Here is a 54,649-nt window from a genome sequence, read left to right on the forward strand (position 1 = left end):
CGCTCGCCCGGGGCGGTCAAGAGCGCGAGCACGGTCCCCACCGGCACCTTCGTCCCGGGCTCGACCAGCAGGGAGGCGATCGTGCCGTCCTCCCATATCTCGACGTCGATGGCCCCCTTGTCCGTGTCCACCACCGCCACGAGGCCGCCGCGCTGCACGCGGTCGCCGAGCTTGACCTTCCACTCGACCAGCGTGCCCGCCTCCATGTCCGCGCCGAGCGACGGCATCCGGAACTCAGCCATGGATCAGCTCCCGGGCGGCGGCGGCGATGCCCTCGGGCTGCGGCAGCGCCGCCTCCTCGAGGTGGCGGGGGTACGGGATGGGCGTCTCGGCGGAGCAGACGCGCGCCACCGGGGCGTCGAGGTCGTAGAACGCGCCCTCCATGATGCGCGCCGAGATCTCCGCCGAGAGGCTCCCCGACCTCCACCCCTCGTCCACGATCACCGCGCGGCGCGTCTTGCGGACCGAGGCGAGGATCGCCCCGCCGTCGAGCGGCCGCAGCACGCGCAGGTCGATCACCTCCGCGTCGATCCCCTCGCGCCCGAGCGCCTCCGCCGCGGCGAGCGCCTTGGGCAGCGTGCCGCCGTAGGTGAGGATCGAGACGTCGCGCCCCGGGCGGCGGATCGCGGCCCGCGCGATGTCGACCGCCCCCGCGCCCTCGGCCAGGTCCCCCTCGGCCGCGTAGAGCGTGGCGTGCTCGAACAGCAGGACCGGGTCCGGGTCCTGCAGCGCGGACCAGAGCATCCCGCGCGCGTCCTCGAGGGTCGCCGGCGCGAGCACCTTGATGCCCGGGATGTGCGCGTACCAGCCCTCCAGGCTGTGGGAGTGCTGCGCCGCGACCTGCCGCCCGGCCCCGGTGGCCATCCGGATCACGAGCGGGACCGAGACCTGCCCGCCCGACATGTGGCGCAGCAGCGCGGCGTTGTTCACGATCTGGTCGAGGGCGAGGAGGCTGAAGTTCACCGTCATGATCTCGACGATGGGCCGCATCCCCGCCAGCGCCGCCCCGACCCCGGCGCCCACGAAGGTGGACTCGGAGAGCGGCGTGTCGCGGATCCGCTCAGGGCCGAACTCCTCGAGCAGCCCCTTGCTGACCGCGTACGACCCGCCGTACCTGCCCACGTCCTCGCCCATCAGGAAGACGCGCGGGTCCCGCCGGAGCGCCTCGCGGTGGGCCGTGCGCAGCGCCTCGCGGTAGGTGGTCCTCATGGCGCCCCTCCGCTCGCCGGCCCCGCCACGACGTCGCGGAGCAGGTCGTCCACCGGCTCCCACGGCGAGGCCTCCGCGAAGGCGACCGCCTCGTCGATCTCGCGCGCGATCCCGGCCTCGAGCCGCTCGACGTCCTCCGGCCGCAGGACGCCCGCCTCGCGGAGGGCGCGCTGGAGGGCGGGGATGGGGTCCCGCTGCTTCCAGCGCTCCACCTCCTCCCTCGACCGGTACAGCTCGGGATCGTAGGCGGAGTGGGCGCGGAAGCGGTACGTCCTCGCCTCCAGCAGGAACGGCCCCTCGCCCGCCCGGACCTGCTCCGCGGCGCGGCGCGCCGCTCCCTCGACGGCGAGGACGTCCATGCCGTCGACGCTGGCGGCCGCGACAGCGTAGCCGCGCGCCTTGAGCGGGAGATCGAGCTGGGCCTGGTGACGCTCGATGGCCGTGCCCATCGCGTACAGGTTGTTCTCGCACACGAACAGCACCGGCAGGCGCCACAGCGCCGCCAGGTTCAGGGACTCGTGGAACTCGCCCTCCCCGAGCGCGCCGTCGCCGAAGAAGCAGGCCGTCACGCGCCGCTCCCCGCGCAGCCGGTCGGCCAGGGCGACGCCCGCCGCGAGCGGCAGGCCGCAGGCGACGATCGCGTTCCCGCCGTAGAAGCGCGTGGCGGCGTCGAACAGGTGCATCGACCCGCCGCGGCCGCGGCTGCAGCCGGTCGCCTTCCCGTACATCTCGGCCATGACCTTCGTGGCCGGGATGCCCCGCACCAGCGCGTGGCCGTGCTCGCGGTAGGTCGCGACGATCGCGTCCTCCGGGCGGAGCGCCTGGAGCGCGCCCACCGCGACGGCCTCCTCGCCGATGTACAGGTGCAGGAAGCCCCGGATCTTGCCCTGGCCGTACAGCTCCGCGCACCGCTCCTCGAAGCGGCGGATGCGGATCATCTCGCGGAGGAGCGCGAGCCCGTGCTCGCGCGAGGCCGGCTGCGGGCTGCCCTGGTCGGTCATGCTCCGCCCTCCAGCGTGGACGTGTCGCCCTCGGGGAGGCCCAGCTCGCGCGCCTTGAGCAGCCTCCGCATGATCTTCCCGCTGCGGGTCCGCGGCAGCGCCGGCAGGAAGTCCAGCTCCTTCGGCGCGACGGCCCGCCCGAGCCGGCTGCGCCCGAAGCCGATGAGCTCGAGCCGGAGCGCCTCCGACGGCGCGTACCCCGGCTTCAGCGAGACGAACGCCTTCACGAACTCGAGCGCCACCGGATCCGGCTTGCCGATCGCGGCCGCCTCGGCGACGGCGGGGTGCTCGAGCAGCGCGCTCTCGACCTCGAACGGGCCGATGAGGTGCCCGGCGGACTTGATGACGTCGTCCTTCCGGCCGACGAACCAGAAGTAGCCGTCGGCGTCGCGGCGCACCAGGTCGCCGGTGAGGTACCAGCCCTCCGCGAAGCAGGCGCGGTACCGCGCCTCGTCGCCGAGGTAGCCGCGGAACATCGACGGCCAGCCGGGCGCGAGCGCCAGCTCGCCCTCCACCCCCGGCTCGGCCACCTCGACGACGCGGCCGTCGGGCCCGCGGGCGACGACCGCGGCGGTGATGCCCGGCAGCGGGCGCCCCATCGAGCCGGGCCGTACCGCCATCGCCGCGAGGTTGGCGATCATGATCCCGCCGGTCTCGGTCTGCCACCAGTTGTCGTGGACGGGCAGCCCGAGCGCGTCCAGCCCCCACACCACGCCCTCCGGGTTGAGCGGCTCGCCCACGCTCGCGACGAAGCGCAGCCGCGACAGGTCCCGGCCGCGCGCCAGCTCCGCGCCGGCCTTCATGAGCATCCGCACCGCGGTCGGCGCGGTGTACCAGACGCTGACGCGCTCCTCCTCCAGGATGCGGTACCAGCGGTCGGCGTCGAACTCCGCCTCGTCCACGACGCTGGTCACGCCGCAGGCGAGCGGCGCGACGATGCCGTAGGACGTCCCGGTCACCCAGCCCGGATCGGCCGTGCACCAGAACACGTCATCGTCGTGCAGATCGAGCGCGATGCGCCCGGTGGCGTGGTGGGCGACGACCGCCTCGTGCACGTGCATGGCGCCCTTCGGCCTGCCGGTCGTGCCGCTGGTGAAGTGCAGGAGGGCGAGGTCCTCCGGATCGGTCGGCGGGATCTCGAACCGCGGCGCCGCGCCCGCCAGCAGCGGCGCGAGGGCGCGCGCGCCGGGGATCTCCGCCGGCGCCGCGTCGCCCGCGAGGAGCACGTGCTCCAGCGAGGAGAGCGCCCCGCGGATCCCGGCCACCTTGCGCCGGTAGAGCTCCTCGGTGGTGACGAGCACCCTCGCGCCCCCCAGCTCGAGCCGGGCCCGGACCGGCTCGGGGCCGAACGCCGAGAACAGCGGGCAGAAGACGCTGCCGTTCTTGAGCGTGCCCAGCGCCGCCACGTAGAGCTCCGGGACGCGCCCCAGGAGCGCGAAGACGCGGTCGCCCCTTCCCACGCCCAGCGCCCGGAGCGCGTTCGCGAAGCGCGCCGTCTCGGCGGCCAGCTGGCGGTAGGACAGCTCGGTGCGCGCGCCGGCGGCGGCGAGGAAGCGCAGCGCCACGCGATCGCGCAGGCGGCCCCCTGCGTGGCGGTCCACCGCCTCGTGGGCGATGTTGAGCCCGTGCCCGCCGGGCAGCCCGTCGAGCGCGGCCCGCGCCGCGGCCCACGAGAACTCGCTGCGCGCCCGCTCGTACTCGAGCACGTTCGGGACGACCGCCCAGGTGCGGGGCTTCTCGATGACGTCGCGATGCATCGTCCCCCCCCCCGGCGGCCAGACCGGCGCTCAGGTCCGCCGCTCGCGCTCGACGACCCTGCGGATGGTCTGCATGGCGCGCGCCGCGTCCTCGCGCGCCGCGAGGTCCGCGAGGCTGATCACGCCGGCGAGGCGCCCCTCGCGATCGAGCACCAGGATGCGGTGCTTGCGGCGCCCCTCCATCCGCTCCTCGGCGCTCCGCACGTCGTCCTCGGCGCGGCAGGTGAGCAGCTCCCGCGTCATGATCTCCTCGACGTGGGTCCGGCCGGCGCGGCGGTCCTCGGCGCACACCCGCAGTGCGATGTCACGGTCGGTGACGGCGCCCACGGGTCGTCCGTCGTCGGTGCAGACCGGCGCGAAGCCGAGGTTCTCGTCCCGCATCCGGCGGGCGACCGCGTCCACCCGTTCCAGGGGCCGCACGGAGAGCACGTCCCGTGTCATCAGCTCGTCGCACGTCATGGGACACCTCCGCCCGGGGCCCGGCCGAGACCGGCGGCGGCTCCGCCGCGGGACCGAACGCGTCAGCGCGGAGGCGCTCCCCACGGCCATGGACCGCCGGAGATCACGTGCGGGATCGTACGCCCGGTGGGCTTGCGCGGACCGGGCGCTCGTTGGGGGGCTTCGGAGTGGGCAGCGGCGCCGTGGCGCAGGCCCGGCGCCGACCGGCTACCGGATCGACGCCGGTGGCCTGCTTCGCCCACTGGTAGCACTCGTGCTGGGCAAGAGGTTGCGGACGTCACGCCGTCACAGCGTCAGGCCGAGCCCGACGAGGAAGCCGTGCATCGCGCCGCTGATCTCGCCCTTGTCGCCCTGGTAGTCCATGTAGAGGCGGCGGTACCCGAGCCGCGCCGCCACGTGGTCGGTGAGCTGGAACTGCAGGTGCGGCTGCAGCTCGTAGGTCCAGTCCGAGTCGCCGAAGGCGCCGATCGAGAAGGTGGGGTTGAGCCGCAGCCAGCGGGTGATCGGGATCGACGGCGTCAGGATCAGCAGCGGGTCCACCAGGGTCTTGCTGCCGCTGGCGCTTCCCATCCCGTAGAGCGTCAGGTCGTTCTGGAGGTACGAGACGCGCAGGCCGATCATGGCGCCGAGGTTCGAGCCGCCCCACAGGCCGGGGAACTGGTACCCCACGCCGAACGCGGTGAGGAGGGCCTCGGAGTCGAGCTTCCCGGCCGCGGGCGGGTGGTCGAGGTTGCCCGTGCTCAGCTTCATGTAGTCGAGCTGCAGGTACGCGAGCAGGCGCTGGTACTCGAACTGGCCGAACACCGAGCCGCCGAAGTCGGCCGCGTCCATCAGGTCGGAGAAGCCGATGCTCGGCGACACCGTGGTGCCACCGACCGTCACGTCAGCGTCCATGCCGACGATCCACAGGTACGGCGTGATCTCGGCCCGCACCTCCCGCCGGGCCACGGGCTCGGCGAGATCGCGCTCGCCCTCGACCGCGTGCGCCGGCGCCGCCCCGGCGGCCAGCAGCGCCGCCATCGACATCGCGAACCCTCTGGTCATGACCGCCCCCCTCGTCGCCCGGCGCGAGGGCGCGTCGTGCGACGCGCGTGCCCCTCACGAACGCGACGGAACGGAGGCAGTATCGCGCCCGGGATCGGCCGCGGGCGCTTCCCGCGGGGGCGCGCCGATCGACCTGCGGCTTCTGCGTGCGCCGAGGCGGACCGCGTGCCGGCGCGACGCACGGTCCGCCCTCGTCGGCGGCAGGCGGCGGCGAGGGCGCGCTCGGCCGACGAGGTGCGACCCGAAGCCCGTTGGCACCGCCGCGGCGCGCGCGCACGCTGCGGCCCAGGGCCGGCGGGGCCACGGCGCGCCGGCAGGGGACGCCATGACCGCTCTGCGATCGCCGCCCGCGCTCGATCCCGAGAGCGTGCGCCACCCGCGCGAGCGGCTGGTGTTCTGGCTCTCGGTGCTCGTCAACGCGGCCGTGGGCGCCGCGGCGATCTGGCTCGTCTACCGCGCCCCCGGCTGGCTCACCGGCCGGCCCGCCCTCTCGAGGCTCGCGAACGAGCTCCGGGTCGCGGGCGTGGCGACGCTGGCCCTGATCCCGGCGCTGGCCTGGCTGCGCCACGCGCGGTGGGCCGAGTTCCGCGAGGGCTCGCTGCAGCTGGGGCCGGATCAGCTCCCGGCGATCCACGCCATGCTCGAGCGGCTCTGCGCCGCGGTGGGCGCGCCGGTCCCGGAGCTCTTCTCGTCCACCTCGCGGAGCGCGGGGATCGCGACCGCCATGGGCCTGGTCCGCCGGCGGCGGATCATCGTGCTCGGGCCCGACCTGTTCCGCGGCCTGAAGTCGCTCGACGATCGCGCCGACATCATCGAGTTCGTGCTCGCGCACGAGCTCGGCCGGCTCGTGATGGGGCACGCGAGCTGGCGGGAGGAGCTGCTGCTCGCCTACCTGAAGCGCATCCCGCTCCTGCGCGTGCCGCTGCTGAACGTGCAGGAGGCCTCGCGCGACCGCCTGGCCGCGAGGCTCTGCCCGGGCACCGTCCGCGCGATGCTGTTCACCGCCAGCGGCGGCAAGCTGATCTACTCCGCGGACGTGGCGGCGTTCCTGCGCCAGGCGCTGCGCGACGACACGCCGCCGTTCTGGGAGTGGGCGAGCAGCATCACGGGCGACGGCCCGGACGTCGGCCGGCGCCTGCGCCACCTGCACGCGCATGGGTTCGTGGACCTCGACGCCGAGCTCGAGCGGCTGGGCGCCCGCCCCGGGCCCGCGGTCACGCCGGCGGGCCCGGCCGCGGAGCACCGCCCGGCCCGGTGAACGGCGACGGCGGCGCCCGGTCCCCGTGGCAGAAGCGGAGCTTGCGCCCGCTGCCGCAGGGGCACGGCGCATACGGACCGCGGAGCGCGTCCTCGGCGGCGGTCCAGGCCACGATCTCCGCCGGCGCCCGCCCCTGCCGCAGCAGGGCGGCCATGGCGTCCATCGCCGGCCGCGTGTGCTCGAAGAAGCGCCGCAGCCCGGGGCAGAGGTAGTTGTGGCCCGGCTCCCCGTCCGCGGAGCGCGCGAACCGGTCCTTGGGACAGCCGCCGTTGCATGCGGCGAGCACCGGGCAGCGCCGGCACTCGGCGGTCAGCGCGTCGCGCTTGTCCTGCCCGAACCTGCGCTGGCGAGGCGAGGCCACCAGCTCGGCGAGGTGGGTCGCGTGGAGGTTGCCGAGCAGGTACGCGGGCTCGACGAAGTGGTCGCAGGCGTACACGTCGCCGTTCGCCTCCAGGGCCGGGCCGGCGCCGCAGGTCGGGGCGTGCAGGCAGAGCAGGTGCCGCCCGAAGCGGGCCTCGAGCGTCACGTCGAAGAGCTGCACGAACACGCGCCCGACGTCGTGGCGGATCCACTCCTCGAAGACGTCCACCAGGAACCGCCCGTAGCCCTCGGCGCCCACGGAGCGATCCGTGACCCGGTCCCCGGCCTGCGTGTACAGCGGGCGCCGCCGGCCCGCCGACCCGTCCGCGCCCGCCGCCAGCGCCTCGGCCGTGGCGCGCTCGACCACCGGGATGAACTGCACCCAGCGCGCGCCCAGCTCGTCGCGGAAGAAGCGGTACACGATCCTCCCGTGGCCCTGGTTGGCCGCGTTCACGGTGCAGAGCACGTTGCGCTCGACGCCGTGGTGCTCCAGCAGCCGCCAGCCGCGCACCACGCGATCGAACGTGCCGCGGCCCCTCCGATCCACGCGGTAGGCATCGTGCAGCTCGCGCGGGCCGTCCACGCTCAGGCCGACGAGGACGTCGTGCGCCCGGAAGAAGTCGCACCAGGCGTCGTCGAGCAGCGTCCCGTTCGTCTGGAACGTGTACTCGACCGCCTGCCCGGGGCGGCGGTGGCGCTCCACCGCGGCGACCGCGCGCCGGTAGAAGTCGAGCCCGAGCAGCGCGGGCTCCCCGCCCTGCCACGCGACCGTGACCTGCGGCCCGCGGTGCGACTCGAGCAGCTGGCGGACGTACGCGTCCAGCGTCGCGTCGGACATGCGCGCCGGACCGTCCGGATAGAGCGCCTCCTTGGACAGGAAGAAGCAGTACCGGCAGTCCAGGTTGCAGGCGGAGCCGCCCGGCTTCGCGAGCAGGTGGAACCGCGGCGGCAACCCCGCCGGCAGCGCCCCGCCCGAAGGACCGGTCTCGCTGGACATGTGGTGCTCCCCCGGAGGCCGCGATGCTCCCGGCAGCGTAGCGCGGCCCGCACGCGCCCGCGCCGCGACGCAGCGCGCGCCCCCATGAGCACCGCCGCCGGCGCGCTACCGCGCCGAGGCGACGATCCCGTGCCGCGCCGCGCACGCATCGCGCGAGCGTAGAGTCGGCTCGCGAACGTGGCAGGGGGTGGACCATGCCAGGGGGCAAGCCGAACATCCTGATCCTGTGGGGCGACGACATCGGATGGTGGAACCTCAGCTTCAACAACCGCGGCCAGATGGGCTACCGGACGCCGAACATCGACCGCATCGCGAACGAGGGGGTGGCGTTCACCGACTACTACGGCCAGCAGAGCTGCACCGCCGGCCGCGCGGCCTTCATCACCGGGCAGAACCCGATCCGCACCGGCCTCACCAAGGTCGGCACGCCGGGCGCCGACCTGGGCATCCGGCCGGAGGACCCGACCATCGCCGAGCTGCTGAAGCCGCTCGGCTACGCGACCGGGCAGTTCGGCAAGAACCACCTCGGCGACAAGGACGAGTTCCTGCCGACGGTCCACGGCTTCGACGAGTTCTACGGGAACCTCTACCACCTGAACGCCGAGGAGGAGCCCGAGGATCCCGACTACCCGAAGGACCCGGCGTTCCGGGAGCAGTTCGGCCCGCGCGGCGTGCTGCACACCTGGTCCGACGGCAAGGGCGGTCAGCGCATCGAGGACACCGGCCCGCTGACCCGCAGGCGGATGGAGACGATCGACGAGGAGATCACCGACCGCACGCTCGAGTTCATCGAGCGCGCCCACCGCGAGGGGAAGCCGTTCTTCGTCTGGTACAACACCACCGCGATGCACTTCCGGACGCACTGCGCCGAGAAGCACCGCGGCAAGAGCGGCCAGGGCGAGTACAACGACGTCATGGTCGCCCACGACGAGAACGTCGGGCGCGTCCTGCGGAAGCTCGACGACCTCGGCATCGCGGCCGACACCATCGTCCAGTACTCGACCGACAACGGGCCGCACTACAACAGCTGGCCGGACGCGGGCATCACGCCGTTCCGCTCGGAGAAGAACACCAACTGGGAGGGCGGCTGGCGGGTGCCGTGCTTCGTGCGCTGGCCGGGCCACTTCCCGGCGGGGACGATCCTGAACGGCATCGCCTGCCACCAGGACTGGACGCCCACGCTGCTCGCGGCCGCCGGCGACCCGGCGGTGAAGTCGAAGCTCCTCGAGGGCTACCCGATCGGCGACCGGACGTTCCGCGTCCACCTCGACGGCCACGACCTCCTCCCCTACCTCACCGGCGCGGTGAAGGAGAGCCCGCGCGACGCGTTCTTCTACGTCAGCGACGACGGCGACCTCCTCGCCATCCGCTTCGGGGACTGGAAGCTGAGCTACGCCGAGCAGCGGACCAAGCGGATGCAGTGCTGGAGCGATCCCTTCGTGCCGCTGCGGATGCCGAAGCTCTACAACCTCCGCCGCGATCCGTTCGAGCGCGCCGACGAGGAGTCCAACACCTACTGGGACTGGTTCATCAGCAAGCTCTTCCGGCTCTACGAGTCGCAGGTGGTCGTCGCGAGGGAGCTCGCCGACTTCACCCGCTACCCGCCGCGCCAGAAGCCGACCCGGTACGACCTGAAGGCGGTGCTGCAGCAGCTGCAGGAGGCGACGGGCAGCAGGAACCACTGACCGGCGGCCGGGCGCCGCGCCGCGCCGCGGGAGGATCCCATGGACGACCTGCTCACCACCTGGTGGCGCGAGCTCGCCGAGCGGCCCGACGGCCCGCTCGCGTTCCGGTACTACCTGCAGCCCGCGATGGCGCTCCTCCTCGCCGCCCGCGACGGCGTGCGCGACGCGCGCGAGGGGCGGCCGGCGTACTTCTGGTCGCTGTTCACGGGTCCCGCGCACCGGGGCGAGGCGATCCGCTCCGGCTGGAGGTCGATCGTCCGCGTGGTCCTGCTGGCGCTGGTGCTCGACCTCGCGTACCAGGTGCTGGTGCTGAGGGGCCTGCGGCCGCTGCAGCTCGTGGTCGTCGCGATCGTGCTCGCGATCCTGCCGTACGTGCTGCTGCGCGGGCTGGCCGGCCGGATCGCGCGGGTGGCGCACCGGCCCGGCCACCCGCCGCACCCGGCCGCCTGAGCCCCTCGCGCGTCGTGAAGGTTTCCTGAACGGCCCATGCGCGTTCCGCGCGTTTCGGGCCGCCGCGCGCGCGCGTAGGTTCCTCCCCGCCGCCCGGCTCCCGGTGGAGCCGCGGCGAGCCCCGGAGGAAGACCCATGTTCCACGCCAAGGCCTACGCCGCCACCAGCCCCACGTCGCCGCTCGCCGCCACCACCATCCCGCGCCGCGACCCCACCCCGCGCGACGTCCAGATCGAGATCCTCTATTGTGGCATCTGCCACTCGGACCTGCACACCGTCCGCAACGAGTGGAGCAGCCTCGCGTCCACCGTCTACCCGTGCGTCCCCGGCCACGAGATCGTCGGCCGCGTCACGCGGGTCGGCGCCGAGGTCACGCGCTTCGCGGCCGGCGACCTCGTCGGCGTCGGGTGCATGGTGGACTCGGACCGGACCTGCCCCGAGTGCCGGGCCGGCCTCGAGCAGTTCTGCCCCGGCCAGACGCTCACCTACGGCGCGCCGGACCGGCACCTCGGCGGCGTGACCTACGGCGGCTACTCGGGGAGCGTCGTGGTGGACGAGCACTTCGTGCTGCGCGTGCCCGAGCGCCTCGACCTCGCCGCGGCCGCCCCGCTCCTGTGCGCCGGCATCACCACCTGGTCGCCGCTCCGCCACTGGGGCGTCGGGCCCGGCAAGAAGGTGGGCGTGGTCGGGCTCGGCGGGCTCGGCCACATGGGCGTGAAGTTCGCGCGCGCGCTCGGCGCGCACGTGGTGGTGTTCACGACCTCGCCGGGCAAGCGCGAGGACGCGCTCCGCCTCGGCGCGCACGAGGTGGTGCTCTCGCGCGACGCGAACGCGCTGCGCAGGCACGCCGGCAGCTTCGACTTCATCCTCGACGCGGTCGCCGCGGACCACGACCTCAACGCGTACGTGAACCTGCTCCGCCGCGACGGCAACCTGACGCTCGTCGGCGCGCCGGAGAAGCCGCTCCCGGTGGCGGCGTTCGGCCTGCTCCTCGGCCGCCGCAGCATCTCCGGGTCGCCCATCGGCGGAATCGCCGAGACGCAGGAGATGCTCGACTTCTGCGGCGAGCACGGCATCACCGCCGACGTGGAGGTGATCCCGATGCAGAAGGTGAACGAGGCCTACGAGCGGATGCTCCGGTCGGACGTGAAGTACCGCTTCTCGATCGACATGGCCTCGCTCCAGGCGGGGTGAGCCGGCGCCGGCTCCCGCGCGGCGGTAGGATCGAGCCGCCGGGGGCCGGGCCCGCGGCGAGACGGAGGTCACGACGATGTCCCCGAAGCGCGCCAGGCCGTCCGGCCGGTCCGGAAGGCCGTACGTCATCTGCCACATGGGCCCGTCGGTGGACGGGCGCATCGTCACCGACCGCTGGCCGGGGTCCGCGCGGCTGAGCGCGGAGTACGAGCGGATCCACCGGGCGCTCGCGGCCGACGCGTGGATCATCGGCCGCGTCTCGATGGAGCCGTACGCCGGCCGGGCGCCGCTGCCGCCGGGCGGGCGCCGGGTGCGGATCCCCCGCACCGACTTCGTCGCCCGGGCGGACGCGCCCTCGTACGCCATCGCCCTCGACCCCTCCGGCAAGCTGCGCTGGGAGTCGAGCGCCATCGACGAGGAGCACGCCGTCACCGTCCTCACCGAGCGCGTCCCGGATCGCCACCTCGCGTTCCTGCGCGACCGCGGCGTGTCGTACCTGTTCGGCGGCCGGGACCGGATCGACCTGCCGGCGGTCCTCCGCAAGCTCCGCGCGCGCCTCGGCATCCGCCGGCTGCTCCTCGAGGGCGGCGGCAAGATCAACGGCTCGTTCCTCGCCGCGGGCGTGATCGACGAGCTCAGCCTGGTCGTCGCGCCGGTGGCCGACGGGAGCGTCGGCACGCCCGCCCTGTTCGACGCCGGCGCGTCCGGGCCCAGGTCGCGCCTGCGGCTGCTCTCGGCGGAGCGCCGCCCGGGCGACCTGCTGTGGGTCCGGTACCGCGTCGTGAACGCGGCCGCGCGCGCCCGCCGCCGGTCCTGACGGGCGCCCGGCGCGGTCAGCTCACCGTCTCGGCGCTGTAGCGCGCCAGGAGCCCGGTGCGGACCGCGTGGCGGTAGACGCGGACGAACGCCCACGCCGCGAGCACGATGGCCGCGGCCGCCAGGAGCGCCCCCACGCCGAGCGCCCCCCACGACACCGGGCGGCCGGCCGTGAGCGCGCGGAGCTGCTCGAACACGTACGACGGCGCGAGCAGCCACGAGACCGCCTGCATCCAGCGCGGCAGCGTGGCGATCGGGTAGAACACGCCCACGAACGGCGAGAGCACCGCCGGGATGGGCCAGATCAGCCACTCGGCCGCCGGGCCGAGCCGGAGCACGATCGCGCAGCCCAGGATGCCGAGGGCGATGCCGAACAGGAACAGGATCAGCAGCGCCGGCAGGATGGCGAGCCCGTAGGCCGCGAACGACAGCCCGAACGCCGCCGTGGCGAGGCCGAGCATGACGGCGAGCCCGAGCGTGCTCGTGAGGACGGCCGACACCACCAGACCGGAGACGTACTCGCCGGTGGTCATGGGCGTCGCGAACACGTTCAGGAAGTTCCGCGACCACACGTCCTCGAAGAACGCCATGGTCACGCCGTGCATCACCCGCGAGAAGAAGTCCCAGAGCAGGACGGCGCCGAGGAGCAGCGGGACGAAGTCGAGCCCGGACGCGGCGACCAGGTTCAGGTAGCGGGAGATGAAGCCCCAGAGCACGACGTCGATCGCCACCCAGGCGAAGAGCGGCAGGATGCGCGCCGGGCTGCCGCGCAGCAGGTACGCCTGCCGCAGCACCACCGCCGACACCCGCCGGACGCGCGGCCCGATCACGGCTGCTCCAGCGCGAGCGGCTCGCGCGCGACGGTGATGAACAGGTCCTCGAGCGACGCGCGCCCGTGCTCGCCCGGCAGCCTGCGCGGATCGCCCTCCAGCAGGATCCGGCCGTGGGACAGGAACAGCACCCGGTCGCAGACCTCCTCGACCTCGCGCATGTTGTGCGAGGTCCACAGCACGCCCTGCCCCTCGCGCGCCGCCACCCCGCGGATGCGGGCGCGCAGCTCGCGCGCGACGGCCGGGTCGAGCGAGGCGGTCGGCTCGTCGAGCAGGAGGAGCCGCGGCGCGTTCAGCATCGCCTTCGCGAGCGTGACCCGCGACTGCTCGCCCGACGAGAGCACGCCGGTCTTCGTGTCGCGGAACGCGACGAGGTCCAGCGCCGCGAGCAGCGCCTCGACGCGGGCGCGGACGTCGCGGACGCCGTAGAGGAGGCCGAACACGGTGAGGTTCTGGGAGACGGTCAGGTTCCCGGGGAGCGGCGCGTACACCGCCGCGAAGTTCGTGCGCTCGAGCGCCTCGGAGCGGCGGCGCGCCAGGTCGATGCCGTCGATGCGGATGCCGCCCGCGGTCGGCGCGAGCACGCCGAGGATCATGCTGATGGTGGTCGTCTTGCCCGCGCCGTTCGGGCCGAGCAGGCCGACGATCTCGCCGGGCGCGACGTGGAAGGAGATCCCGTCCACGGCCGGCGCCGCGCCGTACGTCTTGCACAGCCGCTCCACGAGCAGGATGGGGCCGCGAGCCGTCACGAGGCCTCCGGCGCGTCGTCGCGCGCCAGCCGCCGCAGGCTCAGCTCCTCGAGGTCGAGCTCCTCCTCGACGCGCTGGAACGCCGCGTCGCCGATGGTCCCCTCCGCCCGCAGGGAGAGGAGCCGCCCGCGCTCCGCCTCGACCGCCCGGCGCGCCACGGCCGCCCCGCCGGTGCGCGCGTCGCCGTCGCCGCCGGCCGGCGGCCCCTGCGAGGCGCCGCCGCCGCGCAGCTCCGCCTCGGCGCCCCGGAGCATCACCTCGTACCGCCGGCGCAGCACGTCCGAGAGCGGATCGGCGGCCGCCCCGCCGGTCGCCGACAGGCCGGCGCGCAGCGTCTCGACCCGCGCGACCCGGACCTCCCGGTCTACCGAGCCGTCTCCCTCGAGGCGGAGCACGCGCATGAGCGGGCGGAGCGTCATCCCCTGGAGGACGAGCGTCCCGAGCACCACCGCGAACGCGGTGAACACGACGAGGTCGCGGTGCGGGAACGCCGGCGCGCCCCGGGCGCCGGTGGGCAGCGCGAGCGCGGCGGCGAGGGTCACGATCCCGCGCATGCCGCACCAGCCGACCACCGCGGCGCCGCGCGGCGAGAGCCCGACCGCGTCCGGCCGCGCCTTCGAGCCGTCCTCGGTGGGCCGGCAGCGCAGCCGGCTCACCGCCGCCGTGGCGGACACCCAGGCGATGCGCGCGAGGACGGCGGCGAGGCACACCGCCCCCGCCACGCCGGCGTACCGGAGGAGCGTGGGCGCGTCGATCCGGCCGAGGATGGCCTTCAGCTGGAAGCCGACCAGGATGAACGCGAGCACGTTCAGCACGAAGACGGCGAACCCCCAGACGGCATACGACGGGATGCGGACGCGCGCGGCCATCTGGCCCGCGGCCCGCTGGGCGCTCGCCATGGCGAACACGACGACGGTGAGGATGCCCGAGAGGTGGAGCCGCTCGGCGAGGATCCAGACCGCGAACGTCCCGCAGAACTGGACGACCACGGCGATGGGGACGTCCTCGATCCGCGCGATGAGCGGTGGGATCACGCGGGAGAGCACGTACCCGAGCGCCACGCTCCCGGCGGTGGTGACGAGCAGCAGCGGGAGGATCCGCGCCGGCGTGAGCGCGCCGGCGACGGCGGCGCCCACGGCCAGCCGGTAGACGAGGAGCGCGCTGGCGTCGTTGAAGAGGCTCTCGCCCTCGAGGATGACCATGAGGCGGTGCGGTGGGCGGAGCTGGCCGAGCACCGCGGTCGCGGCCGCCGCGTCCGGGGGCGCCACGATCGCCCCGAGCGCCACCGCCACCGCCCACGGCATGCCCGGCACGAGCGCGCGGGCGACGACGGCGACGACCACGACCGTCAGGGCGACCGCGCCCACGGCGAGCCCGGCCACGGTGCGCCAGCTCGCGCGGAGGTCGCGCTGGGAAGCGTCGTAGGCCGCGTCGAGGAGCACCGGCGCGACGAAGAGCGTGAGCGCGAGGTCCGGCTCGAGGACCAGCGTCGGCGTGCCGGGCACGAGCGCGATCGCCGCGCCCGCGAGCGCCACCAGCGCCGGGTACGGGGTCCCGATCCGGCGCGAGAGCGCCGTGAGGGCCGCGCCGGCGAGGAGCAGCCCGATGATGATCTCGAAGACGAGCATGCGAGCCGGACGCCCCGCTCCCGGCGACCCCGCCGCGGGCACGTCCCGCCCACCATTCTGTCGCGAGTCGCCCGCGGCGTGCCGTGAAGATTTCCCGAACGCCCCATGCGCGTTCCGCCCGCGACTCCCTCCCCGGCGGCCGCCCGGGGGAGCGTAGGATCGGGCCGGCCCCACGCCATCCGGCAAGGGAGAGGAAGCTCACCATGGCCTTCACGCCGCTCAACGCGCTCAACTCGTTCATCGCGGTCGCGCGGCGCCGGAGCTTCGCCGCGGCCGCCCGGGACCTCGGCGTCTCCACCTCCGCGCTGAGCCAGTCGGTGCGGCAGCTCGAGGCGCGCCTCGGCGTCACGCTCCTCACGCGGACGTCGCGCACCGTGGCGCTCACCGACGCGGGCCAGCGCCTGCTCGAGAACGCGGGCGCGGCGGTGGATCAGGCCGTGGAGTCGCTGAAGACCGTGTCCGTCCGGCCCGGCGAGGTCACCGGCCGCGTGCGGCTCACCGTGCCCAGCACCGCCGTGACGCCCGTCCTCGCCCGCCTGCTGCCCCGATTCATCGAGCGGCATCCGCGCGTCGAGGTGGAGGTGCAGGTGGAGAACCGCTTCGTGAACATCGTCGCCGAGGGGCTCGACGCCGGGATCCGCCTCACCGAGGCGATCGAGCGCGACATGGTCCAGGTGCGCCTGACCGAGCCCGGCCGCTTCGTCGTGGCGAGCGCGCCCTCGTACCTCGCCCGGCGCGGGACGCCGGAGCGGCCGCAGGACCTGCTCCAGCACGACTGCCTGTGCATCCGCTCGAGCACGCACGGCGGGCTCTACGCCTGGGAGCTCGAGCGCGGGACGAAGTCCTGGCGCGTTCCCGTCCGGGGGACCGTGACCACGAACGACCCGGAGCTGATGCGGGCCCTGGCCGTGGCCGGGGTCGGCCTCCTCTACATGTTCGAGGCGGAGCTCGCGGACGACCTGCGCAGCGGGCGCCTCCGCCTCGTCCTCGAGCCGTACGCCGCGGCGGTGCCCGGCTTCTTCCTCTACTTCCCCAGCCGCGCGCAGGTGTCCCCGGCGCTCAGGGCGTTCGTGGACGTCGCGCGGGAGCTGGCCGGGCCGGCGAGGGCCCGCCCGCGCTGACCGGGCGCGGCGGCCTCGCGCGACCCGGCGGCCCTCCGCCGGACAGGGGGGCTCGCCTGAGCCGGTCGGCGCGGCGGGGGGCCCGCTAGCATCCGATCTCGCGTCACCTGCGCGGCGGATGCGTGAGGCTCGACATGGCCGACGGACTCGATGATGGCGGGCTGCTCGCCCCGCTCGACGGACTGCTCCCGGATCTGGAGAAGCTCTACACCGACGTGCACGCGCACCCGGAGCTCTCGATGCAGGAGACCCGGACCGCGGGCATCGCGGCGGAGCGGCTCCGCGCGGCGGGCTTCGAGGTGACGACCGGGATCGGGAAGACCGGCGTCGTCGGCCTGCTGCGCAACGGCGACGGCCCCACCGTGATGCTGCGCGCCGACATGGACGCGCTGCCCGTGAAGGAGCTGACCGGCCTGCCCTACGCGAGCGACGTCACGGCGACCGACGCGGAAGGCCGGAGCGTCCCGGTGATGCACGCCTGCGGCCACGACATGCACGTGGCGTGGCTGGCCGGCGCCGCGGCGCTGTTCGGCCGCGCCCGCGACGCCTGGCGGGGCACGCTCCTCGCCGTGTTCCAGCCGGCCGAGGAGATCGCCACCGGCGCGCAGGCGATGATCGACGACGGCCTGTTCACGCGCTTCCCCAGGCCCGACGTCGTGCTCGGCCAGCACGTGATGGTCGGCGCGGCGGGCGTGCTGGGCTGGCGCGCCGGGGTCATGACCTCCGCCGGCGACAGCCTGCAGATCCGGCTGTTCGGGCGCGGCGCGCACGGGTCGATGCCCCAGGCCAGCATCGATCCGGTGGTGATGGCCGCCGCGACCGTGCTCCGCCTCCAGACCATCGTCTCCCGCGAGCTCGCGGCGAGCGAGGCGGCGGTCGTCACCGTGGGCGCGCTGCAGGCCGGCACGAAGGAGAACGTCATCCCCGACGAGGCGCTCATCAAGCTGAACGTGCGCACGTTCGACGAGGGCGTCCGCGCCCGGGTGCTCGCCGCCATCGAGCGCATCGTGAAGGCCGAGGCGGCCGCGTCCGGCGCGCCGAGGCCGCCCGAGCTCACGCCGCTCGACCGGTACGGGGCCGTCCGGAACGACGCGGAGGCGACCCGCCGCGTGGTCGAGCGGTTCCGCCTGAGCTTCCCGGCGGAGCGCGTGCAGGAGGTGGCGCCGACCTCCGCGAGCGAGGACTTCGGCTGCTTCGGCGCGCAGTGGCACGTGCCCTCCGTGTTCTGGTTCGTGGGCGGGACCGACCCCGAGACCTACCGGAAGGCCCAGGCGGCGGGGCGGATGGGAGAGCTCCCCACCAACCACAACCCGCGCTTCGCGCCGGTGCTCCACCCGACGCTGCGCACGGGCGTCGAGGCGGCGGTGGCCGCCGCGATGGGCTGGCTCGCGCCGTGACCGTCACGCAGTTCACCGTCGATCTCGGCGTGCTCCCGGTGGCGCTCGACCTCGGCGGCACGTTCGTGTTCGCCCTCAGCGGCGCCGCCGCGGCCGTGAAGCACCGGCTCGACGTCTTCGGGGCGCTGGTGCTGTCCCTGGTGGCAGCGAGCTCCGGCGGGATCATCCGCGACGTGCTCATCGGCGCCGTCCCGCCGGCCGCCCTGGCCGACTGGCGCTACCTCGCGATCTCGCTCCTCGCCGGCGTGGTCGTGCTCGCGGCGCACGCCAGCGTGGACCGGCTCCGGAACCCGGTGCAGCTCTTCGACGCCGCCGGCCTGGCGCTGTTCGCGGTCGCCGGCACGCACAAGGCGCTCGTGTATCACCTCGGGCCGCTCCCCGCCGCGCTGCTCGGCACGCTGACCGGGATCGGGGGCGGCGTCGTGCGCGACCTGCTGGTGGCGGAGGTCCCCACCGTGCTGCGGGCGGAGATCTACGCCGTGGCCGCCCTGGCCGGCGCGACCATGGTGGTGGTCGGGAGCTGGCTCGGCGTCCCGTCCTCGGTCGCCACCACCACCGGCGCGCTCCTCTGCTTCGGCCTCCGCTTCATGGCGCTGCGCCGCGGGTGGCGGCTGCCCGTCGCCGGCGCCTCCGACCCCTGAGGCGGCGGGTCGCCGCCGAGGTGAGCCGTCGGAGCGCCTGTAGGCGCTCAGTACCGGTACGTCCAGGTGCTCGAGTCCACGCGCTCGTGGACCGTGCCGTCGGGGGTCGCGACCTTCGTGCTGCGGGTGACCTCCAGCCGATGCGGGACGAGCCGGTCGGGCTCGGTGATCAGCACCGCCTCGGCGATCACGCTGGGCGGGCCCATGCCCGCCGTGGCCCCACCGACCTTCAGCTTCTCGAACATCGCCCGGCTGATCCGTTCGACGTCCTTCGGTTCGGGCGCGCTCCGGAACCACAGCTCCACGCACCGGCGGCCCTTCGCCCCGGGGCAGTCGAGCACCCTGCGCAGCGAGTACCGCGTCTCCATCCGGATGCGCTCGCCGGGGAGCACCGCCACGGGCGCGTCGGCCTTCAGCTCGTACGTCGCGCCCGGCTCCAGGCTCCCGCCGGACCAGAAGGCGACCAGCATGGACCACGTCTCGCTGAAGTCCTTCTGCATCGCCGCCGGAGCAATCCGCATGAGCTCGCCGCGCGTGCTCTCCGGCAGGTCGGCGACCATTCCCCCCATCAGCTCGACGGCGCGGTCCATGCCTTCCAGGCGGACGAGCCCGCCGTCGCCGTCGATCACGGCCGTGATCCGCTCGAGGGAGCGGAGCAGGGCGCGCGTCGCCCCGTCCAGCCCTGCGGCCTCCGCTCCCTCCATGTCGCGATACCCGAGGCGGAGCTCCTTCCCGGCGGCCCGGCCCTCGAACCGGCCGGTGAACCTGCCCTCGACGGAGCGCTCCGGCTGCCCGGGCTGACGGCGCACGCGGTGCAGCTCGAAGCGGGCGTCGAGCGCCGCCGGCCAGGCGAAGGTGAGCGCGACCTCGGGCGTCGGCGGCTCGGCACGGACAGGCGTCGCGGCGACGAGCGCGAGCACGGCGAGCAGGGGTCTCGGGCGCATCGGTGAACCATACCACGGGTGCGGGCGGGGTCGTCGCGGCTCCCCACCCGCGTCGGCGCGGACGCCGGGTCAGCCCTCCCGCACCGAGCGCCCGAGCTGCTCCGCCTTGTCGATGGCCGCGCGAAGCGCCTGGGAGGGCTCGCGCGTGCGGTCCCCGTCGCGCAGGAGCCGCTGCGCCTGGCTCACGGCGCGCGCGAACTCGAGGTTCCCGAGCATGCGGTCCGGCTCGCCGGTGAGCCGCTCGGTGAGCTTGCGGAGCCGCGCCTTCATCTCGCCGAAGTTCTCGTTCATGTCTCTCTTGTAGGCTCGAGGAGGGGGGTGCGCCGCGCGCCGGCGCGGAACTGGCCCTTGCTGGGTAGGCGCGCGCCCGAGCGGCCGGCGCGGTGGGCCCAGGAAACGGCGAAGCCCGGCCTGGTGAGGCCGGGCTCCGTCTCCGCTGCGAAGCGGATCAACAGGTCAGCAGATCAGAGCGGGCGGACGTTGGCCGCCTGCAGGCCCTTCGGGCCCTTGGCGACGTCGAACTCGACCTTCTGGCCCTCGGCGACGCTCCGGAAGCCCTCGGCCTGGATGGCGGTGTGGTGGCAGAACACGTCCTCGCCGCCGCCGTCCTGCGTGATGAAGCCGAAGCCCTTCGCATCGTTGAACCACTTCACGGTACCGGTAGCCATCTATGTCACGACACTTTCTCGTTCTCGGGCGGCGATGTGGCGCCGCTCGCGCCCAGCCCAGAGTGGGCCGGGGAGCGGAGTGTATAGCCTTAACTTTCTGTAAAGTCCACCCGCGACGCCGCGCGACGGTGAGTTGCCCCTTTTGCTGCTGCGGCTCGGCGGCTCGACCGGCGGGCTGCGCGAGGCGGCTGCGCGGCCGCGGTGAGCGCAGATGCCTGCGCGCCTTGCGCTCCGATCGGGGCGAGCGCGATGAGATCCCGCCGGCCATCGCGTCGGTCCTCTGCGCCTGCGCGGCGGCCGGCCCCCAGCGTCCGGTGACCCCGGAGAAGACGACCATGACCACCCCCACACGCATCAACGCCTCCGGATACGCCGACATCGACGACCTTCGCCTCTACTACGAGATCCGTGGCGCCGGCGGGACGCCGCTCGTCGTCCTGCACGGCGGCCTGCACAACACCGCGCTCGACGCGCCGGTCGCCGAGCGGCTCGCCGCGCGCCGGCGGGTGATCTCGGTGGACCTCCAGGGCCACGGCCGCACCGCCGACGTGGACCGTCCGCTCCGGTTCGAGCGGCTCGCCGACGACGTCGCCGCGCTGCTCGCCCGGCTCGAGATCCCACGCGCGGACCTCCTCGGCTACTCCTTCGGCGGCCGCGTCGCGCTCCGGACCGCGGTGCAGCACCCGGAGCGCGTCCGCAGGCTGGTGCTGGTGTCGGTGCCGTTCGCCGACGCGGGGTGGTACCCCGAGGTGAAGGCGGCGTTCCAGCACCTCGGCCGCGCGCTCGCCGGGCCGATGCGGCCGTCGCCGGCCTACCAGACGTACGCCGCCATCGCGCCGCAGCCCGAGCGTTTCCCGGACCTCCTCGACAAGATGGGCGAGCTCGGGACCCTGCCGTACGACTGGTCGGCCGAGATCGCGCGCCTCGCCGAGCCCACCCTGCTCGTCTACGCCGACGCCGACGCCGTCCGGCCCGAGCACGTGGTCCAGTTCTTCCAGCTGCTCGGCGGCGGCCACCGCGACGGCGGCCTCGACCGGAGCGGCGTGTCGAAGGCGCGGCTCGCGATCCTGCCCGGGCTCACGCACTACGACGTGTTCGAGTCGCCGGCGATGACCGCGGCCGTCGAGCCGTTCCTCGACGCGGAGGGCGGCTGACGCGGCGCTCCCGCCTCACGCCGCCCGCGTGACGGCGGGGCGGGCGCGCAGCGCCGCGAGCAGGCCGGCCGTCAGCACCGCGAGGATGCCCGCGTGGAACGCGAGGTCCGGCGCGGTGCGCGGACCGACGCCGAGCGCGATCGTGAAGAGCCCGACCAGCGTCCCCAGGAGCGCGAAGCCCTGCGACGCCACCGCGGCGCGCCGGGACCGGTCCGGGCGGAGCAGGCTCCAGCCGACGCCGGCGAGGAGCACGAGCGCGATGACGGTCTCCGCGACGCGGGCCTTCGGGTGCTCGTACCCGCCGACGAGGATGCCGGCGTGGACGAGCGCGGCGGCGAGGAACGCTGATGCCTCGAGGGACATGAGCAAGCGAAGCTTCGGCATCGGTACACCTCCCGCCCCGCAAGATGGCGGTCCCGGCGTGGCGGCGCACGGAGCGAGCGCCACCTTCACGCTTCTTCACGATCACGACGCGCGCCGTACAAGGGCGGGCGCGATCATGCCCCGGTGACGTTCACGGAGGCCTCGCCCATGAGCTCGTTCCTGTCCGGCGCCCTCGGCGCCCTCGCCGTCCTCCTCGCCGCCGGCCTCGTCCGCGCCGCGGCCTTCCGCCGGTGGCGTCACCGGGGCCCCGCGCGCGCCGGCTGGCTCCTGCGCCGCATCGGCGCGACGCCGGAGCAGGAGCGCGCCGTCCGCGCCGAGCTCGACGCGCTCTCGGAGGCGTTCCGGGCGCTCCGCGCCGACGCGCACCCGCTCCGCGGAGATCTCGCCGACCTCATCGTCGCCCCCACGCTCGACGCCTTGCGCGTCCGCGAGGCCATCGACGCGCGGCTCGCGAGCGCCTCTGCGCTCCGGGCCCGCGTCGCGGAGGCGATCGCCCGCGTCCACGGCGTGCTCGACCCCACGCAGCGCGAGCGGCTCGCCATCCTGCTGCACGAAGGTCCGCGCCGGCACGGCTGCGGTCGCATGCACGGCGGCGCGGCCGCGTGAGGCCGTTCACCTCACGACGCCCGCAGCAGGTGCCACATCGGCCTCGCGTTCTTCAGCGGGCGCGGGAGCCGTGACTCCCGCGCCGGCTCCGACCGCACCAGCCGCCACGACGGCCCGAACGCCGAGGCGACGTCCTCGGCGCTCGCGCCCCGGGGCGCCGGCCCGCGCCACCCCCGCGCGAACGCGAAGAGCAGCGCCACCGCGTCCGGGGCGCGGAGCGCGGTCACGCCTCGCGCGTAGGCCGCGCGCTCCGGGTCGCTCAGGCCGTGGAAGCAGCCGGCGTCGAGCACCAGGCGGTACCCCGGCGAGAGGCCGAGCGCGCCGAGCCGCGTCACGTCGCCCTCGAGGAGCTGCACGTCCACGCCCGCCTCCGCTGCCCGCCGGCGCGCCTTCTCGAGGGCGCCCGTCACCAGGTCCACCCCGGTCACCTTCCACCCGTGGCTCGCGAGGTAGACGGCGTGCGCGCCCCTCCCGCACCCGAGGTCGAGCGCCTTGCCCGGCGGGAGCGCGCCCGGCCCCTCGACGAGCGCCTCGAGCTCCGGCGGCAGCGGCTGCCGTTCCCAAGGCGTGAACCCGAGCCAGTACGCGAGACGGTAGGACGTCCCCATCGCGCAGCGATCCTAGCCGCTCGCTCCGGGGGTTCACCGTGCCGTGCGGGTCGAGCCGCGCGGCCCCCGCTGCGCGCCCGTCGCCGCGGCTAGATCATGTGCGCGCCGCCGCACACCGGCAGGTAGACGCCCGTCACGTGGCGCGCTGCGGAGGAGCAGAGGAAGGCGACGGCGCCGGCGATGTCCTCCGGCTCCGCGAGCCGCCGCAGCGGCGTGTGCGCCGCGACCGCCTCGTGGAACTGCGCCGGCTGGTCGCGCGTCGCGTCGGTGAGGGTCAGGCCCGGCGCGACGACGTTCACGCGGATGCCGTGCGGGCCCAGCTCCAGGGCGAGCGCCTTGGAGAAGCCGTCGAGCCCGGACTTGGCGCTGGAGTGCGCGACGAAGCCGGGCCCCGGGAACCGCGACAGCGTGCTGCTCACGTTGACGATGCAGCCGCCCCGCCGCTGGATCATCCCCGGGATCACCGCCTGGCAGGTGAAGAAGTTGGCCTTCGCCTCGCCGTTGACCTTGCGCTCGAAGTCCTCCCAGGCGTACCCGGCGAACGGGACGACCGGGAACCCGATGGACGCGTTGTTGACGAGGATGTCCACGGGGCCGAGCTCCGCCTCCACGCCGCGGACCATCGCCTCGGCCTCCGCGCGGACGGTGGCGTCGGCGCGAACCAGGATCGCGCGCCCGCCCGCGGCGACGATCTCGTCCACGACCTTCTGCCCCTTCGCGCGGTTCGCCACGTAGTTCACCGCGACCTTCGCGCCCTGGCGGGCGAGCGCCTTCGCGATGGCGGCTCCGATGCCGCGGCTCGAGCCGGTGACGACGGCGACCTTGTCCTTCATGGCGAGCTCCTGGGGTGGGCTGCGGGGTTGGATGCTGCGGTCCTTCGCTGGACGACGTTCTCGAAGACGAGGCGGAGGAGGCGCTTCAGCTCCCGCACCTCGCGCGCGGTCATGCCCGCGGTCACCGCCGGAACGCCCGAGAGCGCCAGGGCCGCCAGCTCCGCCTGCAGGCGGCGCCCCTCCCGCGTGAGCGTGACGCTGAACGCCCGCCCGTCCTCGCGGTCGTCCGCGCGCTCGACGAGCCCCTTGCGCTCCATCTTCTGGAGGATCCGGGTGAGCGTGGTCGGATCCTGGCCGTTCCGCCGCGCCAGCTCGCGCTGCGTGATCCCGTCCCCCTCGCTCAGGCGGCCGAGGACCATCCACTGCTCCACGGTCACGCCGCGCCGGCCGAACATCGCGAGCAGCATGCGCGTGAGCGCGAGATCGGCCCGGTGGACGAGGAACCCGAGGGACTCGTCGAGGACGTACCGGGCCGGCGCGGGCGCGCCGGCGGCACGGCTCCGCGCTGCGCGGGATGGAGGGGGCGGTCGGGTCGGCACAACTAGATGCCATAGCATCTTCATCCGGCCCGGCCAAGGGACGGCGTCCCGCCCGCGCCCGGGCGAGCGCCCCGCCAGGGCGGGCGGCGGCGACGTAATCATCGCCGCGCTCGCGGGACCGCCCTCCTGTCGCCGGCCGCGGGGCCGGCCGGAGGAAGCCCGTGAACCGTACCGCCTCGCTCGCCTCGCTCGCGCTCACCCTCGCCTCGCCCGCGCACGCGGAGGACCTCCGCGTCGACCCGGACGCCGGCAACAGCACCTTCAGCGCGGTCTTCGACGCGCCGCTCGGGGAGCGGATCACCGCCCAGAGCGCCGCGGTCGGCTGCGAGCTCCGCTACGACGAGGAGACCGGCCTCGCGTCCGGCCGCTGCTCCGTCCCGCTCGCGAGCGTCCGCGTCGACAACGAGGACACCAAGACCGATCACTTCCGCCAGTGGGTCACCAACCGGAAGAGCGATCCCTCCGCTTGCCGGCTCGAGGCGACGTTCGGGGACGTGAGGATCGGCGCGCTCGCTCCCGGGCAGCCGGTGCCCTTCGTCGCCCGGGTGCCCTTCACCGTCTGCGGGCGCAGGCCCGCCGACGGGCGCCTGGAGGCCGTGAAGGGCACCGCCCTCCTGTTCCGGCCCGGCGCGTACGGCGACGCGCGGACGGTGCGCATCCGCGCGACGATCGAGGGCTTCGAGCGCGAGGCGTACCGCATCGGCCCGAGGTTCACCGACGGCTGGCTCGCCCGCGTCCAGTCGCTCGCGGCGGTCGTCGCCGATCGCGGGACCATCGACCTGTCGCTGTTCGCGCGGTCCAGCGGCGCCGCGGCGGCCGCGGCCGCGAAGTGAGCTCCACCCGGGCCTTCCGGCCCGTTCCCGCAGCACCCACCCCAGCAGTCGAGAGGAAGTCCATGATCCGCGAAGCCATGAAGAGCGCCGCCATCGCCACCGCCGTCTTCTCCCTGTTCGCCTCCGGCGCCGCGCTCGCCGGCGAGAAGGGCGCCGCGAAGGCGAAGGAAGGCTCCCAGGTCGTGAAGTGCGCCGGCGTGAACGAGTGCAAGGGCAAGGGCAGCTGCGCGGGCGCCGACAACGCCTGCAAGGCCCAGAACTCCTGCAAGGGCCACGGCTGGACCGAGGAGCAGAGCGCGAAGGCCTGCACCGACAAGGGCGGAACGGTCCTCGCCGCGAGCATGTAGCCCGGAGCCGGGGAGCCGGTGCGCGGTCGCGCCGGCTTCCCGGGCAACCATGGCGTTCACCCGAAGGCTCCTCGGCCACGGCGTCGGCCTCCGCACGAAGCACTTCGCCGAGCTCCTCGCGGCGCCGCCGCCGGTCGACTGGGTCGAGGCGATCAGCGAGAACTTCATGACGCCGGGCGGGAGGCCCGTCGCCGTCCTGGAGAAGGTCCGGCGCGACGTCCCGGTGGTGCTCCACGGCGTGGCGCTGTCCATCGGGTCGACCGACCCGCTCTCCGAGCCCTACCTCGACCAGCTCGCCGCCCTCGCCCACCGCGTCGAGCCGGCGTGGATCTCCGACCACCTGTGCTGGGGCTCCCACGGCGGCCGCTACGCGCACGACCTCTGGCCACTGCCGTACACCGAGGAGGCGCTCCGGCACGTGGTCGCGCGCGTCCAGCACGCGCAGGAGCGCCTCGGGCGGCAGATCCTGCTCGAGAACGTCTCGTCGTACGTCGCGTTCCGCGCCTCCGAGATGCCGGAGTGGGAGTTCCTCGCGGAGGTGGCCCGCCGCGCCGACTGCGGGATCCTCCTCGACGTGAACAACGTGTACGTCTCCGCCCGGAACCACGGCTTCGATCCGGAGCGCTATCTCGCGGGCGTTCCCGCGGACCGGATCGGCCAGGTGCACCTCGCTGGCCACTCGGACCGGGGCGCGTACCTGCTCGACACCCACGACGGCGAGGTCGCGCCGGCCGTCTGGGACCTCTACCGCGAGACGGTGCGCCGGACCGGCGCGGTCTCCACGCTCGTCGAGTGGGACGACCGCGTCCCGCCGCTCGAGCGGCTCGTCGAGGAGAGCCGGCGCGCCCGCGCCGTCGAGGCGGAGCTCCTCGCCCCGGGCCGGAGGGTGGCGTGACGCGGCTCGTCGAGCTCCAGGCGGCGTTCCACGCGCTCGCGACGCGCGCCCCCTCCCCGCCGCTCGCCGCCGAGGCGTTCCTCGTGGGCTCGCGCGAGCTTTCCGCGGCCGAGCGCGCCGGCATCTACGCCGACATGTACGGCTGGCGCCTCGCGGATGCCCTTCGCGAGGACTACCCGAAGCTCGCGTCGCTCCTCGGCGACGCGCGGTTCCTCGCGCTCGCCGGCGCGTACGCGCGCGCGCATCCCCCCGACCGCCCGGACCTCGGTCAGCACGGCCGCCACCTCCCCCGCTTCCTGCGCCGGCTCCCGGCGCCGGAGCGCGCCGATCTCGGCGACCTCGCCGCGCTGGAGTGGGCGCGCGCCGAGGTGTTCTTCGAGGCGCCGGCGACGGCCGCCGCGCACGCGTCGCTCGCCGCGCTCGGGCCGGCGGCGTTCCCCGACACCAGCATCGTGCTCGTGCCGGCGCTCCGGGTGCTCGCCCTCGATCACGACGTGGCCGCGCTGTGGCGCCGGCTCGAGGCGGGCGAGGCCGCGGGAGCGGCCGTCGCGGCGCCGACCGCGGTGGTGGTCTGGCGCGCGGGGCTCGACGTGTTCCACGCGGTGGTGGAGCTCGACGAGGCGCGGGCCCTCCGGCTCGCGCGCGCAGGCCGCCCGGTCTCCGCGATCTGCGCCGCATTCGCCGACCGAGAGGATCCGGCGGCCGCCGCGTTCGCCGCGCTCGCCTCCTGGCTGGACGAGGGCTGGGTCGCGGCCTTCCGGCTTCCGGCAGCGCCTGGGGAGCGCGCGTGAGCCTCCTCGGGGTCGAGGGACGACGGCCGGCGGGGGGCGGCCACGCTTCGGCTTCGCGCTCGCACGCCCGGACGTCGCCCCCCGAGCGGCGTCGCGCCGCCTCACGCCCGCGCGCGCCCCCGCCCCTTCTGAGCCCGACAGCCGGCCGCGCGCCGGACCACACTGGCCCCTCGCGAGCCCCGATGCCCGGCCAGCCCTCCCCGCTGCAACCACGCCCCGAGGCGGACGACGCCGCGCTCCTCGAGCGCATGCGGCAGGGTGATCGCGCCGCGTTCGCGGCCGTCGTCGACCGCCACGCCGGCTCGCTGCTCCGGGTGGCCCGCTCGCTGCTTCGCGATGCGGCCGCGGCAGAGGAGGTCGTGCAGGAGACCTGGATCGCTCTCCTGACCGGCCTCGCCGGCTTCGAGGGCCGGGCGTCGGTGCGGACCTGGCTGTTCAGGGTCCTCGTGAACAAGGCGCGGACGCGCTTCCACCGCGACGGCCGCACGGTCCCGTTCTCCGCGCTCGGCGACGAGGACGGCGGCGCCTCGCCTTCCGCCGATGCCGAGCGCTTCGCCTCCGGCGGCGGCTGGGCGATCGCGCCGGGCCGCTGGACCGAGACCGACCCCGAGCAGCTGGCCCTGGGCGCCGAGACCCGCGCGGCCATCGAGGCCGCCATCCGGGAGCTCCCGGACGCGCAGCGCGCCGTCCTGACGCTCCGCGACGTGGAGGGGCTGGAGACCGAGGAGATCTGTCATCTTCTCGGCGTGACGGTGACGAACCAGCGGGTGCTCCTGCACCGGGCGCGGGTCCGGATCCGGGAGGCGCTCGCAGCGCGGCTGGGAAGGGAGCCATGACGCCGACGTGCCGCCAGATCGCCGAGCAGGCGTCCGACCTCCTGGATGGGCGGCTCGATGCCGGGACGCGTCGCGCGATCGACGCCCACCTCGCGGGCTGCGACGGCTGCCGGGCGTTCGTGGATCAGCTCGAGGCCACCCGGCTCGCGATCGGGCGGCTCCCTCCGCCCGAGGTGCCGGTGGGGATGCGCGACGACCTGCTCGCCCGGTTCGACGCGCTGGCCGGAGGCGCTCCGGCACATGCACGGGTGGAGGCCAGCCGGGGCGGCGGCGCCGTTCGGCTCCTGCCGTGGACGGTCGCGGGGGGCGCCGCGATGGTCGGCGGCCTCCTCGTCCTCGCCGCGCGGCACGCGTCCCTTGCCCCGACGGACCTGGTGGTCTCGGCCGGGCTCGCTGCGGCCGCCCTCGCCCTGGCCGCGACGGCCCACCGCTTCGCCGCGCGCCACGCGGCGCTCGGCACGGCCGCGGCGGGGCTCGCCGCGCTCGCGGCTGGCGGGGGGGCGGGCTCGACGCGGGCGAAGGGGCGCTCTGCGTCGCGATCGAGCTGGGCGCTGCCGCGGCGGTGGGCCTCCTCGCCTGGGCCCTGGCCCGGCGCATCCCGGGCGTTCCGGCCCGGCGCGCGCTCGCGGGCGGCGCGCTCGCCGGCGCGCTCGTCGCGGACGCGGCCCTGCAGGTGACCTGCGGCGCACACCTGGCGCTCGCGCACCTCGCCGCCTTCCACCTGGGCGGCGTCGCGGTGGTGTCGGCCGCGACGGTGCGGCTCCTGCGGAGCACGGCCCGCGCCGCGTCCGCGTAGGGGCGAGCGAATGGCCCAGCCCGTCCTCGAGCTGCACCAGGTCACGAAGCGCTTCCGCGGGCCGGCGGCCATCGGGCCGGTGTCGCTCACCGTGAGCCGTGGAGAGGCCGTGGCGCTCCTCGGACCGAGCGGCGCCGGCAAGTCCACCCTCCTGCGCATGGCGCTCGGGCTCCTCCGCCCCGACGACGGCGAGGTCCGCTTTCTCGGCGCGCCGATCGGGCCCGCGGACCACGCGGCGCGCAGGGGGATCGGCTACGTCGTGCAGGGCGGCGGCCTCTTCCCGCACCTCACCGCCGCCGCGAACACTGCCCTCGTCGCGCGCCACCTGGGCTGGCCCGCGGAGCGCGTGCGGGCGCGGCTCGCGGAGCTCGCTGCGCTGGCCCGCCTCCCGGCCGACGCGCTGGAGCGCCACCCGGGCGCCCTCTCGAGCGGGCAGGCGCAGCGTGTCAGCCTCATCCGGGCGCTGATGCTCGATCCCGAGCTCCTGGTCCTCGACGAGCCGCTCGGCGCGCTCGACCCCATCACGCGGGCCGGTCTCCAGGAGGACCTGCGGACCGCCTTCCGCGCGGTGTCGAAGACGGTGGTCCTGGTCACCCACGATCTCGCCGAGGCGGCCTTCCTCGCGGACCGGCTGGTGCTGCTGCGGGACGGCCAGGTGGTCCAGGCCGGGACGCTCGAGGATCTCGCCCGCAACCCCACCGATCCCTTCGTGGCCCGGTTCGTCGGCGCGCACCGGACCCTCGTCCTCCCGGAGGCGCGGTGACGCTCGCGGCGGCCCTCGCCCTCGCCGCCCTGGCGGCGCCCGCGGTCAAGGTCGGCTCGAAGGCGTTCACCGAGTCGGACGTCCTCGGCGAGATCGTCGCGCGGGTCGCCGCGTCCTCGGGGACGGCCGCCGTCCACCGCCGGGCGCTCGGCGGGACGCGCGTGGTATGGGAGGCACTGACGCAGGGCGAGATCGACGTCTACCCCGAGTACACCGGCACCCTCGTCCGGGAGATCCTGGCCGGTGAGCGGATCGACGACGACGCCGCCCTCCGGCGCGCGCTGGCGGCGCGCGGGGTCGGTGTCGCGGCCGTGCTCGGCTTCGAGAACACGTACGCGCTCGGGATGCGGCGCGCGGCCGCCGAGCGGCTCGGCATCCGGGCCATCTCGGACCTGCTCCGTCATCCCGGGCTCCGGTTCGGCTTCACGAACGAGTTCGTGGACCGGGCCGACGGCTGGCCCGCGCTCCGGTCGCGCTACGCCCTCTCGGCGTCCGCGGTCCGCGGGCTCGACCACGACCTCGCCTATCGCGCGCTGGCGGAGGGCGCGCTGGACGTGGTGGACCTGTACTCGACGGATGCCCAGATCGCCCAGCTCGACCTGGTCGTGCTGGACGACGACCGGCGGGCGTTCCCGCGCTACGACGCGGTGATCCTCCAGCGGCTGGATCTCGACGCGCGCGCCCCTGCGGCCGTCGCGGCCATCCGCCGGCTCGCGGGCGCCATCACCGCGGGAGAGATGACCGCCATGAACGCGCGCGTGCAGCTGGAGCACGCCGACCCCGGCGAGGTGGCGGCGGCGTTCGTGGCGCGAGGGCTCGGGCTCGCGCAGGCGCCCGCCGCCAGGGACGGGCTCGCGCGCCGCGTCGCCGATCGCACGCTCGAGCACCTCGTGCTGGTGGCCGTCGCGCTCACCGGCGCGATCCTGGTCGCGGTGCCCCTCGGGATCCTGGCCGCGCGCCGGCCGCGGCTCGGCCGGCTCGTCCTCGCGCTCGTGGGGGTGGTGCAGACCGTCCCGTCGCTCGCGCTCCTCGTCTTCATGATCCCGCTCCTCGGGATCGGGGCGCGCCCGGCCATCGCCGCGCTGTTCCTCTACGGGCTCCTGCCGATCGTGCGGAACACGCACGCCGGGCTCACCGGGCTGGCCCCGGAGCTGCGGGAGTCGGCCGAGGCCCTCGGGCTCCCCCCGCTCGCCCGCCTCCGGCTCGTCGAGCTGCCCCTCGCCACCCCCGCCATCCTGGCCGGCGTGAAGACCTCCGCGGTCATCACGGTCGGCACCGCGACGCTCGGCGCGCTCGTCGGGGCGGGCGGGTACGGCCAGCCCATCCTCACCGGCATCCGGCTGCTGTCGGTGCCGCTCATCCTCGAGGGCGCGGTCCCCGCGGCGCTCCTCGCGCTCGGCGTGCAGGGGCTGTTCGATCTGGCCGAGCAGCTCCTCGTGCCGCCGGGCCTGCGCGCGGAGCGGGGGTGACCTCCCGGGCGTCGATCCGGTCCGACGGCGCGCGCTCGCGCCGCGCGAGCACCAGGAACGGGACGACCGCGAGCTCGACGGCGGCCCCGGCGACGTAGGAGATGGGATAGCTCCACACGTCCGCGATCTTGCCGAGCGCCGGCTGGGCGATCGCGCCGCCCGCCGAGGTCAGCAGGTTGTCGAAGGACAGGACCGTCGCGCGCTCGGCGGACGGGATGAGGGAGTTCAGGTACGCTTGCCGGATGGGGATCGCCATCGCGAAGACGATCGCCCAGCCCGCGAGCAGGGCCAGCACCACCCAGAACCGCGGGAAGAGCCCGATGCCCGCGAGACAGGCCGCGCTCGCCCCCGTCGTGAAGAGCAGGATCGTCGTGCGCCGGCGGAGGCGCCTCGACGCCCACGGCACGACGTAGGCGCCCGAGATCTGCGCCAGCGCCACCAGCGCGGCGGCGAGCCCCGCGACGGCGTAGGACCCGCCCTCCCCGCGGAGCTGCAACAGGTACGGCTGCATGGCGTAGAAGCCGAAGATGGGGACGCCACCGCCCAGCAGCCCGCCCAGCATGACCCAGCGCACGGGCCGGTGTCCCAGGCCGTGGTGGAGCGAGGCGCGCAGCACGCCGCGAACCTCAGCGACGACCGACGCGCCTCGCCGGGGCGTGAAGCCGACGTCGTGCATCGACGCGAGCGCGATGGCGAAGGTCAGGGCGAGCGCCGCGGCCCTCAGCGCGTAGGGCACGCCGAGGTTCGTCGCCTGCGCGACGACGCCGCCGAGGATGGTGCCGACGAGCATCCCGGCGCCCTCCGCCATCTTGCCCCGCGCCAGCGCCGCGTCCACCGTGCCCTGGTAGTGGGTGGCGCTCAGGCCGTCCACCAGCCACGCCTCGGTCGCACCGGAGAAGAACGTGAAGCCGAGCCCGAGCAGGATCGACGCCCCCGCCCAGCCCCAGAACGGACCGTGGACGCGCCACATCGCGAGGTAGAGGAGCGTCCCGAAGAACAGCGTGGCTGCGCCGAGCAGGTACGACACCCGCCGCCCCATCGTGTCGGCGACCACGCCGGTCGGCACCTCGAAGAGCACCTCTCCCACCGTGAAGAACGCGTTCGCGGCGAACGCCTGCGCCACCGAGAGGCCCGCGTCCAGCAGGAAGAGCGTGTTGATTCCCCAGATGAAGGAGGACGCGAACGTCGAGAGCAGCGTCAGGACGACGTAGGTCCGCAGGATCTGGCGCGCCGTCGTCGCCATGCCGTGAGCCCTCGTGCTTCGCTCCGGCGGTGGAGCCCGACGTGACGAGGGCCCGGGGCCGCCGCCGTCGCGTCACCCTCCCAGCTTCGTGAGCACGAACGCGCCCAGGAACCCGACCACGGTGACGAGCCCGGCGACGTCGTGCGCGTTCTCGAACGCCTCCGGGATCATGGTGTCGGCGAGCATCGCGAGGATCGCGCCGGCGGCCGTCGCGGTGGTCGCGGCGATCACGTCCGGCGGGAAGGCCCGGAACACGGTGAAGCCGAGCAGGGCGGCGATGGCGGAGGCGACCGCGATCCCCGTCCACACGCCGAAGACGTAGGCGGGCGTCCGGCCGGCGTGCCGCATCCCGGCGGCGCTCGAGAGCCCCTCGGGCACGTTCGACACGAAGATCGCGATGACCGCCACCCAGCTGACCGCCCCGCCGCCGATCAGGGAGAGGCCGATGACGATCGACTCGGGGATCCCGTCGAGCAGCGCGCCGAGCGCGATCGCGAGGCCGCTCCCGGACCGCTCGGACTCGGACGGCTGCTTCCCGGGTCCGGATCGCTTGCGGTGCTTCGCGCCGCGGCGGGAGAGCACCGTCGTGAGCGCCGTGTACACCACCGCCCCGGCCACGAACCCGATCGCCGTCGAGTCGAAGCCGCCGCGGCGGTACGCCTCGTCCATGAGGTCGAACGACAGCGCCGAGATGAGCACCCCCGCGCCGAACGCCATGACGACCGCGATGACGCGCTGCGGGACGCGGGCGTAGAAGCCGGCGACCGCCCCGACCACGAGCGCGGAGCCGGCGACCAGCCCCCACGTCCCCGCCCACGCCCAGACCGGCATCAGGCGAAAGGTGTGCACGTGGACCGCCCTCGACCGCTGCGCCCGCCGGCCCGCAGCACGGGCGCCCGGCCCGCTCACAGCCTGCGCGGCGCCGCGTGGCCCCCGGAGGCGCCCTCGGCCGCCGCGCCGGGACCGTCCACGTCGCTGAACAGCGGGCTCTCCCCGCCGGGCGCGGTGGCGGGCCGCGGCGCCGCGCGGATCCCTCTCCAGCACAGCACCACGAGCGGCAGCACGCCGCCCACGATGAAGAGGGCGTCGCCCGGGAGCCTCCACCACTCGAACAGCGTGAGCGGGCGGGCGGTGACGTACTCGAGCTGCCGCGCCTCGAAGTACCCGACCGTCACCGACCGGTAGAGCTGGAGCACGCCGACCGGGAACAGCGTCGCGAACACCATCCAGCCGAGCCCGAGGTTGAGCGACCAGAAGCTCACCTTGGCGAGCCGGTCGGACCAGCGCTCCGGCGCGACCAGGTACCGGATCGCGAACAGCGCGAGCGCCACCGCGAGCATGCCGTACACGCCCATCATGGCGGCGTGCCCGTGGTTCGCGGTGAGCGCGGTGCCGACCTGGTAGTAGGAGACGATCGGGAGGTTGATGAGGAAGCCGAAGATCCCCGCGCCCACGAAGTTCCAGAACCCCACCGCCGCGAGGAACATGACCGCCCACCGGTGCGGGAACGGCGCCGCGCCCTCGCGCTGCTGCGCCTTCGCGAGCGACAGGAAGCTCCAGGCCTCGACGGTGAGGAACGTGAGCGGGATGACCTCCGCGGCGGAGAAGAACGCGCCGAGCGCCATGTGCTCGGCCGGCTCGCCGGAGAAGTACACGTGGTGCATCGTCCCCACCACGCCGCCCACCGAGTAGAGGATGATCTCGAGGTAGACCAGCCGCAGCGCGGCCTGCTCCGCGACCACGCCGAGCAGGACGAACAGGTACGCGACGATCGCGGTGGTGAAGAGCTCGAGGAAGTCCTCGACCCACAGGTGCACGACCCAGAACCGCCAGTAGTCGGTGACGGTGAAGTGGGCGCGCGGGTGGGCGAGCAGGCCCACCGCGTAGAACGCCGGGATCGCCAGCGCGGCGAAGAAGAAGAGCCACGGCATGTTGCCGAGGTGCTCGCGGACGAGGCGCGGCCGCAGCGTCCGGTAGAGCATGGCCGCCCAGGCGAACAGCCCGATGATGAGGAGCACCTGCCAGAGCCGGCCGAGCTCCAGGTATTCGAACCCCTGGTTCCCGAGCCAGTAGCCGCGGATCCAGCCGTGGATCCCGGCCAGCTCGCCGACCAGGCTGCCCACCACCACCACCGCGAGCGCCCCGAGCAGCGCGAACGCGAGCGCCCGCTGCCCGCGCGGCTCGCGCCCGGCGATCATCGGCGCGACGAAGATGCCGGCCGCGAGGTACGACGTCGCCACCCAGAAGATGGCGAGCTGCAGGTGCCAGGTGCGGACCACGTTGAACGGGAGCAGCGCCGCCAGGTCGATGCCGAAGAAGCCCTCCAGCTCCGCGCGGTAGTGCTGGGACGCGCCGCCGACCAGCGTCTGGGCGAGGAACAGCAGCGCCATCACGAGGAAGTACCACCCCGTGGCGCGCTGGCCCGGCGTGAGGGGCACGTCCTGGGGCCGGCGGAACGTGAGGGTCCGGGTCTCGCGCCCCTGCCAGCCGAGGAACCGCCAGCGGCCGAAGGCGGCGAAGAGGAGCCCCGTGCCGCCGAGCAGCGCCACCAGCGAGAGCACGCTCCACACCACCATCGAGCCGGTGGGGCGGTTCAGGACGAGCGGCTCGGGCGGCCAGTTGTTCGTGTACGAGTAGTCGGCGCCGGGGCGCTGCGTGGAGGCGGCCCAGGCGGTCCACGCGAAGAACGCCGTGAGCTGCCGGAGGTCCTCGGGGCTCGAGACGAGCCCCGGCGAGAGGCCGGTCCTCGCGCTCGGCTGGGCGAAGAACGCGCGCAGGGACTCGCGCTCGTGGTCGAAGGCGGCCGCCTGACCCTCGGTGAACGTCAGCACGCCGGTGGCCGCGTCGTAGCGGTTCTCGCGGAGCTCGGCCCAGGTCCGCGGCCCGCCCTCCCGCTCCGACTCGCCGTTCCGCGCCGCCACGAAGCGGGCCGACCGCCGCAGGTACTCGGCGGTGAAGTCCGGACCGAGGTAGCCGCCGTGTCCGAGCACCGAGCCGTAGTCCATCAGGCCGCGCGTGAGGAACAGCTCCTGGCCCGCGAGGATGTCGTCGCGGTCGAACACCACGCGGCCGCGCGGGTCGACGGTCTTCCCGGGGATGGGGGGCGAGGCCGTGTAGGTCCGGTAGGCGAGGACGCCGAGGATCCCGAAGCCGACCACCATCACGAGGAGCGCGGCCTGCGGCCACCCTCGCGAGACGAGCAGTCCTCGGCGCATGCGGTCTCCTTCGAGAGAGCGCCTGCACGCTGGCGACCGGGCGGCCGCCCGGCAAGTGCGCTGCCCGCGAGGGGAGAGCTCCGGGCCGGGCGCTCGCGCACCTCCCGTCAGCGGCCCGCCCCTCCCCGGAGCACGATCGTGATGCTGCCCGATCGCTCCAGGAAGGCGTCCTTCACGTCCCGGAGGCTCTCCTTCCCGAGCCGCCGCACGTGCGCGAGGAGCTCGTCCTCGGAGACCCGCGTCGCCCGCATCACGTCGCGCTGGAGCGCACCGTCGCGGACGAGCTGGCGGATCCGCCCCTCGAGCAGGTCGGCCGCGCGCCGGCTCCGCGAGGTGAGCAGCGAGAACAGCCAGTCGAGGCCGATGAGCGTGGTGAGCGCCACGACCGCGGTGGTGAGGCTCGCGTCGTCGGCGACGATGCTCTTCCGCGCCGCGGTGGTGACGAGGAACAGGAGCACGATGTCCGAGACGCCCCACCGCGCGAACTCCTTCCGCCCGACGAGGCGGAAGAGGAGCTGGACGAACAGGTAGACGAACGCCGCGCGGAACACGACCTCCCACGGCGGCAGCTCCGGGCGCCAGAGGGCACTGTCCATGCCGCAACGATGCGGCCGCCGGTCCTGCCCCGCACCGGAGCGCTGCGAGCAGGACGGACGCGCGTCCCCTGCGGAGGGGACACCCGCCCGACGACGCGCTGCGCGTGAACACGGAGCGTGCACGCGCCTCACCCTTCGGGGATTCCGTTGCCCATTGCGGGGGCGCGCGGCGCGTCCTTACGAAGCGTCCACACCGCCTCACCTTCACCAACAGTCAGCGGGGGAACATGCGCCCTACCGTACCGTTCGTCATGGCCGTGGCCGCGCTGCTCGGAGCGCCGGGGGTGACCCGGGCCCAGCACGCCGCGAAGGAAGCACCGCAGGACCCGAACGCAGCCGGCGCGGCGGCGGCCCAGGCCGCCACCGATCCGCGGACGCGCGCGCTCCGCCAGCCGACCCAGGCCGAGCTGGAGGAGCTGCTCCGCGGCCTCGAGCCCCTCGTGAGCCAGTCGTCCGAGGGCCTCACCCAGGTTGCCCTGCCGAACGGCGCCGTGGGCATGGACCTGCAGGACCGCTTCCAGAGCGTGTCGCTGGCCCGCGTCGGGCCCGAGGGCGTCCGCACCGAGTGCGTGGGCACGCCGGCCGAGGCCCGGTCGTTCCTGGAAGGCCAGGCCGCCCCGGCGGAAGCGCCGGCCGCCGCGCCGCTGGAGGAGAAGTGACCATGCGCGCCAGCCGATCCTCGCTCCTCCTCGCGCTGCTCGCGGTCGCGCTCCCGGGCACCGCCCTCCCCGCCGCCCAGATCACGATCGTGAACGTCAACGCGCCCGGCGTGGGCTTCAACGATCCGACGCCGGCGACCCCGGTCGGCGGCAACCCCGGCACCACGGTGGGCCAGCAGCGCCTCATCGCCTTCCAGCGCGCCGCCGAGATCTGGGCGGCGTCGCTCGACAGCGCGGTCGAGATCCGGATCCAGGCGTCGTTCGTGCCGCTCGCCTGCACCGCCAGCGCCGCCACGCTCGGCTCGGCCGGCGCGATCCAGGTCTTCCGCGACTTCCCCGGCGCCGGGTTCGAGAACACCTGGTACCACGTCGCCCTGGCCAACAAGCTCGCGGCGGCCGACCTCGCCCCGGGCGACCCGAACTCCAGCGCCGACGACCTCCGCGCCCGCTTCAACAGCGACATCGGCAAGGTCGGGTGCCTCACCGGGACGAGCTGGTACTACGGCCTCGACACCGGGCACACCGCCAGCCAGATCAACCTCGTGACCGTGCTGCTGCACGAGTTCGCGCACGGGCTCGGCTTCTCCAGCTTCGCGAACGTCAGCACCGGCGCGTACCTCGTGGGCTTCGGCGACGTGTACTCGAAGTTCTACTTCGACGGCACGACCGGGAAGTTCCGTGACCAGATGACCGACGCCGAGCGGCAGGCCTCCGCCGTCAACCCGCGCAAGGTGGTCTGGAACGGCCCGCGCGTCACCTTCGCCGCGCCCTCCGTGCTGAGCGCGGGGACGCCCCTGCTGCACGTGAACGCCCCGGCTCCGGCCGACTACCAGGTCGGCGCGGCCTCGTTCGGCCCGCCCATCGGCTCCCCCGGGACGACCGGCGACGTGGTCGTGGCGACCGACGCCTCGAACGCGACCGGCCCCTCCACCACCGACGCGTGCACCGCCATCGACGCCGCGGCGGGGGTGACGGGCAGGATCGCGCTCGTCGATCGCGGCACCTGCGGCTTCACCGTGAAGGTGAAGAACGCGCAGGACGCCGGCGCGATCGCCGTCATCGTGGCCGACAACGTCGCGGGCGGCCCGCCGGCCGGGCTCGGCGGGGCGGACCCGTCGATCGTCATCCCGGCGGTGCGCGTCACGCTGGCGGACGGCAACGCGCTCAAGGCCGCCCTGGCGCAGGGCACCGTCAACGTCACGCTCGGCCTGGATCTCGCGGTGATGGCCGGCGCCGATCGCGACGGGCAGGTGCTCCTCTACACGCCGAACCCGGTGCAGCCCGGCTCGTCGGTGTCGCACTGGGACACCAGCACCTCGCCCAACCAGCTCATGGAGCCCGCCATCAACGCCGACCTGCGGCTGTCGGTGGACCTGCCGTACGACATGACCCGGCCGCTCCTGCGCGACGTCGGCTGGTACCCCGACGGCGACCTCGACGGCGTCGCCGACGACGCCGGGGACCAGTGCCTCGGCTCGGACCTGCGCTCGACGGTGATCGTCGGCGGGGAGGACACCGGCGTCGTGAACACGCTGTTCACGAACGGCTGCACCGTCGCCGATCTCCTCGGGCGGTGCGACGCCGCCGGGAACCGCGGCGCCGTCCTGAGCTGCGCCGCGCACCTGACCAAGGCGCTCTCGGATCAGGGCTTCGTCCCGGTCACCAAGATCGGGGCCGTGGAGCGCGCCGCGGCCCGCAACCCGTAGCGCGGCGCCGGGGTGGCGGGGCCGGCGCGGTGCCGGTCCCGCCACGCGGCGCTCCGAGGAAGCCGCCGGACCTCGCGGCGTGCATCCGCGCCGCGATGGACGCGCTCAAGGCCGTGACCGCGGGCGCGAGGGCCGGGCCGGCGGCCGCCCGCGTGCCCCAGGCGTCGAAGGCCCGCGCGACGGCGCGGGCAGGCGCGGGGCGGTCCGGCAGGGAGGAGTCGCCGGACGGAGCTCGACGGCCGGGCGCGACCGGGCGAGCGCGTCCTCGCTGGGTCAGTCCCGGCAGCCGCCCTCGGGCTCTGCTAGCCTCTCGGATCGCGGAACCGGGCGAGGCAGCCGTGCGCGAGCTGCTGGACAGCATCATCCTGCTGGGAGGCCTGCAGGGCGTCGGGCTCGCGGCGGTGCTCGCGCGTCGCCGGGAGGATCGCGTCGCCAACCGGCTGCTCGCGGCGCTCGTCGGCGCGCTGTCGCTGATGCTGCTCCTCGGCGTCCCGGAGCAGCGCTGGGGCCTGACGAGCCATCCGCACCTGCTGGCCCTGACGGCGCCCCTCCCCTTCCTGTTCGGCCCGCTCCTCTACCTCTACGTCGCCGCGCTGACCCGGCCGGCCGCGCGGTTCGAGGCCCGCTGGCTCTTCCACGGCCTCCCGGCCGCGGCGAACCTGCTCTTCCTGCTCCAGGGCTTCTACCTGAAGCCCGGCCCGGAGAAGCTCGCCCTCGCGCACGCGTACCTCGCCGGCCACGGTCCGCCCGCGCTGCGCTTCTTCGAGGTCCTCCAGACGGTGCAGGCCGTCGGCTACCTCCTCTGGAGCTGGCTCGCGCTGCGCCGGTACGACCGCAGGATCGAGGGCTACTTCAGCGACGTCGCGCGGATCGACCTGCGCTGGCTGATGGGCATGGTGCTCGCCCACGCGGCGGTGTGGAGCATCGTGATCGCCGGCCGGGTGCTCGACCTCGCGGGCGTCGCGCCGGCGTCGCTCGACGCGCTCTCGCACGCGGTCCAGGTCGGGACCGCCCTGGTCGTCTTCGCGACCGGGTACGTGAGCCTCTGGCAGCCCGAGCTGTTCGAGAAGGCGCAGGCGGCGCGGACGGCCGAGCCGCCCCCGCGCCCGCGCCCGAAGTACCAGCGCAACCGCGTCGACGACCGGGAGGCCGCGGAGCTCGCGAGCAAGCTCACCGCGCACATGGCGGAGCGCAAGCCGTACCGCGACGGCGCGCTCACGCTCCAGGCGCTCGCCGACGCCGTCGGCGCGACGCCCCACCTGCTGAGCCAGGTGCTGAACGTGCACCTGCGCAAGAGCTTCTACTTCTTCGTGAATTCGTATCGCGCGGAGGAGCTCATGGCGGCGCTCGACGACCCCGCGCGACGCGACCGCGGCGTCCTCGAGCTCGCGCTCGAGGCGGGGTTCAACTCGAAATCGACCCTCAACAGCTTCTTCAAGCGCTACACGGGCGTCACGCCCACCGAGTTCCGGCTGTCGAGGTCGGCGGCGAAAACCCCCGGAAGATTGGCAGGCTAAGAAGGTCGGACGTCCCGATGGTCGGGTCGCCGTCCGGGTTCATGGGGAGCGGCGAGGCGGCGCGCGCCGATCCGTACGGTGCCTCCGAAGCCACCACCGGAGGACCACGATGCCGAACCCCGCCGCTGCCGCCGCCATCTCCTCACCGACCTCGAAGGAGGGAACGACCCGCCGCCTCGTCGCCCGCCTGCTCCTGCTGCTCACGCTCGCGGCCGCCGCGGTGCTGGGCTGGCCCGCCCGCGCGAGCGGCCGCCCATCCACCGACCCGAGCCGCTCCCTCGAGCCTCGCGCGACGCGCGTCCTCGAGCGGCACCTCGCCCGCCGCGAGTTCCCGGGCGCGGTGCTGGCGCTGCGCCCCCGCGCCGGCGGGACGCTCCTCGTCACCGCGGGCACCGCCGACCCCACGCGGCGCGCCGCCCGGATCGACCCGAGCGCGCCGTGGATCATCGGCAGCACCACCAAGACCTTCGTCGCCGTCGTCGTGCTGCAGCTCGCCCGCGAAGGGAAGCTCGCCCTCGATGCCACGGTCGAGCGCTTCTTCCCGGACCTCCCGGGCGCGTCGCGCATCACCATCCGGCAGCTCCTGCAGCACACGAGCGGAATGGCCGAGTACCTCCACACCGACGCGGTGGATCGCGACGCGCGCCGGGCGTGGAGCGCGCGCGAGCTGATCGCCGTCGCCGCGGCGCGGGGACCGGTGGCCGAGCCCGGCGCCGGGTTCCACTACGCGAACACGAACTACCTGATGCTCGGTGAGATCATCGAGCGGGTGACCGCGCGGCCGTGGCACGCCGAGGTGCGGAGCCGGGTCCTCGAGCCGCTCGGGCTGAGGCACACCGGGTACGCCGGCGAGGCGTCGGCGCCGCGCCTCGGCGCCGGCTACGTGCTCGCGAGCGGCGAGCCCGTGGAGGCGACGGCGCTGTGGCACCCGTCGATCGGCGGCGCCGCCGGCGGCATGTACTCGACGGCGGAGGACCTCCTGGCGTTCACGCTGGCGCTGTTCGAGGGCGACCTCCTCGACACGCGGTCCGCCGCCGAGATGCGGACCTTCGTCCGCGGCGAGGACCACGGGTTCGTTGCGCACGCGTACGGGCTCGGGCTCGAGCGATACACGGTGAACCACCTCACGGTCCTGGGGCACATGGGGACCGGCAGCGCGCACGGCGCGTTCATCGGCTACGACCCGGCCAGCCACGCGGCCGTGGCCGTGCAGATCAACGCCGCCAACCCGGGACCCGCCGCCATCGTCGCCGCCGAGGTGCTGGGCGAGGTGACGGGCAAGGACGTCTCCGCGCCGCCGGCGCCCTCCGCGTCCGCCGGCTACACGTACTTCCCCTACCAGACGCTCGAGCGCGCCGGCACCGGCGAGCGCATCGGCGAGCTTCGCGTCACCACGCAGCAGGTGAGCGCCACGTATCCGATCGTCGCGAACGAGGGACGGACCCGGCTCGACCTCTCGGTCGCGTACCAGCGCCTCCAGTTCGACTACCGGGGCCTGACCCACCCGCTGGACAGCGCGCAGTCGATCGGCGTCACCGCGTTCCTGCGGCAGAAGCTGACGGACCGCTGGGGCCTCGTGCTCGTGGCGTCGCCCGGGTATGCGGACGACTTCGAGGGGCCCGCCACGCTCGACGCGGTCACGATGACGGTCGTCGGCGCCGGGACCTACCGCTTCGGCGACCGGCTCGAGGTCGGCCTCGGGGTGGCGATCCAGAACGCGTTCGGCGAGCCGCTCCCGCTGCCGGTCGCCTCGATCGACTGGACGATCACCGACCGGCTCTGGCTGAAGTCCATCCTGCCGATCAGCGCCGAGCTGACCTGGCTCCCCCACCGCGCCCTCGGCGTGCGCGGCGCCCTGCTGGTCAACGGCGGCAACTACCACGGCGCCGAGCGCGTCTACGGCGTCGTCAACCCGCAGCTGAACTACTCCGCCGCGGTGGCCGACCTCGGCGTGCGCTGGTTCGTCCTGCCGTGGCTGCACGTGACGGTCCACGGCGGGCACACGCTCTTCCGCCGCTTCGAGTTCTCCGAGGGTCGCCACCGGGTGCCGGGCGGCAAGTACGACCTGGCGAACGGCCCCGTGTACGGGATCGACCTCGGCGTGGGGGGCTGAGCTGGAGGGCCGTGCGCGCCGGCCGAAACGGTAGAGCGGGCCGGGGGATCTCCTCGCATATATCCGGCCAATCCTCCGGTACCCGCGAAGCGGCTCGACCGCCATCGCACCCCATCCAGACCTCGCATCACGCCGCCCCGGGAGACACGCCATGCCGCAGAGCCCCGCCGTCAACCGCCGCATCGTGCTCGCCGCCCGCCCGCGCGGCGCGCCGACGGCGCAGGACTTCCGCCTCGAGCAGGTCCCCGTGCCGGCGCCCGCCGACGGGCAGGTGCTGCTTCGCACGGTCTACCTGTCGCTCGATCCCTACATGCGGGGCCGCATGAGCGAGGGCCCCTCCTACGCCCCCCCGCTGGCGCTCGGGGACACGATGGTGGGCGGCACGGTGAGCCGCGTGGTGGTCTCCAGGCACCCGGGCTTCCGCGAGGGCGAGCTGGTGGCCGGCGCCGCCGGCTGGCAGGACTACGCGCTGTCCGACGGCCAGGGCCTGACGCCGATCGGCGACGGCGCCCATCCCTCGTACGCCTTGAGCGTGCTCGGCATGCCCGGCTTCACCGCGTACCACGGCCTGCTGAACATCGGCGCGCCGAAGCCCGGCGAGACCGTGGTGGTGGCCGCCGCCAGCGGCGCGGTCGGCGCGGCGGTGGGCCAGATCGCCCGGCTCCGGGGCGCGCGCGTGGTCGGCATCGCGGGCGGCGACGAGAAGCGCCGGTACGTCACCGAGGAACTCGGCTTCGACCTCTGCCTCGACCGCCACGACCCGCACCTGGCACGGCAGCTCGCCGAGGCGTGCCCCGACGGCATCGACGTCTACTTCGAGAACGTCGGGGGCGCGGTGCTCGACGCCGTGCTGCCGCTCCTGCGCGAGGGCGCGCGCGTCCCGGTCTGCGGGGGGATCGCGCACTACAACGACGAGGCGCCGCCGCCCGGCCCGGACCGCCTGCCGATGCTGATGGCGCTCGTGCTGCGCAAGCGCGTCCGCCTCCAGGGCTTCATCATCCTCGACCACTACGCGGACGGCTACGCGCCGTTCCTGCGCGACATGAGCGCCTGGGTCGCCGAGGGCAAGGTGAAGCTGCGGGAGGACCTCGTCGCCGGGCTGGAGAACGCGCCGGCGGCGCTCATCGGCCTGCTCGAGGGCAGGAACTTCGGCAAGGTCGTCGTCCGCGTCGCAGATTGAAGCTGCTCGCGCCGAACCATCCCGCATGGGGCGCGATCGATGAGGTCTCCCCCGCCGCCAGGTCCATCGAGCGGCACCCCGCAGACACCGCGAAACCGGAGGACGCGCACATGACGAAGAACACGATCTGTCTCTGGTACGACAAGGACGCCGAGGCCGCGGCCCGCTTCTACGCCAAGACCTTCCCGGACAGCGCGGTCGGCCGGATCATCCGCGCGCCGAGCGACTCTCCGAGCGGCAAGAAGGGCGACGTGCTGGTGGTCGAGTTCACGGTCGCCGGGGTGCACTGCGTCGGCCTGAACGGCGGCCCCGCGTTCAAGCAGAGCGAGGCGTTCTCGTTCCAGATCTCGACCGAGGATCAGGCGGAGACCGATCGGTACTGGGACGCGATCGTCGGCAACGGCGGCCAGGAGAGCGCGTGCGGCTGGTGCAAGGACCGGTGGGGCGTGTCGTGGCAGATCACGCCGCGGGTGCTGATGGAGGCGCTCCAGGCCGGCGGTGAGGAAGCGCGGCGCGCGTTCGAGGCGATGATGCCGATGTCGAAGATCGACGTGGCCAAGATCGAGGCCGCGCGGCGCGGGTGACGTCGTCCCGGCCAGCGTTCGTGGTGGTGATGGAGGTCGAGCCATGCCCAAGATCGTCGTGAACGCGTTCCTGACCCTGGACGGCGTCATGCAGGCGCCCGGCGGTCCGGACGAGGACCGCGAGAGTGGCTTCGTGCACGGAGGCTGGCAGGCGCCCTACGACGACGAGCTCGGGGGGCGGCTGGTCACCGAGGGCATGGGCGACGCCGACGGGTTCCTGCTCGGGCGCAAGACCTACGACATCTTCGCGAGCTACTGGCCGAAGGTGACCGACCCCGCGAACCCCGTGGCGCCCCCGCTCAACGCGCGCCCGAAGTACGTGGTGTCGCGCACCCTCGAGCGCGTCACCTGGAACAACTCCCGCCTGATCAAGGGCGACGTGGTCGCCGAGCTCCGGAAGCTCCGCGAGCAGCCGGGCCGGACCGTCCACACCTGGGGCAGCACCGAGCTGCTCCAGACGCTCCAGCAGCACGACCTCGTGGACGAGTACCGGCTGTTCATCTTCCCGGTGGTGCTCGGCACCGGCAAGCGGCTCTTCGGCAGCGGCACGGTGCCGCTGGCGCTCCGCCCGCTGGAGTCGGTCACGACCACGAAGGGCGCGACGTACCTCCGCCTCGAGCGCGCCGGGAAGCCGGAGTACGGGCGGATGGGCGCGTAGATACGCCCCGAGTGCGGGTCCCCCTACGCGCGGCCTCCTCGAACGAAGATACTTCGCCGTCGAAACCCTCCCAGGAGAGCGCATGGACAGCAGCGCGGTCGCGAGGAAGGCATCGAGGACGCGGAAGGCGAAGGCCGCAGGAAGGAAGGCGGCAGTCACGAGGAAGCGGAGGGCGGCGGGCAGCAAGGCCGCCGTCACGCGCAAGCGACGAGCGGCCGCGCACAAAGCGGCCGCGACCAAGAGAGCGGGTGCCTCCGCGGCCCGGAAGCCGGTCCTGCTCTCCGGCGGCAACCCGCAGATCGCGAAGGCCGACGGCGACGCGCCCGTGCAGGCGTACCTGGCGGCGCTGCCGGGCTGGAAGCGCGAGGTCGGGCAGCGCCTCGACGCGCTCATCACCCGGACCGTGCCCGGGGTGCGGAAGGCGGTGAAGTGGAACTCCCCGTTCTACGGCGTCGAGGGCCAGGGCTGGTTCGTCGGGCTCCACGCGTTCAGCAAGGCCGTCAAGGTGACCTTCTTCAAGGGAACGTCGCTGCAGCCCGTTCCCCCCGGCGGCACGGGCAAGGACGGGCGCTGGATCGACGTCCACGAGGACGATCTCGACGAGGCGCAGCTGGCGGCGTGGGTGAAGCAGGCGGCTGCGATCCCGGGCTGGGGCAACGTCTGAGGACGCCATGGGCCTCCTGACCTTCGCGCTCAACGTCACGCTGGACGGGTGTTGCGACCACCGCGAGGGGATCCCCGACGACGAGATGCTCCGCTACTGGACCCGCCGGATGGACGCAGCGGGCGCGATGCTCTTCGGGCGGGTGACCTACGAGCTGATGGAGGACGCCTGGCCGCAGGTGGCGCGCGACCCGAAGGCGAAGCCGGCCGACCGGAGCTGGGCGAGGAAGCTCGAGGCCAAGCCCAAGTACGTGGTCTCGACGACGCGCCGCGACTTCCCGTGGCCCAACACGCATCTCCTCGAAGGGGACCTGACGCGGGCGGTGAAGGCGCTGAAGAAGGCCACGCCGCGCGGGATCCTGGTCGGTAGCCCCCAGCTCTCGGCCGCGCTCCAGCGGCTCGACCTCGTGGACGAGTATCGCTTCGTCGTGCACCCGGTGGTGGCCGGGCACGGTCCCTACCTGTTCCCGGGCTTGCAGCCGTCCGTGCACCTGAAGCTCGTGGCGACGCGGCGGCTGAAGTCGGGGATCGTGACGCTGCACTATCGCCGGCGGTAGGCGCCGAGCCCCTACCGTCCGGCCGGCTCGCGCTCGCGCAGCCAGTCGGCGAACCGGATCCTGCCCAGCGTCCGCCGACCCTGCGGCGTGTCGAGCGCCGCGCGGTAGCCCTCGAGCGTCGAGCGCGTCGACGGTCACCGGCCCCCCCGGCGGAATGACGGGGGTCCGCCGGCCGCGGCTCATGTGCGGAGGATGCTCTCCAGCTTCTTCCCCCTCGCGAGCTCGTCGATGAGCTTGTCGAGGTAGCGGATCTTCTGCATCACCGGGTCGGCGATCTCCTCGACGCGAACCCCGCACACGACGCCCGTGATGAGCCCGGCGTTCGGGTTCAGCCGAGGCGCCTTCGCGAAGAAGGTCTCGAGGTCAACCCCGGAGTCGATGGCGCGCCGGAGCTTCGCGCCGCTGTAGCCGGTGAGCCACGCGATGATCGCGTCCACCTCCTCCTTCGTCCGCCCCTTCTTCTCAGCCTTCTGCACGTAGAGCGGGTACACGCTCCCGAACGACATCGTGAAGACGCGCGGCTTCTCGTCCGTGCTCGCGCGGTCCTTGGCTCGTTGCGCTGGCATCCGTGATCCCTCGCCTGGTTGGCTCGAGGCGCTCGAGACCATGCAGCAGCTCGACGTGGCCGCGCAAGGTCGGGCGCTGCTCGCGGCGGGGGACGGCGGCCCCGGCGGGCGTCCGCGTTCCGCGTGCGTCGGGTGCGACGCGCAGCTATGGGGGAGCGGCCGCGCACCCCATCGCTCGGAGGACCACCATGGACGAGCTGCAAGCACTGATCGAGCGCCAGCGGATCGTGGACCTGATCACGGAACTGTTCGTCTCGACGGATCGCCGTGACTGGCCGGCGGTGATCGGCTGCTTCACGCCGAAGGTCCAGTTCGACATGAGCTCCCTCGGCGGCGCGCCGCCCGCCGAGGTCGCCGCGACCGAGATCGTGGCCGGCTGGGAGCGCGGGCTGGCACCGCTCGCCGCCGTGCATCACCAGGCCGGCAACTTCCAGGTGCGGCTGCGGGGGGACGAGGCCGACGTGCACTGTTACGCGATCGCCTCGCATTACCTGCCGAACCCGACGGGCCGGAACACGCGCGTCTTCGTGGGCAGCTACGACCTCGGCCTCCGAGCGGAGGCCGGGCGCTGGCGCATCCACGCCTTCCGCTTCAACGCGAAGTACGTCGAGGGGAACCTCGAGCTCGAGAAGGCGGCGGCGGGCTCGTGAGGCGGTGAACCCGCGGGCGCCGCGGGAAGACCAAGGATCGAGCTCAGCGCGGCGAAGGGTCTTGACACGAACCTACTAGTTGGTAGATTACCCGGGTCATGGACACCGAGCTTTCCCCCAAGGCTTCCGAGATCGTCGCGTGCGCGCGGTCGCTGCTCGCCTCCGGCGGCTACAACGGCTTCAGCTACGCCGACATCTCGGAGGCGGTGCACATCAGCAAGGCCAGCATTCACCACCACTTCCCGAGCAAGGCCGAGCTCGTGCACACGGTCGTGGTGCAGTACCGCGAGGACGCGCGCGCGGGCATGGCGATGATGGCAGAGCGGACCCCCGACCCGGTGGCGCAGCTTCAGGCATACACGGGCTTCTGGGCAGCGTGCATCCGTGACGGCAGTCTCCCCTTCTGCATCTGCGCCATGCTGGCTGCCGAGCTGCCCGCGATCCCGAGCGAGGTAGCGACCGAGGTCCGCGGTCACTTCTCGGATCTGGCCGGATGGCTCGCATCCGTCCTGGCCAGGGGCGCGGCAGAGGGCGTGATTTCCCTGCAGGCGAGCCCCGCGGCAGAGGCGATGACCTTCATGGCGGTGGTGCACGGAGCGATGCTGTCGGCGCGCGCCCACGGCGACCCGGAGCTGTTCGTCACGATCGTTCAGCCGCTCATGCGCAGGCTGACCTCCCGCTAGCCGACAAGGAAGGAGACAACCCCGCCCCCGTATTTCACTAGATGTGCATGTGCTTCTTTGCCTAATGGCTCTACCAACCAGTAGATAGGAGTTCTATCATGGCTCATCCCCTCTCGCATCTCGGCGTCGTCCACACCGTCATCAGCCTGCCCCCCGTCGTCGCGGGCCTCTACGCCTTCGCTCGCCATCGCACGATCGAGCCGGCGACGCGCTCCGGCAGGATCTACCTCGCCGGACTGGCGCTCTCGGTGTTCACGGCGTTCGGTCTGTCCAGCACGGGCGGCTTCAATCCCGGACACGCCCTCGGCATCCTGGCCCTCCTTGCGGCCTTCGGCAGCCTGCTCGTGCCGCGCTTCTCCTTCCTGGGAAGGCTGCGGCCGTACCTCGCGGCGTTCGGGCTCTCCTTCAGCTTCTTCCTGCTGCTGGTGCCGGGCATCAACGAGACCCTGACGCGCCTGCCGGCGGCGCATCCACTCGCCGACGGCCCGCAGTCTCCGCTGGTGCTCCGCACGCTGCTCGCGTGGCTCGTCACCTTCATCGTGGGCTTCGCGCTTCAGGTCTGGAGCATCCGGTCGCGGCGGCAGGACGCGACCGGTACCTAGGTGGCTCTCGGGCAGCGGCCGCTGGCGAGGTTCTGCCGGGCGTGACGGCGCGAACGACCGTGTTATAGTCCTTATGGGTCAGACACTTCTAGCCAGCGCGGGGCATCATGTACCCCGAACATGGCACCCCAGGCGCAGCCACACGAGGAGGCCTTCCAGGCAGTGACCGCGGCGTTCGCGTCGCTCGGGCGCGTGTGCCTGGCGCTCGACGCCGAGTACCGGATGCGGCACGTCTCTCCGCTGCTCGACGAGCTCCTCGGGCCGGGGGCTGCCGACCGCTACCGCGGCCGCCCCATCACGGAGCTGCTCGGGTGCGAGCTCTTCGGCGTGGAGGGGCCGTTCCGGGCGGCGCTCGCGGCGAACGAGCGTCGCGAGGGCTGGCGCGCGTGGCTCCCGGACGGCGAGGGTGGACGGCGGCCGACGTCCGTCACCGCAGCGCCGCTGCGCCACCTCGGCGGCGCCTGCGATCGAGAGGCCCGCTACCTCATCGTGCTCCGGCCGGCGGATCCGGAGATCGGCGAGCCCGTCGGCCCGGCTCGCTCCACGGGCTTCGTCGCGCGGTCTCCTGCCATGGAGCGCGTGCGCCGCCTCGTCGAGAGCCTCGATCACTCCGATGTCTCCGTGCTGGTCGGCGGGGAGAGCGGCGTGGGCAAGGGCGTCGTCGCCCAGGAGATCCACGCGCGCTCGCACCGGCGCGAGCGGCCGTTCGTGGCGGTCAACTGCGCCGCGCTCCCGGACGCGCTCCTCGAGTCCGAGCTGTTCGGGCACGTGCGCGGCGCGTTCACGGGCGCGCTGCGGGACCGGACCGGCCGCTTCGAGCTCGCCGACGGCGGCACGCTGTTCCTCGACGAGATCGGCGATCTCCCCCTGCACGTGCAGGCGAAGCTGCTCCGCGTGATCCAGGAGCGGGCGTTCGAGCGCGTCGGCGACAGCCGCACGATCACCGTGAACGTCCGGATCATCGCGGCGACGCACCGCGACCTCCGGCGCGAGGTCGAGGCGAGGCGCTTCCGCGAAGATCTGCTGTACCGGCTGCGGGTCTTCCCCCTCGACGTTCCACCGCTCCGCGAGCGCCGCGAGGACGTGGCGCCGCTGGCGCGTCACCTGCTCGCGCGCTCCGCGGCCCGCACCGGCCGCGAGCTGAGGCTGTCGCCGGAGGCGCTGCGCCTGCTCGAGGCGTACCGCTGGCCCGGCAACGTCCGGGAGCTGGAGAACGCGCTCGAGTACGCCGCCACGGTCGCGACCGGACACACGCTCCAGCCGGAGGACCTCCCGTCCGAGGTCACCGGTCCCGCCGCAGAGGCGCCGCGCGTGTCGCCCGACGTGCCGGAGGAGGACGAGGCGCGCGTCGCGTCGAGGCGGCGGGATCCGCCCAGCCGCGAGCGGCTGCTCGCCGCGCTGCAGGAGAACCGCTGGCACATCGGCGACACCTCGCGGGCGCTGTCGATCTCGCGGTCCACGCTCTGGCGCTGGATGCGTGAGCGCCGCGTCGCGCGCTCCTCCTAGCGACGTCGCGTTGCGACCCATTGTCGCGACAGCGCGGGCGTGTCGCCGGCGCCGGCGCCCGAACCTCGCGAAACGACGGGGCATACACCCCATGGCGTGCCCCTTGCTCAAGTGACTCTCAGGCGACGCGACCGCGATGCGGCACGGTTCGGAGCCCGGGCGCGTCGTGCGCGCGGGCTTCGCACCGAGCGGGGGACGTGTGCGCGCTCGCCGGCGTCTGCGCACGGTGCGCCGGCGCCAGCGATCACGAACGAACGTTGGGAGGATGCACATGACGAGACGCACCCTCGCCGTCCTCATCGCCTCCGCCGCCGCGCTGGCCTGCGGCGGCGCGACCGATGGCGGCATGGCCGAGACGACGCAGGCCGCGAGGAGCCCGGGCGGCACGCCGGGCTTCAAGATCCTGGCGAGCAACGACCTCGGGATGCACTGCGCGTGTCCGAGCTTCAGCACCTTCATGCTGCTGCCGCCGTACAACACGATCCGCGCCCAGGTCTTCCAGACCGGGAGCCTCGACCCAGTGCTGCTCGGCGCGAGCAGCCAGTACAAGGTGACCTACGACGTCGTCGAGAACACCGACGCGGGCCTGAAGGCGGACCCGTACTTCGCCAACTGGATCCAGAACGCCCCCAAGCTCTTCCCGGGCTTCGAGCCGGTGCGTGCCGACGGCCGCATCCAGGGGCTCACGGGCGCGACCTTGAGCGGCGACATGGACCTCAAGACCACGGCGGCGACGACCTACTTCGAGAAGGCCGGCATCCCGGCCTATCCCGTCGTGACGGGGACGCCGACGGACATCATGACGGACCCGCTCGGCGGGCCGCAGCGGACGCCGTACCTCACCGGACGGATCAAGGTCGTGGAGACCGCGACCGGCAACGTGATGGCGAGCGACGACGTGACGGTGCCGGTCGCCTTCGGCGGCTGCTGCAACTGCCACGTGAAGCTCGCGGGCGAGTACGGGAAGCCCGCGACGCCGGCGGGGTCGTTCGAGACCATGGGCATGCTGCACGCGCGCGACGCCGGGATCGACTTCTCCAAGCTCGATCCCGACGGCGACGGCGTGGGCGGCCCCATCCGCTGCTCGGTGTGCCACTGGGATCCCGCGATGGGCGAGAGCCAGGCGCCGGGGTTCGCGAGCGTGTACCCGAACTACCAGATCCTCGCGGGCGCCACGTTCACGAAGGCCGACGTGCGCGTCTCGCAGCACTCGTTCTCCGACGTGCTGCACCGGTTCCACGCGCAGAGCTCCGCCGTGCTCACGTCGTACGACGCGAACATCGCCAAGAACTGCTACGACTGCCACCCCGGCAACAACGTGAACTGCTACCGCGACACGCACACGCAGAAGACCAACGCGAGCGGTCAGCCGATCTGGTGCACGGACTGCCACGGGGACCTGAACCAGCGGATCGCGCAGAACCAGATGGCGCAGCCGTGGTCGGAGCAGACGCTGCCCACCTGCGGGCAGTGCCATGGACCGAAGTACGGCGAGCTGTCCTCGACCGACCCGAACTCGCTCAAGCTCGGCATCTTCGGCAAGTACCTGAACTCGAGCGGCCACAAGTTCGACAAGGTGCTCTGCTCGTCCTGCCACGGCTCGCCGCACGGGCTGAACCCGTCGACGCTCGCCAAGGACAACGTGCAGAACATCGCGCTGCAGAACGACGCGCGGGCGATCGGCGTGTGCAACACGTGCCACACCGGCAAGTCGGCGTCCTGGGGAGTGCCGCCGCACTAGCGGCGTGACGGGAGCCGGTCGCGGGGGGCGCGTGCCTCCCGCGACCCGCCTTTCCACGGTCTTTCTCGAAACACGGAGGCGGTTCCGATGACCCGACGGGGCGTGATGGTCTCGGTGGCTGTGGCGGTGGTGTGGGCGGGCTTGCTTGGCGTGCTGGTGCGGCTCGGTCCCCCGCGCCTGGGCAACCCGGCGCGAGGCGCGGCCGCCGGCGGCGCGCCCGACGGAGCGAAGACGCTCGGGTACCTCGAGCAGTGGGCGCGGCGCGATCGCTGGGACCGGTTCCCGGAGTCGCCGTCGTTCGCGTTCTACAACCTGTACGCGACGCGCGCGCTCGGCGGAGCGGTCTCGCCGGAGCTCCGCGCGCAGGTGGTCGAGTACCTTCGCTCCTGCCAGGCGCGCGACGGTGGCTTCACCGCCACGCCCGGGACGGGCGAGTCGCACGTCGTCGCAACGCTCTATGCGCTGCGCACGCTCGCGCTCCTCGGCGCGCTCGACGCGATCGACCGGCCGCGCGCCGTCGAGTTCCTCGCGTCGCTGAAGGCGCGGGACGGGGGCTTCCGCGGCCGCGCGGGCGAGGCGGGCGCATCGCTCGGCACCACGTACCACGCGCTCGCCGGGCTCGAGCTCCTCGGCGCGCTCGATCGCGCGGACCGCTCCGGCGCGGCCGCCTTCGTGGCCTCGCACCGGGCCGCCGACGGGGGCTTCGCGCTCCGGCGCGGCGCAACCTCGTCACCGGTCGCGACGTTCATGGCCGTGCGGTCGCTGAAGCTCGCGGGCGCCCTCGACGCGGCGACGTCCGCCGCCGTCGCGGCCTACCTCCAGGGCTCCCGGTACTCCGGGCGGCTCCGCGAGGGCAAGTTCACCTCGCCCCCCGAGCTGGAGGAGGAGGCGCACGTGCTGGCCGCCCTCGCGGACCTCGGGCGCCTGGATCTCGTCGACCGCGGAGAGGTGGAGCGGTTCGTCTCCAGCCTGTACGTCGCGGAGAACGGCGGTTACGGCCCGCGGCCGGGCCTCGGCACGACGCCGCCGAGCACCTACCACGCCGTCGCGTGCCTCGTCGCGCTCGGGAGGCTGCCCTCGCCCGCGGGCGGATAGGGCCGGCCGCGCCCTGGCGTCGTGCGTGACGGTCCTCGGCTACGCGATCATCGCGGTGCCGACCGGCATCGTGACCGTCGAGCTGGGGAAGGCGACGCCCCCGCACGGCCGCTCAGCCGGCCTCGCCGCGCTTCTGGGCGGCCCTTCGACCATAGGTGATGCCGAGCCGGTTCATCCGGTTCCGCAGCGTGCTCTCGTTCACGCCGAGGAGCTCGGCGGCGCCGCCGGGGCCGTGGATCTTCCCGCCCGTCGCGGCGAGGACGTCCTCGATGTGCGCCGCCATGGCGTCCGCCAGCGTTCGCGGGGGCGCGGGCTCGTGGCGCGACGGCGCGCTCCTCGCCGGCGGCCGCCCCAGCTCCTCGAACGTGAGCTCCCGGCCGCGCCCCGCGCTTCGGACGAGCTCACGCTCGACCACGTTCTCCAGCTCGCGGACGTTGCCCGGCCACGGGTAGGCCTGGAGCCGCGCGAGCGCCCCCGGCGAGATCGCCGGCGTCACACGGATCCCGAGCCCCCGGCGCTTCACCGCCACGAAGTGCCTGACCAGGGCCGGGATGTCCTCCGCCCGCAGCCGGAGCGGCGGGATGTTGATGGGCAGCACGTTCAGCCGGAAGAAGAGGTCTTCGCGGAACCGCCCCTCCGTCACCATCTGCTGGAGGTTCTGGTGGGTCGCGGCGATGACGCGGATGTCCACCTTCAGGGGGCGCGTCCCGCCCACCCGCTCGATCTCGCGGCTCTGCAGGACGCGCAGGAGCCGCACCTGCGCGCCCTTCGGCAGGTCGCCGATCTCGTCGAGGAAGATGGTCCCGCCGTCGGCGCGCTCGAAGCGGCCGCGATGCGCCGCGCGGGCGCCGGTGAACGCGCCCGCCTCGTGCCCGAACATCTCGCTGTCCACGAGCCCCTCGGGGATCGCGCCGCAGTTCACCTTGATGAACGGCCCCTCGCGGCGCGGAGACGCGTCGTGCAGGACGTTGGCGATGACGTCCTTCCCGACGCCGGTCTCGCCCAGCAGGAGCACCGTGCTGTTGAGCGGCGCGGCCTGCCGGACCAGCTCCATCACGCTCCGGAGCCCGGTGCTCCCGCCGATCACCTCGTCGGCGGTCGCGTGGAACAGCTCGCGGTTGAGGAACCGCTTGTCGTCGAGCAGCTCGTCGCGGACCTGGACGAGCTCCTGGTGGGCGAGCGCGTTCGCGAGCGCGACCGCGCACGGGTCCGCGACCGTCGCGAGGAGCTCCGCGTGCGCCGCGGTGTAGCGGCCCTTCCCCGCGGCGCGCAGCAGCAGGAACCCGAGCTGCGTGGACTCCACGCGCAGCGGCACCGCCAGATCCGAGTCGTGCTCCGCCTTCGTGAGGACGCGCATCATGCGCATGTCCTCGCCCGAGGCCTCGTCCATGAGGATGGGCCCGCGCATCGCGTCCGCCCACCGCCAGAGCCGTGCCGGGAGCGGGACGATCGCCGGCTTCACCTGCGTGATGCGCTCGCCGGCGCGCCCGTGGGCCGCGGTCGAGACGCGCGCGATCTGGCGAACCGCGCCCAGCTTCCGGTCGAGCACCTCCAGCCGGAGCTCGTCGAGCGGGACCCTGGCGCGGAGCACCGGGAAGACGCGCTCGATGGCCTTCTGGATGTCGAGCGTGCTGCAGATCCGCAGCGTCAGCTCGCGGAAGAACTGGTCGGTCGGCATGGTCGGATGGCAATCGCCGGATTCGGCGATTCTCGCCAGATCGCCGCATGCGGCGACCCGTGATCGCCTCATCCGGTGATTTCGCCCGACTATCGGCCGTAAGTGCTCGATCCGTCAAGCCCTGCGCGCTGGCGCGAGGATCGCATTGCCACGCCCCATCTGAAGGCAGTTCACCCAACGTATATGGGAGACGACGATGACGAGACGTGCGCTGACACTCGGGCTCGCTGCGATCTTCGCGGCCGCCTCCGTCGCCGGCTGCAGCGGTGACGACGGGGACCCCGGATCGCCTGGGCCGGCAGGGCCTCCCGGCGCCGAAGGGCCCGCCGGGCCGACCGGGCCGCAAGGGCCTGCGGGCGAGTCGCCCGTCGCGCC

56 protein-coding genes and 1 pseudogene are annotated in these 54,649 nt (G+C 74.0%); 34 read left to right on the forward strand and 23 right to left on the reverse strand.

The genetic code is table 11. The annotated features are described in order from the left end of the window. From PSR1_RS01205 to PSR1_RS01230, 6 genes are all read right to left on the reverse strand, one after another. On the reverse strand, window positions 1-242 hold a 242-nt coding region (locus PSR1_RS01205), incomplete at its 3' end, for a biotin/lipoyl-containing protein (RefSeq protein ID WP_304510925.1). Further along, entirely contained in the window at window positions 235-1,209 is a 975-nt protein-coding gene (locus PSR1_RS01210; RefSeq protein WP_059435824.1) for an alpha-ketoacid dehydrogenase subunit beta, read from the reverse strand. The genes PSR1_RS01205 and PSR1_RS01210, both read right to left, overlap by 8 nt. Then, a complete protein-coding gene (gene pdhA / locus PSR1_RS01215) occupies window positions 1,206-2,210 on the reverse strand; it encodes a pyruvate dehydrogenase (acetyl-transferring) E1 component subunit alpha (RefSeq protein WP_059435825.1) in 1,005 nt (334 codons plus the stop codon). The genes PSR1_RS01210 and pdhA overlap by 4 nt, the downstream gene beginning before the upstream one ends. Then, a complete protein-coding gene (acsA, locus tag PSR1_RS01220; protein WP_059435826.1) occupies window positions 2,207-3,967 on the reverse strand; it encodes an acetate--CoA ligase in 1,761 nt (586 codons plus the stop codon). The genes pdhA and acsA overlap by 4 nt, the downstream gene beginning before the upstream one ends. Window positions 3,968-3,997: 30 nt before the next feature. Next, entirely contained in the window at window positions 3,998-4,426 is a 429-nt protein-coding gene (locus tag PSR1_RS01225) for a CBS domain-containing protein (protein WP_059435827.1), read from the reverse strand. A 285-nt stretch (window positions 4,427-4,711) separates the two neighbouring features. Beyond that, window positions 4,712-5,470, reverse strand: a complete 759-nt coding sequence (locus PSR1_RS01230) for a hypothetical protein (RefSeq protein WP_152643261.1) — start codon at window positions 5,468-5,470, stop codon at window positions 4,712-4,714. 325 nt (window positions 5,471-5,795) lie between these two features. On the opposite strand from PSR1_RS01230, the gene PSR1_RS01235 reads away from it, so the two are divergent. Continuing rightward, a complete protein-coding gene (locus PSR1_RS01235) occupies window positions 5,796-6,728 on the forward strand; it encodes a M48 family metalloprotease (RefSeq protein WP_059435829.1) in 933 nt (310 codons plus the stop codon). On the opposite strand, the gene PSR1_RS01240 is transcribed toward PSR1_RS01235, so the two are convergent. After that, window positions 6,685-8,085 (reverse strand): anaerobic sulfatase maturase, encoded by a 1,401-nt coding sequence (locus tag PSR1_RS01240; protein ID WP_059435830.1) that lies wholly within the window; start codon window positions 8,083-8,085, stop codon window positions 6,685-6,687. The genes PSR1_RS01235 and PSR1_RS01240 overlap by 44 nt on opposite strands. Before the next feature lie 194 nt (window positions 8,086-8,279). On the opposite strand from PSR1_RS01240, the gene PSR1_RS01245 reads away from it, so the two are divergent. The 4 genes from PSR1_RS01245 (at window position 8,280) to PSR1_RS01260 (ending at window position 12,231) form a co-directional block, all read left to right on the forward strand. After that, on the forward strand, window positions 8,280-9,770 hold the full coding sequence (locus tag PSR1_RS01245; protein ID WP_059435831.1) for an arylsulfatase: 1,491 nt from the start codon (window positions 8,280-8,282) through the stop codon (window positions 9,768-9,770). 39 nt (window positions 9,771-9,809) lie between these two features. Further along, window positions 9,810-10,220, forward strand: a complete 411-nt coding sequence (locus PSR1_RS01250; RefSeq protein ID WP_059435832.1) for a hypothetical protein — start codon at window positions 9,810-9,812, stop codon at window positions 10,218-10,220. A gap of 135 nt (window positions 10,221-10,355) precedes the next feature. Continuing rightward, on the forward strand, window positions 10,356-11,414 hold the full coding sequence (locus tag PSR1_RS01255) for an NAD(P)-dependent alcohol dehydrogenase (protein WP_059435833.1): 1,059 nt from the start codon (window positions 10,356-10,358) through the stop codon (window positions 11,412-11,414). A 76-nt stretch (window positions 11,415-11,490) separates the two neighbouring features. After that, the gene (locus PSR1_RS01260) at window positions 11,491-12,231 is read left to right on the forward strand and encodes a RibD family protein (RefSeq protein ID WP_059435834.1); all 741 of its coding nucleotides are present in this window, start codon (window positions 11,491-11,493) and stop codon (window positions 12,229-12,231) included. Window positions 12,232-12,247: 16 nt separating this feature from the next. Here the strand turns inward: PSR1_RS01260 and PSR1_RS01265 are convergent, their stop codons facing one another. Genes PSR1_RS01265 through PSR1_RS01275 form a run of 3 tightly spaced genes read right to left on the reverse strand, consistent with a single transcriptional unit; the run spans window position 12,248 to window position 15,437 of the window. Then, window positions 12,248-13,060 (reverse strand): ABC transporter permease, encoded by an 813-nt coding sequence (locus PSR1_RS01265; RefSeq protein ID WP_059435835.1) that lies wholly within the window; start codon window positions 13,058-13,060, stop codon window positions 12,248-12,250. Continuing rightward, a complete protein-coding gene (locus PSR1_RS01270; RefSeq protein WP_059435836.1) occupies window positions 13,057-13,809 on the reverse strand; it encodes an ABC transporter ATP-binding protein in 753 nt (250 codons plus the stop codon). Before PSR1_RS01270 ends, PSR1_RS01265 begins: the two co-directional genes overlap by 4 nt. Continuing rightward, window positions 13,806-15,437: a sodium:proton antiporter gene (locus PSR1_RS01275; RefSeq protein WP_059435837.1), complete on the reverse strand. Its 1,632-nt coding sequence runs from the start codon at window positions 15,435-15,437 to the stop codon at window positions 13,806-13,808. Before PSR1_RS01275 ends, PSR1_RS01270 begins: the two co-directional genes overlap by 4 nt. Window positions 15,438-15,640: 203 nt before the next feature. Between PSR1_RS01275 and PSR1_RS01280 the strand changes: the two genes are divergently transcribed. From PSR1_RS01280 to PSR1_RS01290, 3 genes are all read left to right on the forward strand, one after another. Beyond that, window positions 15,641-16,558, forward strand: coding sequence for a LysR family transcriptional regulator (locus tag PSR1_RS01280; RefSeq protein WP_059435838.1), 918 nt, complete (start codon window positions 15,641-15,643; stop codon window positions 16,556-16,558). A gap of 134 nt (window positions 16,559-16,692) precedes the next feature. Continuing rightward, window positions 16,693-17,955, forward strand: a complete 1,263-nt coding sequence (locus PSR1_RS01285) for a M20 family metallopeptidase (protein ID WP_059435839.1) — start codon at window positions 16,693-16,695, stop codon at window positions 17,953-17,955. Further along, window positions 17,952-18,596, forward strand: coding sequence for a trimeric intracellular cation channel family protein (locus tag PSR1_RS01290; RefSeq protein ID WP_059435840.1), 645 nt, complete (start codon window positions 17,952-17,954; stop codon window positions 18,594-18,596). The genes PSR1_RS01285 and PSR1_RS01290 overlap by 4 nt, the downstream gene beginning before the upstream one ends. Before the next feature lie 47 nt (window positions 18,597-18,643). On the opposite strand, the gene PSR1_RS01295 is transcribed toward PSR1_RS01290, so the two are convergent. From PSR1_RS01295 to PSR1_RS01305, 3 genes are all read right to left on the reverse strand, one after another. Then, window positions 18,644-19,540, reverse strand: a complete 897-nt coding sequence (locus tag PSR1_RS01295) for a hypothetical protein (protein ID WP_059435841.1) — start codon at window positions 19,538-19,540, stop codon at window positions 18,644-18,646. Between the two features lie 69 nt (window positions 19,541-19,609). Next, window positions 19,610-19,831 carry a hypothetical protein gene (locus tag PSR1_RS01300; protein ID WP_059435842.1) on the reverse strand — a complete coding sequence of 74 codons (222 nt, stop codon included), beginning with the start codon at window positions 19,829-19,831 and terminating at the stop codon, window positions 19,610-19,612. A gap of 173 nt (window positions 19,832-20,004) precedes the next feature. Beyond that, window positions 20,005-20,208, reverse strand: a complete 204-nt coding sequence (locus tag PSR1_RS01305; protein WP_011422226.1) for a cold-shock protein — start codon at window positions 20,206-20,208, stop codon at window positions 20,005-20,007. Between the two features lie 335 nt (window positions 20,209-20,543). On the opposite strand from PSR1_RS01305, the gene PSR1_RS01310 reads away from it, so the two are divergent. Beyond that, window positions 20,544-21,362: an alpha/beta fold hydrolase gene (locus PSR1_RS01310; RefSeq protein ID WP_059435886.1), complete on the forward strand. Its 819-nt coding sequence runs from the start codon at window positions 20,544-20,546 to the stop codon at window positions 21,360-21,362. Window positions 21,363-21,377: 15 nt separating this feature from the next. Here PSR1_RS01310 and PSR1_RS01315 read toward each other — a convergent pair whose 3' ends face one another. Further along, on the reverse strand, window positions 21,378-21,746 hold the full coding sequence (locus tag PSR1_RS01315; RefSeq protein WP_059435843.1) for a hypothetical protein: 369 nt from the start codon (window positions 21,744-21,746) through the stop codon (window positions 21,378-21,380). A gap of 123 nt (window positions 21,747-21,869) precedes the next feature. Between PSR1_RS01315 and PSR1_RS01320 the strand changes: the two genes are divergently transcribed. Then, window positions 21,870-22,352: a Spy/CpxP family protein refolding chaperone gene (locus PSR1_RS01320; protein ID WP_237757778.1), complete on the forward strand. Its 483-nt coding sequence runs from the start codon at window positions 21,870-21,872 to the stop codon at window positions 22,350-22,352. Window positions 22,353-22,363: 11 nt separating this feature from the next. On the opposite strand, the gene PSR1_RS01325 is transcribed toward PSR1_RS01320, so the two are convergent. The 3 genes from PSR1_RS01325 to PSR1_RS01335 form a co-directional block, all read right to left on the reverse strand. Then, window positions 22,364-22,960 (reverse strand): cyclopropane-fatty-acyl-phospholipid synthase family protein, encoded by a 597-nt coding sequence (locus PSR1_RS01325; protein WP_059435844.1) that lies wholly within the window; start codon window positions 22,958-22,960, stop codon window positions 22,364-22,366. A gap of 89 nt (window positions 22,961-23,049) precedes the next feature. Continuing rightward, entirely contained in the window at window positions 23,050-23,793 is a 744-nt protein-coding gene (locus tag PSR1_RS01330; protein ID WP_059435845.1) for an SDR family NAD(P)-dependent oxidoreductase, read from the reverse strand. Further along, window positions 23,790-24,332, reverse strand: a complete 543-nt coding sequence (locus PSR1_RS01335) for a MarR family winged helix-turn-helix transcriptional regulator (protein WP_059435846.1) — start codon at window positions 24,330-24,332, stop codon at window positions 23,790-23,792. Before PSR1_RS01335 ends, PSR1_RS01330 begins: the two co-directional genes overlap by 4 nt. A gap of 161 nt (window positions 24,333-24,493) precedes the next feature. On the opposite strand from PSR1_RS01335, the gene PSR1_RS01340 reads away from it, so the two are divergent. The 9 genes and pseudogenes from PSR1_RS01340 (at window position 24,494) to PSR1_RS01375 (ending at window position 31,062) form a co-directional block, all read left to right on the forward strand. Next, a complete protein-coding gene (locus tag PSR1_RS01340) occupies window positions 24,494-25,165 on the forward strand; it encodes a hypothetical protein (RefSeq protein ID WP_059435847.1) in 672 nt (223 codons plus the stop codon). Window positions 25,166-25,227: 62 nt separating this feature from the next. Further along, a complete protein-coding gene (locus PSR1_RS01345) occupies window positions 25,228-25,512 on the forward strand; it encodes a hypothetical protein (protein WP_082100083.1) in 285 nt (94 codons plus the stop codon). Between the two features lie 49 nt (window positions 25,513-25,561). Continuing rightward, the gene (locus PSR1_RS01350) at window positions 25,562-26,407 is read left to right on the forward strand and encodes a DUF692 domain-containing protein (RefSeq protein ID WP_059435848.1); all 846 of its coding nucleotides are present in this window, start codon (window positions 25,562-25,564) and stop codon (window positions 26,405-26,407) included. Continuing rightward, window positions 26,404-27,198, forward strand: coding sequence for a DNA-binding domain-containing protein (locus PSR1_RS01355; protein WP_059435849.1), 795 nt, complete (start codon window positions 26,404-26,406; stop codon window positions 27,196-27,198). Before PSR1_RS01350 ends, PSR1_RS01355 begins: the two co-directional genes overlap by 4 nt. Window positions 27,199-27,380: 182 nt before the next feature. Further along, entirely contained in the window at window positions 27,381-28,034 is a 654-nt protein-coding gene (locus PSR1_RS01360) for an RNA polymerase sigma factor (RefSeq protein WP_059435850.1), read from the forward strand. Next, window positions 28,031-28,135, forward strand: a pseudogene (locus PSR1_RS24930) (zf-HC2 domain-containing protein); the annotation flags it as partial. The gene PSR1_RS01360 and the pseudogene PSR1_RS24930, both read left to right, overlap by 4 nt. A 461-nt stretch (window positions 28,136-28,596) precedes the next feature. Next, complete coding sequence (locus PSR1_RS24120; protein ID WP_162486310.1) at window positions 28,597-28,830, forward strand: hypothetical protein; 234 nt, start codon at window positions 28,597-28,599, stop codon at window positions 28,828-28,830. 10 nt (window positions 28,831-28,840) lie between these two features. Then, window positions 28,841-29,593, forward strand: a complete 753-nt coding sequence (locus tag PSR1_RS01370) for an ATP-binding cassette domain-containing protein (protein WP_059435852.1) — start codon at window positions 28,841-28,843, stop codon at window positions 29,591-29,593. After that, window positions 29,590-31,062 (forward strand): glycine betaine ABC transporter substrate-binding protein, encoded by a 1,473-nt coding sequence (locus tag PSR1_RS01375; protein WP_059435853.1) that lies wholly within the window; start codon window positions 29,590-29,592, stop codon window positions 31,060-31,062. The genes PSR1_RS01370 and PSR1_RS01375 overlap by 4 nt, the downstream gene beginning before the upstream one ends. Here the strand turns inward: PSR1_RS01375 and PSR1_RS01380 are convergent. The 4 genes from PSR1_RS01380 to PSR1_RS01395 all read right to left on the reverse strand — a co-directional run bounded on the left by PSR1_RS01380 (window position 30,950) and on the right by PSR1_RS01395 (window position 36,116). Further along, on the reverse strand, window positions 30,950-32,305 hold the full coding sequence (locus PSR1_RS01380) for an MFS transporter (protein WP_059435854.1): 1,356 nt from the start codon (window positions 32,303-32,305) through the stop codon (window positions 30,950-30,952). The two genes, PSR1_RS01375 and PSR1_RS01380, sit on opposite strands and share 113 nt — an antisense overlap. 72 nt (window positions 32,306-32,377) lie before the next feature. Next, window positions 32,378-33,136: a ZIP family metal transporter gene (locus PSR1_RS01385; RefSeq protein WP_059435855.1), complete on the reverse strand. Its 759-nt coding sequence runs from the start codon at window positions 33,134-33,136 to the stop codon at window positions 32,378-32,380. A gap of 74 nt (window positions 33,137-33,210) precedes the next feature. Continuing rightward, a complete protein-coding gene (locus tag PSR1_RS01390) occupies window positions 33,211-35,520 on the reverse strand; it encodes a nitric-oxide reductase large subunit (RefSeq protein WP_059435856.1) in 2,310 nt (769 codons plus the stop codon). Between the two features lie 107 nt (window positions 35,521-35,627). Next, a complete protein-coding gene (locus tag PSR1_RS01395; RefSeq protein WP_059435857.1) occupies window positions 35,628-36,116 on the reverse strand; it encodes a DUF421 domain-containing protein in 489 nt (162 codons plus the stop codon). Window positions 36,117-36,367: 251 nt separating this feature from the next. Between PSR1_RS01395 and PSR1_RS01400 the strand changes: the two genes are divergently transcribed. The 9 genes from PSR1_RS01400 (at window position 36,368) to PSR1_RS01440 (ending at window position 45,753) form a co-directional block, all read left to right on the forward strand. Continuing rightward, complete coding sequence (locus tag PSR1_RS01400) at window positions 36,368-36,775, forward strand: hypothetical protein (RefSeq protein ID WP_237757779.1); 408 nt, start codon at window positions 36,368-36,370, stop codon at window positions 36,773-36,775. Between the two features lie 2 nt (window positions 36,776-36,777). Then, on the forward strand, window positions 36,778-38,481 hold the full coding sequence (locus tag PSR1_RS01405) for a PA domain-containing protein (protein WP_059435859.1): 1,704 nt from the start codon (window positions 36,778-36,780) through the stop codon (window positions 38,479-38,481). A 338-nt stretch (window positions 38,482-38,819) separates the two neighbouring features. Next, a complete protein-coding gene (locus PSR1_RS01410; protein ID WP_059435860.1) occupies window positions 38,820-39,998 on the forward strand; it encodes a helix-turn-helix domain-containing protein in 1,179 nt (392 codons plus the stop codon). 109 nt (window positions 39,999-40,107) lie between these two features. Beyond that, complete coding sequence (locus PSR1_RS01415) at window positions 40,108-42,111, forward strand: DUF6268 family outer membrane beta-barrel protein (protein ID WP_059435861.1); 2,004 nt, start codon at window positions 40,108-40,110, stop codon at window positions 42,109-42,111. Between the two features lie 151 nt (window positions 42,112-42,262). Next, the gene (locus tag PSR1_RS01420; RefSeq protein ID WP_059435862.1) at window positions 42,263-43,291 is read left to right on the forward strand and encodes an NADP-dependent oxidoreductase; all 1,029 of its coding nucleotides are present in this window, start codon (window positions 42,263-42,265) and stop codon (window positions 43,289-43,291) included. 110 nt (window positions 43,292-43,401) lie between these two features. Then, complete coding sequence (locus PSR1_RS01425; RefSeq protein WP_059435863.1) at window positions 43,402-43,875, forward strand: VOC family protein; 474 nt, start codon at window positions 43,402-43,404, stop codon at window positions 43,873-43,875. Between the two features lie 43 nt (window positions 43,876-43,918). Beyond that, the gene (locus tag PSR1_RS01430) at window positions 43,919-44,533 is read left to right on the forward strand and encodes a dihydrofolate reductase family protein (protein ID WP_059435864.1); all 615 of its coding nucleotides are present in this window, start codon (window positions 43,919-43,921) and stop codon (window positions 44,531-44,533) included. An 82-nt stretch (window positions 44,534-44,615) separates the two neighbouring features. Next, window positions 44,616-45,197: a DUF1801 domain-containing protein gene (locus tag PSR1_RS01435; protein WP_059435865.1), complete on the forward strand. Its 582-nt coding sequence runs from the start codon at window positions 44,616-44,618 to the stop codon at window positions 45,195-45,197. A 7-nt stretch (window positions 45,198-45,204) separates the two neighbouring features. Beyond that, complete coding sequence (locus PSR1_RS01440) at window positions 45,205-45,753, forward strand: dihydrofolate reductase family protein (RefSeq protein ID WP_059435866.1); 549 nt, start codon at window positions 45,205-45,207, stop codon at window positions 45,751-45,753. Window positions 45,754-45,932: 179 nt separating this feature from the next. Here PSR1_RS01440 and PSR1_RS01445 read toward each other — a convergent pair whose 3' ends face one another. Further along, on the reverse strand, window positions 45,933-46,319 hold the full coding sequence (locus PSR1_RS01445) for a DUF2200 domain-containing protein (protein WP_059435867.1): 387 nt from the start codon (window positions 46,317-46,319) through the stop codon (window positions 45,933-45,935). A gap of 188 nt (window positions 46,320-46,507) precedes the next feature. Here PSR1_RS01445 and PSR1_RS01450 point away from each other — a divergent pair, with 188 nt between their 5' ends. The 6 genes from PSR1_RS01450 (at window position 46,508) to PSR1_RS01475 (ending at window position 52,596) form a co-directional block, all read left to right on the forward strand. After that, a complete protein-coding gene (locus tag PSR1_RS01450) occupies window positions 46,508-46,969 on the forward strand; it encodes a nuclear transport factor 2 family protein (protein ID WP_059435868.1) in 462 nt (153 codons plus the stop codon). Window positions 46,970-47,067: 98 nt separating this feature from the next. Beyond that, window positions 47,068-47,652, forward strand: a complete 585-nt coding sequence (locus PSR1_RS01455) for a TetR/AcrR family transcriptional regulator (RefSeq protein WP_059435869.1) — start codon at window positions 47,068-47,070, stop codon at window positions 47,650-47,652. 98 nt (window positions 47,653-47,750) lie between these two features. After that, complete coding sequence (locus tag PSR1_RS01460) at window positions 47,751-48,254, forward strand: hypothetical protein (RefSeq protein ID WP_059435870.1); 504 nt, start codon at window positions 47,751-47,753, stop codon at window positions 48,252-48,254. 120 nt (window positions 48,255-48,374) lie between these two features. Then, window positions 48,375-49,760 carry a sigma-54-dependent Fis family transcriptional regulator gene (locus PSR1_RS01465; protein ID WP_059435871.1) on the forward strand — a complete coding sequence of 462 codons (1,386 nt, stop codon included), beginning with the start codon at window positions 48,375-48,377 and terminating at the stop codon, window positions 49,758-49,760. 271 nt (window positions 49,761-50,031) lie between these two features. Continuing rightward, the gene (locus PSR1_RS01470; RefSeq protein WP_059435872.1) at window positions 50,032-51,501 is read left to right on the forward strand and encodes a hypothetical protein; all 1,470 of its coding nucleotides are present in this window, start codon (window positions 50,032-50,034) and stop codon (window positions 51,499-51,501) included. A gap of 87 nt (window positions 51,502-51,588) precedes the next feature. Then, window positions 51,589-52,596 carry a prenyltransferase/squalene oxidase repeat-containing protein gene (locus tag PSR1_RS01475; protein WP_082100085.1) on the forward strand — a complete coding sequence of 336 codons (1,008 nt, stop codon included), beginning with the start codon at window positions 51,589-51,591 and terminating at the stop codon, window positions 52,594-52,596. Window positions 52,597-52,708: 112 nt separating this feature from the next. Here the strand turns inward: PSR1_RS01475 and PSR1_RS01480 are convergent, their stop codons facing one another. Then, the gene (locus PSR1_RS01480) at window positions 52,709-54,274 is read right to left on the reverse strand and encodes a sigma 54-interacting transcriptional regulator (RefSeq protein WP_059435874.1); all 1,566 of its coding nucleotides are present in this window, start codon (window positions 54,272-54,274) and stop codon (window positions 52,709-52,711) included. Window positions 54,275-54,649 lie beyond the last annotated feature (375 nt).

This window comes from Anaeromyxobacter sp. PSR-1 (assembly GCF_000964525.1).
Taxonomy (GTDB): Bacteria; Myxococcota; Myxococcia; order Myxococcales; family Anaeromyxobacteraceae; genus Anaeromyxobacter.

Excerpts from the sequence above, each read along its gene's own strand:
- PSR1_RS01210 (WP_059435824.1), bottom strand. The coding sequence starts at position 1,209 with ATGAGGACCACCTACCGCGAGGCGCTGCGCACGGCCCACCGCGAGGCG.
- pdhA (WP_059435825.1), bottom strand. The coding sequence starts at position 2,210 with ATGACCGACCAGGGCAGCCCGCAGCCGGCCTCGCGCGAGCACGGGCTC.
- acsA (WP_059435826.1), bottom strand. The coding sequence starts at position 3,967 with ATGCATCGCGACGTCATCGAGAAGCCCCGCACCTGGGCGGTCGTCCCG.
- PSR1_RS01225 (WP_059435827.1), bottom strand. The coding sequence starts at position 4,426 with ATGACGTGCGACGAGCTGATGACACGGGACGTGCTCTCCGTGCGGCCC.
- PSR1_RS01230 (WP_152643261.1), bottom strand. The coding sequence starts at position 5,470 with ATGACCAGAGGGTTCGCGATGTCGATGGCGGCGCTGCTGGCCGCCGGG.
- PSR1_RS01235 (WP_059435829.1), top strand. The coding sequence starts at position 5,796 with ATGACCGCTCTGCGATCGCCGCCCGCGCTCGATCCCGAGAGCGTGCGC.
- PSR1_RS01240 (WP_059435830.1), bottom strand. The coding sequence starts at position 8,085 with ATGTCCAGCGAGACCGGTCCTTCGGGCGGGGCGCTGCCGGCGGGGTTG.
- PSR1_RS01245 (WP_059435831.1), top strand. The coding sequence starts at position 8,280 with ATGCCAGGGGGCAAGCCGAACATCCTGATCCTGTGGGGCGACGACATC.
- PSR1_RS01250 (WP_059435832.1), top strand. The coding sequence starts at position 9,810 with ATGGACGACCTGCTCACCACCTGGTGGCGCGAGCTCGCCGAGCGGCCC.
- PSR1_RS01255 (WP_059435833.1), top strand. The coding sequence starts at position 10,356 with ATGTTCCACGCCAAGGCCTACGCCGCCACCAGCCCCACGTCGCCGCTC.
- PSR1_RS01260 (WP_059435834.1), top strand. The coding sequence starts at position 11,491 with ATGTCCCCGAAGCGCGCCAGGCCGTCCGGCCGGTCCGGAAGGCCGTAC.
- PSR1_RS01275 (WP_059435837.1), bottom strand. The coding sequence starts at position 15,437 with ATGCTCGTCTTCGAGATCATCATCGGGCTGCTCCTCGCCGGCGCGGCC.
- PSR1_RS01280 (WP_059435838.1), top strand. The coding sequence starts at position 15,641 with ATGGCCTTCACGCCGCTCAACGCGCTCAACTCGTTCATCGCGGTCGCG.
- PSR1_RS01285 (WP_059435839.1), top strand. The coding sequence starts at position 16,693 with ATGGCCGACGGACTCGATGATGGCGGGCTGCTCGCCCCGCTCGACGGA.
- PSR1_RS01295 (WP_059435841.1), bottom strand. The coding sequence starts at position 19,540 with ATGCGCCCGAGACCCCTGCTCGCCGTGCTCGCGCTCGTCGCCGCGACG.
- PSR1_RS01300 (WP_059435842.1), bottom strand. The coding sequence starts at position 19,831 with ATGAACGAGAACTTCGGCGAGATGAAGGCGCGGCTCCGCAAGCTCACC.
- PSR1_RS01305 (WP_011422226.1), bottom strand. The coding sequence starts at position 20,208 with ATGGCTACCGGTACCGTGAAGTGGTTCAACGATGCGAAGGGCTTCGGC.
- PSR1_RS01310 (WP_059435886.1), top strand. The coding sequence starts at position 20,544 with ATGACCACCCCCACACGCATCAACGCCTCCGGATACGCCGACATCGAC.
- PSR1_RS01315 (WP_059435843.1), bottom strand. The coding sequence starts at position 21,746 with ATGCCGAAGCTTCGCTTGCTCATGTCCCTCGAGGCATCAGCGTTCCTC.
- PSR1_RS01325 (WP_059435844.1), bottom strand. The coding sequence starts at position 22,960 with ATGGGGACGTCCTACCGTCTCGCGTACTGGCTCGGGTTCACGCCTTGG.
- PSR1_RS01330 (WP_059435845.1), bottom strand. The coding sequence starts at position 23,793 with ATGAAGGACAAGGTCGCCGTCGTCACCGGCTCGAGCCGCGGCATCGGA.
- PSR1_RS01345 (WP_082100083.1), top strand. The coding sequence starts at position 25,228 with ATGATCCGCGAAGCCATGAAGAGCGCCGCCATCGCCACCGCCGTCTTC.
- PSR1_RS01350 (WP_059435848.1), top strand. The coding sequence starts at position 25,562 with ATGGCGTTCACCCGAAGGCTCCTCGGCCACGGCGTCGGCCTCCGCACG.
- PSR1_RS01360 (WP_059435850.1), top strand. The coding sequence starts at position 27,381 with ATGCCCGGCCAGCCCTCCCCGCTGCAACCACGCCCCGAGGCGGACGAC.
- PSR1_RS01370 (WP_059435852.1), top strand. The coding sequence starts at position 28,841 with ATGGCCCAGCCCGTCCTCGAGCTGCACCAGGTCACGAAGCGCTTCCGC.
- PSR1_RS01380 (WP_059435854.1), bottom strand. The coding sequence starts at position 32,305 with ATGGCGACGACGGCGCGCCAGATCCTGCGGACCTACGTCGTCCTGACG.
- PSR1_RS01385 (WP_059435855.1), bottom strand. The coding sequence starts at position 33,136 with ATGCCGGTCTGGGCGTGGGCGGGGACGTGGGGGCTGGTCGCCGGCTCC.
- PSR1_RS01390 (WP_059435856.1), bottom strand. The coding sequence starts at position 35,520 with ATGCGCCGAGGACTGCTCGTCTCGCGAGGGTGGCCGCAGGCCGCGCTC.
- PSR1_RS01395 (WP_059435857.1), bottom strand. The coding sequence starts at position 36,116 with ATGGACAGTGCCCTCTGGCGCCCGGAGCTGCCGCCGTGGGAGGTCGTG.
- PSR1_RS01400 (WP_237757779.1), top strand. The coding sequence starts at position 36,368 with ATGGCCGTGGCCGCGCTGCTCGGAGCGCCGGGGGTGACCCGGGCCCAG.
- PSR1_RS01405 (WP_059435859.1), top strand. The coding sequence starts at position 36,778 with ATGCGCGCCAGCCGATCCTCGCTCCTCCTCGCGCTGCTCGCGGTCGCG.
- PSR1_RS01415 (WP_059435861.1), top strand. The coding sequence starts at position 40,108 with ATGCCGAACCCCGCCGCTGCCGCCGCCATCTCCTCACCGACCTCGAAG.
- PSR1_RS01420 (WP_059435862.1), top strand. The coding sequence starts at position 42,263 with ATGCCGCAGAGCCCCGCCGTCAACCGCCGCATCGTGCTCGCCGCCCGC.
- PSR1_RS01425 (WP_059435863.1), top strand. The coding sequence starts at position 43,402 with ATGACGAAGAACACGATCTGTCTCTGGTACGACAAGGACGCCGAGGCC.
- PSR1_RS01430 (WP_059435864.1), top strand. The coding sequence starts at position 43,919 with ATGCCCAAGATCGTCGTGAACGCGTTCCTGACCCTGGACGGCGTCATG.
- PSR1_RS01435 (WP_059435865.1), top strand. The coding sequence starts at position 44,616 with ATGGACAGCAGCGCGGTCGCGAGGAAGGCATCGAGGACGCGGAAGGCG.
- PSR1_RS01440 (WP_059435866.1), top strand. The coding sequence starts at position 45,205 with ATGGGCCTCCTGACCTTCGCGCTCAACGTCACGCTGGACGGGTGTTGC.
- PSR1_RS01445 (WP_059435867.1), bottom strand. The coding sequence starts at position 46,319 with ATGCCAGCGCAACGAGCCAAGGACCGCGCGAGCACGGACGAGAAGCCG.
- PSR1_RS01450 (WP_059435868.1), top strand. The coding sequence starts at position 46,508 with ATGGACGAGCTGCAAGCACTGATCGAGCGCCAGCGGATCGTGGACCTG.
- PSR1_RS01455 (WP_059435869.1), top strand. The coding sequence starts at position 47,068 with ATGGACACCGAGCTTTCCCCCAAGGCTTCCGAGATCGTCGCGTGCGCG.
- PSR1_RS01460 (WP_059435870.1), top strand. The coding sequence starts at position 47,751 with ATGGCTCATCCCCTCTCGCATCTCGGCGTCGTCCACACCGTCATCAGC.
- PSR1_RS01465 (WP_059435871.1), top strand. The coding sequence starts at position 48,375 with ATGGCACCCCAGGCGCAGCCACACGAGGAGGCCTTCCAGGCAGTGACC.
- PSR1_RS01470 (WP_059435872.1), top strand. The coding sequence starts at position 50,032 with ATGACGAGACGCACCCTCGCCGTCCTCATCGCCTCCGCCGCCGCGCTG.
- PSR1_RS01475 (WP_082100085.1), top strand. The coding sequence starts at position 51,589 with ATGACCCGACGGGGCGTGATGGTCTCGGTGGCTGTGGCGGTGGTGTGG.
- PSR1_RS01480 (WP_059435874.1), bottom strand. The coding sequence starts at position 54,274 with ATGCCGACCGACCAGTTCTTCCGCGAGCTGACGCTGCGGATCTGCAGC.